This window comes from Kitasatospora sp. NPDC088346 (assembly GCF_044740765.1).
GTDB lineage: Bacteria > Actinomycetota > Actinomycetes > Streptomycetales > Streptomycetaceae > Kitasatospora.
Genome location: NZ_JBIURH010000032.1, coordinates 1 through 56761, shown reverse-complemented (window position 1 = coordinate 56761; position 56761 = coordinate 1). Strand labels below are relative to the sequence as shown.

Annotated in this window: 48 protein-coding genes and 1 pseudogene (1 of these 49 cut by a window edge); 24 read left to right on the top strand and 25 right to left on the bottom strand. The window is 73.1% G+C overall.

The features are described from left to right. Window positions 1-472 carry the 3' portion of an amidohydrolase family protein gene (locus ACIOFR_RS30300; RefSeq protein ID WP_401002418.1) on the top strand. Its footprint begins 374 nt before the window's first position, so the window shows 472 of its 846 coding nt (coding positions 375-846); the start codon falls outside the window, past its left edge; it ends in the stop codon at window positions 470-472. 100 nt (window positions 473-572) lie between these two features. On the opposite strand, the gene ACIOFR_RS30295 is transcribed toward ACIOFR_RS30300, so the two are convergent. From ACIOFR_RS30295 to ACIOFR_RS30285, 3 genes are all read right to left on the bottom strand, one after another. After that, window positions 573-902 (bottom strand): L-rhamnose mutarotase, encoded by a 330-nt coding sequence (locus ACIOFR_RS30295; protein WP_401002417.1) that lies wholly within the window; start codon window positions 900-902, stop codon window positions 573-575. Window positions 903-1012: 110 nt separating this feature from the next. Beyond that, window positions 1013-2056 (bottom strand): enolase C-terminal domain-like protein, encoded by a 1044-nt coding sequence (locus tag ACIOFR_RS30290; protein WP_401002416.1) that lies wholly within the window; start codon window positions 2054-2056, stop codon window positions 1013-1015. Window positions 2057-2136: 80 nt separating this feature from the next. Then, the gene (locus ACIOFR_RS30285) at window positions 2137-2910 is read right to left on the bottom strand and encodes a FadR/GntR family transcriptional regulator (protein ID WP_401002415.1); all 774 of its coding nucleotides are present in this window, start codon (window positions 2908-2910) and stop codon (window positions 2137-2139) included. 333 nt (window positions 2911-3243) lie between these two features. On the opposite strand from ACIOFR_RS30285, the gene ACIOFR_RS30280 reads away from it, so the two are divergent. The 5 genes from ACIOFR_RS30280 to ACIOFR_RS30260 all read left to right on the top strand — a co-directional run bounded on the left by ACIOFR_RS30280 (window position 3244) and on the right by ACIOFR_RS30260 (window position 8136). Then, complete coding sequence (locus tag ACIOFR_RS30280; RefSeq protein WP_401002414.1) at window positions 3244-4542, top strand: ABC transporter substrate-binding protein; 1299 nt, start codon at window positions 3244-3246, stop codon at window positions 4540-4542. Between the two features lie 4 nt (window positions 4543-4546). Beyond that, on the top strand, window positions 4547-5512 hold the full coding sequence (locus tag ACIOFR_RS30275; RefSeq protein WP_401002413.1) for a carbohydrate ABC transporter permease: 966 nt from the start codon (window positions 4547-4549) through the stop codon (window positions 5510-5512). Continuing rightward, on the top strand, window positions 5505-6356 hold the full coding sequence (locus ACIOFR_RS30270) for a carbohydrate ABC transporter permease (RefSeq protein ID WP_401002412.1): 852 nt from the start codon (window positions 5505-5507) through the stop codon (window positions 6354-6356). Before ACIOFR_RS30275 ends, ACIOFR_RS30270 begins: the two co-directional genes overlap by 8 nt. A gap of 50 nt (window positions 6357-6406) precedes the next feature. Beyond that, on the top strand, window positions 6407-7576 hold the full coding sequence (locus tag ACIOFR_RS30265) for a Gfo/Idh/MocA family protein (protein WP_401002411.1): 1170 nt from the start codon (window positions 6407-6409) through the stop codon (window positions 7574-7576). Between the two features lie 218 nt (window positions 7577-7794). Then, a complete protein-coding gene (locus ACIOFR_RS30260; protein WP_401002410.1) occupies window positions 7795-8136 on the top strand; it encodes a hypothetical protein in 342 nt (113 codons plus the stop codon). A 195-nt stretch (window positions 8137-8331) separates the two neighbouring features. Here the strand turns inward: ACIOFR_RS30260 and ACIOFR_RS30255 are convergent, their stop codons facing one another. Next, the gene (locus ACIOFR_RS30255; protein ID WP_401002409.1) at window positions 8332-9099 is read right to left on the bottom strand and encodes a FadR/GntR family transcriptional regulator; all 768 of its coding nucleotides are present in this window, start codon (window positions 9097-9099) and stop codon (window positions 8332-8334) included. A 154-nt stretch (window positions 9100-9253) separates the two neighbouring features. Between ACIOFR_RS30255 and ACIOFR_RS30250 the strand changes: the two genes are divergently transcribed. The 3 genes from ACIOFR_RS30250 to ACIOFR_RS30240 are packed head-to-tail and all read left to right on the top strand — an operon-like array spanning window position 9254 to window position 12047. Continuing rightward, window positions 9254-9973, top strand: a complete 720-nt coding sequence (locus tag ACIOFR_RS30250) for a (Fe-S)-binding protein (RefSeq protein WP_401002408.1) — start codon at window positions 9254-9256, stop codon at window positions 9971-9973. Next, complete coding sequence (locus ACIOFR_RS30245; RefSeq protein ID WP_401002407.1) at window positions 9970-11412, top strand: lactate utilization protein B; 1443 nt, start codon at window positions 9970-9972, stop codon at window positions 11410-11412. The genes ACIOFR_RS30250 and ACIOFR_RS30245 overlap by 4 nt, the downstream gene beginning before the upstream one ends. After that, entirely contained in the window at window positions 11409-12047 is a 639-nt protein-coding gene (locus ACIOFR_RS30240; RefSeq protein ID WP_401002406.1) for a lactate utilization protein C, read from the top strand. Before ACIOFR_RS30245 ends, ACIOFR_RS30240 begins: the two co-directional genes overlap by 4 nt. 281 nt (window positions 12048-12328) lie before the next feature. On the opposite strand, the gene ACIOFR_RS30235 is transcribed toward ACIOFR_RS30240, so the two are convergent. The 5 genes and pseudogenes from ACIOFR_RS30235 to ACIOFR_RS30215 form a co-directional block, all read right to left on the bottom strand. Beyond that, a complete protein-coding gene (locus tag ACIOFR_RS30235) occupies window positions 12329-13177 on the bottom strand; it encodes an NAD(P)H-binding protein (protein ID WP_401002405.1) in 849 nt (282 codons plus the stop codon). Window positions 13178-13265: 88 nt separating this feature from the next. Further along, window positions 13266-13589, bottom strand: coding sequence for a hypothetical protein (locus ACIOFR_RS30230; RefSeq protein ID WP_401002404.1), 324 nt, complete (start codon window positions 13587-13589; stop codon window positions 13266-13268). Beyond that, on the bottom strand, window positions 13589-14785 hold the full coding sequence (locus ACIOFR_RS30225; protein ID WP_401002403.1) for an MDR family MFS transporter: 1197 nt from the start codon (window positions 14783-14785) through the stop codon (window positions 13589-13591). Before ACIOFR_RS30225 ends, ACIOFR_RS30230 begins: the two co-directional genes overlap by 1 nt. 451 nt (window positions 14786-15236) lie before the next feature. Then, window positions 15237-18836, bottom strand: a complete 3600-nt coding sequence (locus ACIOFR_RS30220; protein WP_401002402.1) for an NEW3 domain-containing protein — start codon at window positions 18834-18836, stop codon at window positions 15237-15239. A gap of 529 nt (window positions 18837-19365) precedes the next feature. Further along, window positions 19366-20382 (bottom strand): annotated as a pseudogene (locus ACIOFR_RS30215) (glycoside hydrolase family 38 C-terminal domain-containing protein); the annotation flags it as partial. Between ACIOFR_RS30215 and ACIOFR_RS30210 the strand changes: the two are divergent. The 3 genes from ACIOFR_RS30210 to ACIOFR_RS30200 all read left to right on the top strand — a co-directional run bounded on the left by ACIOFR_RS30210 (window position 20330) and on the right by ACIOFR_RS30200 (window position 22825). After that, window positions 20330-20533, top strand: coding sequence for a GH36 C-terminal domain-containing protein (locus ACIOFR_RS30210; RefSeq protein ID WP_401002432.1), 204 nt, complete (start codon window positions 20330-20332; stop codon window positions 20531-20533). The pseudogene ACIOFR_RS30215 and the gene ACIOFR_RS30210 overlap by 53 nt on opposite strands. Before the next feature lie 58 nt (window positions 20534-20591). Next, window positions 20592-21452 (top strand): alkaline phosphatase family protein, encoded by an 861-nt coding sequence (locus ACIOFR_RS30205; RefSeq protein WP_401002401.1) that lies wholly within the window; start codon window positions 20592-20594, stop codon window positions 21450-21452. A 281-nt stretch (window positions 21453-21733) separates the two neighbouring features. After that, window positions 21734-22825 (top strand): VWA domain-containing protein, encoded by a 1092-nt coding sequence (locus ACIOFR_RS30200; RefSeq protein WP_401002400.1) that lies wholly within the window; start codon window positions 21734-21736, stop codon window positions 22823-22825. Between the two features lie 28 nt (window positions 22826-22853). On the opposite strand, the gene ACIOFR_RS30195 is transcribed toward ACIOFR_RS30200, so the two are convergent. The 3 genes from ACIOFR_RS30195 to ACIOFR_RS30185 form a co-directional block, all read right to left on the bottom strand. Beyond that, on the bottom strand, window positions 22854-23756 hold the full coding sequence (locus ACIOFR_RS30195; protein ID WP_401002399.1) for an aldo/keto reductase: 903 nt from the start codon (window positions 23754-23756) through the stop codon (window positions 22854-22856). 162 nt (window positions 23757-23918) lie between these two features. Further along, window positions 23919-24419 carry an ATP-binding protein gene (locus ACIOFR_RS30190; RefSeq protein WP_401002398.1) on the bottom strand — a complete coding sequence of 167 codons (501 nt, stop codon included), beginning with the start codon at window positions 24417-24419 and terminating at the stop codon, window positions 23919-23921. Next, window positions 24416-27181 carry a SpoIIE family protein phosphatase gene (locus ACIOFR_RS30185; protein ID WP_401002397.1) on the bottom strand — a complete coding sequence of 922 codons (2766 nt, stop codon included), beginning with the start codon at window positions 27179-27181 and terminating at the stop codon, window positions 24416-24418. Before ACIOFR_RS30185 ends, ACIOFR_RS30190 begins: the two co-directional genes overlap by 4 nt. A 225-nt stretch (window positions 27182-27406) precedes the next feature. Between ACIOFR_RS30185 and ACIOFR_RS30180 the strand changes: the two genes are divergently transcribed. After that, a complete protein-coding gene (locus ACIOFR_RS30180) occupies window positions 27407-28498 on the top strand; it encodes an AraC family transcriptional regulator (protein WP_401002396.1) in 1092 nt (363 codons plus the stop codon). A 60-nt stretch (window positions 28499-28558) separates the two neighbouring features. Here the strand turns inward: ACIOFR_RS30180 and ACIOFR_RS30175 are convergent, their stop codons facing one another. The 4 genes from ACIOFR_RS30175 to ACIOFR_RS30160 form a co-directional block, all read right to left on the bottom strand. Next, window positions 28559-30832 carry a M4 family metallopeptidase gene (locus ACIOFR_RS30175; RefSeq protein WP_401002395.1) on the bottom strand — a complete coding sequence of 758 codons (2274 nt, stop codon included), beginning with the start codon at window positions 30830-30832 and terminating at the stop codon, window positions 28559-28561. A gap of 446 nt (window positions 30833-31278) precedes the next feature. Beyond that, a complete protein-coding gene (locus tag ACIOFR_RS30170; protein WP_401002394.1) occupies window positions 31279-32295 on the bottom strand; it encodes an ABC transporter substrate-binding protein in 1017 nt (338 codons plus the stop codon). Between the two features lie 88 nt (window positions 32296-32383). Next, complete coding sequence (locus ACIOFR_RS30165; protein WP_401002393.1) at window positions 32384-33490, bottom strand: ABC transporter permease; 1107 nt, start codon at window positions 33488-33490, stop codon at window positions 32384-32386. Beyond that, window positions 33487-34254 (bottom strand): ATP-binding cassette domain-containing protein, encoded by a 768-nt coding sequence (locus tag ACIOFR_RS30160; RefSeq protein ID WP_401002392.1) that lies wholly within the window; start codon window positions 34252-34254, stop codon window positions 33487-33489. Before ACIOFR_RS30160 ends, ACIOFR_RS30165 begins: the two co-directional genes overlap by 4 nt. Window positions 34255-34853: 599 nt before the next feature. Between ACIOFR_RS30160 and ACIOFR_RS30155 the strand changes: the two genes are divergently transcribed. Continuing rightward, window positions 34854-35846 carry a LacI family DNA-binding transcriptional regulator gene (locus ACIOFR_RS30155; RefSeq protein ID WP_401002391.1) on the top strand — a complete coding sequence of 331 codons (993 nt, stop codon included), beginning with the start codon at window positions 34854-34856 and terminating at the stop codon, window positions 35844-35846. 193 nt (window positions 35847-36039) lie between these two features. On the opposite strand, the gene ACIOFR_RS30150 is transcribed toward ACIOFR_RS30155, so the two are convergent. After that, the gene (locus ACIOFR_RS30150) at window positions 36040-38424 is read right to left on the bottom strand and encodes a GH92 family glycosyl hydrolase (RefSeq protein WP_401002390.1); all 2385 of its coding nucleotides are present in this window, start codon (window positions 38422-38424) and stop codon (window positions 36040-36042) included. Between ACIOFR_RS30150 and ACIOFR_RS30145 the strand changes: the two genes are divergently transcribed. Further along, entirely contained in the window at window positions 38350-39939 is a 1590-nt protein-coding gene (locus ACIOFR_RS30145) for a LuxR C-terminal-related transcriptional regulator (protein ID WP_401002389.1), read from the top strand. The two genes, ACIOFR_RS30150 and ACIOFR_RS30145, sit on opposite strands and share 75 nt — an antisense overlap. A gap of 133 nt (window positions 39940-40072) precedes the next feature. Further along, window positions 40073-40549 carry an ATP-binding protein gene (locus ACIOFR_RS30140; RefSeq protein WP_401002388.1) on the top strand — a complete coding sequence of 159 codons (477 nt, stop codon included), beginning with the start codon at window positions 40073-40075 and terminating at the stop codon, window positions 40547-40549. Window positions 40550-40623: 74 nt separating this feature from the next. On the opposite strand, the gene ACIOFR_RS30135 is transcribed toward ACIOFR_RS30140, so the two are convergent. Together ACIOFR_RS30135 and manA are read right to left on the bottom strand one after the other, a co-directional pair. Beyond that, entirely contained in the window at window positions 40624-41661 is a 1038-nt protein-coding gene (locus tag ACIOFR_RS30135; RefSeq protein ID WP_401002387.1) for a LacI family DNA-binding transcriptional regulator, read from the bottom strand. Between the two features lie 162 nt (window positions 41662-41823). Continuing rightward, entirely contained in the window at window positions 41824-43050 is a 1227-nt protein-coding gene (manA, locus tag ACIOFR_RS30130) for a mannose-6-phosphate isomerase, class I (protein ID WP_401002386.1), read from the bottom strand. A gap of 176 nt (window positions 43051-43226) precedes the next feature. Here manA and ACIOFR_RS30125 point away from each other — a divergent pair, with 176 nt between their 5' ends. Beyond that, on the top strand, window positions 43227-44222 hold the full coding sequence (locus tag ACIOFR_RS30125; protein WP_401002385.1) for an ROK family protein: 996 nt from the start codon (window positions 43227-43229) through the stop codon (window positions 44220-44222). 89 nt (window positions 44223-44311) lie between these two features. On the opposite strand, the gene ACIOFR_RS30120 is transcribed toward ACIOFR_RS30125, so the two are convergent. Continuing rightward, a complete protein-coding gene (locus ACIOFR_RS30120; RefSeq protein ID WP_401002384.1) occupies window positions 44312-46291 on the bottom strand; it encodes a glycoside hydrolase family 5 protein in 1980 nt (659 codons plus the stop codon). Between the two features lie 217 nt (window positions 46292-46508). Beyond that, a complete protein-coding gene (locus tag ACIOFR_RS30115; protein ID WP_401002383.1) occupies window positions 46509-47669 on the bottom strand; it encodes an ROK family protein in 1161 nt (386 codons plus the stop codon). Between the two features lie 612 nt (window positions 47670-48281). Here ACIOFR_RS30115 and ACIOFR_RS30110 point away from each other — a divergent pair. Together ACIOFR_RS30110 and ACIOFR_RS30105 are read left to right on the top strand one after the other, a co-directional pair. Then, window positions 48282-49343, top strand: coding sequence for a hypothetical protein (locus tag ACIOFR_RS30110; protein WP_401002382.1), 1062 nt, complete (start codon window positions 48282-48284; stop codon window positions 49341-49343). Further along, entirely contained in the window at window positions 49325-49858 is a 534-nt protein-coding gene (locus tag ACIOFR_RS30105; protein ID WP_401002381.1) for a hypothetical protein, read from the top strand. The genes ACIOFR_RS30110 and ACIOFR_RS30105 overlap by 19 nt, the downstream gene beginning before the upstream one ends. Window positions 49859-50168: 310 nt before the next feature. Here ACIOFR_RS30105 and ACIOFR_RS30100 read toward each other — a convergent pair whose 3' ends face one another. The 3 genes from ACIOFR_RS30100 to ACIOFR_RS30090 form a co-directional block, all read right to left on the bottom strand. Then, window positions 50169-50477, bottom strand: a complete 309-nt coding sequence (locus ACIOFR_RS30100) for a hypothetical protein (protein ID WP_401002380.1) — start codon at window positions 50475-50477, stop codon at window positions 50169-50171. A 51-nt stretch (window positions 50478-50528) separates the two neighbouring features. Further along, complete coding sequence (locus ACIOFR_RS30095; RefSeq protein WP_401002379.1) at window positions 50529-50687, bottom strand: hypothetical protein; 159 nt, start codon at window positions 50685-50687, stop codon at window positions 50529-50531. A 77-nt stretch (window positions 50688-50764) separates the two neighbouring features. Then, complete coding sequence (locus ACIOFR_RS30090; RefSeq protein WP_401002378.1) at window positions 50765-52216, bottom strand: amidase; 1452 nt, start codon at window positions 52214-52216, stop codon at window positions 50765-50767. 154 nt (window positions 52217-52370) lie between these two features. Here ACIOFR_RS30090 and ACIOFR_RS30085 point away from each other — a divergent pair, with 154 nt between their 5' ends. Further along, window positions 52371-52991: a TetR/AcrR family transcriptional regulator gene (locus ACIOFR_RS30085; RefSeq protein WP_401002377.1), complete on the top strand. Its 621-nt coding sequence runs from the start codon at window positions 52371-52373 to the stop codon at window positions 52989-52991. A gap of 47 nt (window positions 52992-53038) precedes the next feature. Here ACIOFR_RS30085 and ACIOFR_RS30080 read toward each other — a convergent pair whose 3' ends face one another. After that, window positions 53039-53665, bottom strand: a complete 627-nt coding sequence (locus ACIOFR_RS30080) for a DinB family protein (RefSeq protein ID WP_401002376.1) — start codon at window positions 53663-53665, stop codon at window positions 53039-53041. A gap of 225 nt (window positions 53666-53890) precedes the next feature. Here ACIOFR_RS30080 and ACIOFR_RS30075 point away from each other — a divergent pair, with 225 nt between their 5' ends. The 4 genes from ACIOFR_RS30075 (at window position 53891) to ACIOFR_RS30060 (ending at window position 55982) form a co-directional block, all read left to right on the top strand. Continuing rightward, entirely contained in the window at window positions 53891-54472 is a 582-nt protein-coding gene (locus ACIOFR_RS30075) for a DinB family protein (protein ID WP_401002375.1), read from the top strand. Window positions 54473-54578: 106 nt separating this feature from the next. Next, a complete protein-coding gene (locus ACIOFR_RS30070) occupies window positions 54579-55238 on the top strand; it encodes a hypothetical protein (protein WP_401002374.1) in 660 nt (219 codons plus the stop codon). Continuing rightward, a complete protein-coding gene (locus ACIOFR_RS30065) occupies window positions 55235-55597 on the top strand; it encodes a transcriptional regulator (RefSeq protein ID WP_401002373.1) in 363 nt (120 codons plus the stop codon). Before ACIOFR_RS30070 ends, ACIOFR_RS30065 begins: the two co-directional genes overlap by 4 nt. Window positions 55598-55769: 172 nt before the next feature. Beyond that, the gene (locus ACIOFR_RS30060; RefSeq protein WP_401002372.1) at window positions 55770-55982 is read left to right on the top strand and encodes a cold-shock protein; all 213 of its coding nucleotides are present in this window, start codon (window positions 55770-55772) and stop codon (window positions 55980-55982) included. The last annotated feature ends 779 nt before the right edge of the window (window positions 55983-56761 follow it).

Sequence of the window (56761 nt, the reverse complement as noted above, 5' to 3'; positions counted from 1 at the left end):
CGACGTGGGTCGCGGCCTGGCGGCCGTGGCCTCCGCCGGACTGGCGTACGACCTGGTGCTGCGTCCCGAGCAGCTGCCGTCGGCGGCCGAGGCCGCCAGGCGGCACCCCGGACTCACCTTCGTCCTGGACCACCTGGGCAAGCCTCCGGTACGCCCACGCGGACCGGACACCTGGGCCGCCGACCTGCACGCCCTGGCCGCGCTGCCCAACACCGCGGCCAAACTCTCCGGGCTGGTCACCGAGGCCGACCTGGACCACTGGAGGACCGACGACCTCCGGCCGTTCGTCGCGACGGCCCTCCACGCCTTCGGCCCCCGGCGGCTGATGTTCGGCTCGGACTGGCCGGTGTGCACGCTGGCGGCCACGTACGACCGGGTGTTCGCCACCACCCGCGAGCTCCTGGCGGACCTGCCGGAGACCGAGCAGGACGAGATCCTCGGCGGCACGGCCGCCCGGGTCTACCGCCTGTAGCCGCGGGCCGCCACGGCGGAGGGGGCGGACGCCGTGGCGTCCGCCCCCTCCGTGGTGCCCGGGACCGGTGCCGGTCGCGCGGGTGCCGGTCGAGCCGGTGTCATTCGAGGTGGAACACCTCCTCCACCGGCGCCCACCACTCACCGTCCGCGGCGCCGTCCAGCGGCTGCTGGCAGGGGTCGGTACGGGCCCACCACTCGCGGGTGACCGGGCAGTCGGCGATCCGTGCGGTGTCGGCCGCGTAGTCGTCGCCGGTGTACTCCAGGTAGCTGAAGAGCAGTCCGTCGCGCAGGAAGATCGAGTAGTTGCCGATGTTGGCGCGTTTGACGGTCGCCAGGACCTCGGGCCAGGCCGCCGCGTGCAGGGCGCGGTACTCGGCCTCCAGTTCCGGCCGCAGGCGGATGACCGCCGCGAAGCGTTGGACGGGCACGGTGCCGTCTCCTTCCGCGATGGGTGACGAGCGGCGGGCACCCGTGGCGGGTGCCCGCGGTGGACCGCCGGGCCCGGCCGGCTCCGCCCCGGGGAGCCGGCCGGAGTCCGTCACCAGCCCGGCTGGTCGAAGCCGATGCCGGGGGCCGTCGGGGCCTGCACCAGACCGTCCGCGCCCACCGACGGCTCGCGCACGACGGGGTTGGTGTACACCAGGGACTCGTAGTAGGTGGTGTTGGGTATCGCCATGCACAGGTGGGCGTTGACCACGCCGGTGCCGTGCACCTCGGCGCGCAGCTGGTAGCTGTCGGCCAGGTGCGCGATCCGCAGGGCCCCGGTGATCCCGCCCTTGTACTGCGCGCTCGTGCGCACCCGGCCCGCCGCGCCGGCCGCGACGAAGTCGCCGACGTTCAGGTGCGCGCCGTCGGAGGTCTCGGCGACCAGCAGCGGGACCGAGACCTGCTCGGCCAGCCAGCGGTAGGAGGTGACGCTGAACTCGCGCATCGGCTCCTCGTACCACAGGTAGCCAGCGTCGGCCAGGGCGCGCCCGACGTGGATCGAGTCGGCGAGGTCGAAGCCGGCCGATCCGTCGTACATCAGCGGGACGTCGTCGCCCACGTGCTCGCGCAACTTCACGCAGAGGTCCGCGTCCGCCTTCGGGTCTCCCCAGGCGTGCAGTTTGATGCCGACGTAGCCCAGTTCCAGGCACTGGTCGGCGACGTCGAGATACTCCTCGACGGTGTCGAAGGTGACCGTGCTGGCGTAGGCCGGGACGGCTTCGCGGTACGTGCCCAGCAGCCGGTGGACCGGCTGCCCGGACGCCTTGCCCGCCAGGTCCCAGAGCGCCACGTCGACCAGGCCCAGGGCGTAGATCGGAAGCTCCTCGATCCGGTCCAGCTCCCACAGCCGCTGCCACAGCAGTTCACGCATCAGCGGGTCGCGGCCGATCAGGTCCTCACGGATCCGGCGCGCCACCAGGTCGGCCACGATCACTCCGCGTCTGGTGTGGGCCTCGCCCACCAGGCCCTCGTCGGTGTGGACGCGCAGGATGCCGCCGACCACCGCCGGCTCGGAGCCCGGCAGCCCGGCCCTCCACCGGAAGGGCGGCTGGGCGGGCAGGTCGACCAGTTCAAGGGTCACGTCGGTGATTCGCATCGAAGTCCTTCACGGCTGGAAGTACGGAATCAGGAGCCGGCGGCGCGAGGACCGGTCGCCGTCGCCACGAGCCGGCATCGCTACGAGTCGGCGTCGTCGCCGGGAACGACGCGGCGCCAGATCTCGCGCTGGAACTGATGTGCGGTCATGTCGATGTGTTCTGCCATCAGGGCCTCGGCCCGGCCCGCCTCGCCTGCGGCGACGGCCTCGGCGATCGCCTCGTGCTGCCCGGCGGCCACTCTCAGCGACCCGCCCGCGATACCGGCCAGGCCGATCGCGGTCACCTGACGCTGCAGTCGCCGCACCGCGTCGACGGTGGAGGCGAAGAACATGTTCGCGGCGGCGGCCGCGATGCCGAGGTGGAACGCCTCGTCGGCCAGGGTGAAGGCGTCGAGGTCGGAGCGGTCCGCCGCCTCGGCGGACCGCTGTGCGGCGTCCCGCACCGCCCTGACCTGCGCGGGGGTCGCCCGCTGCGCGGCCAGGTTGGCGGTGGTGGTCTCCAGGTGCCGGCGGAACTCGAACAGCTCGTCGACCTGTCGCAGGTCCGCCGGCAGGAAGCTCGCCAGCGAGTTCTGCCAGGAGGACTCCTCCGGCTCGGCCACGTAGATGCCGCGCCCCTTCTGCACGGACAGCCGACCCAGGGCGGAGAGGATCTTCACCGCCTCCCGGACCACCGTCCGGCTCATCTGGACCTCGTCGGCCAGGTCCTTCTCGGTGGGCAGCCGGGTTCCCGGCCGGAGGCCGGAGCGGACGACGTATTCGAGGATCCGTTCCGCCGCGACCTCGTAACCGGGGCGGTAGCCCTTCACCGGGGCCGCCGGCGCGGATGCGGAGCCGCTCTCTGAGCGAGTCACGACGCTCCCCCACTTTCGCTCGGGAGGCCGCCGGTCGGGGCGGTCCCGCCTCGACGCGTCGGCGCTCCATGTTTCATATATATCAGGCTGCTTGCAGTTCAGTGAAGCATATCCAAACCCTTGACGCCAGGATCCGGCACCCGCAGACTCTTCCCCATCCCAGCTGGGCCGTTTCCTCCGGCCATGCGAGCGCGGGCCGCCATCGGACGCCCCCTCCCCGAGCCCGGCAGTTGCCGCACACTCCCGCAAAGTCGGCCCAGCCCACCACCGAGATCGTGACATGTATCAGATCTATCAGCCCCGCAAACCTCCCCCTCCAGATGGGATGCTCCTATGTACACTCGGCGTAGCGGCGGACACACCGGTCGGGCCGGCAGACGCCCCGCGGCACTCGGCGCGGCCATCGGCCTGATCCTCGGTGCGGCCGGCTGTTCCAGCGGCGGCGGTGACGGCTCCGCGAGCGGTCCGGTCGAGCTCACCTACCGGATCTGGGACGCCAACCAGCAGCCCGCCATGCAGCACGTCGTCGACGCGTTCCACGCCGCCAACCCCTCGGTCAAGGTGACCGTCCAGCTGACCGCCAGCGCGGAGTACTGGACCAAGCTCCAGGCCGACGCCACCAGCGGCAGCGCGCCGGACGTCTTCTGGATGAACGGCCCCAACGCCCAGCTCTACGAGGCCAACGGCATCCTGATGCCGCTGACGGACAGGCTCGCCGCCACCAAGGTGAACCTCTCCGACTACCCGCAGAGCCTGGTCAGCCTGTACAGCTACAAGGGCACCCAGTACGGCATCCCCAAGGACTTCGACACCGTCGGGCTCTGGTACAACAAGAAGCTGTTCGACGCGGCCGGGGTGACGTACCCCGACGACACGTGGACCTGGCAGAACCTCCAGGACGCCGCCGTCAAGCTGACCGACGCATCCAAGGGCCAGTACGGCATCCTGGCACCGCCGTTCAACCAGGAGAACTACTACAACACCATCCTCCAGGCCGGCGGCACGATCATCTCGCCGGACGGGACGTCCTCCGGTTTCGACCAGCCGGCCGCGGTCACGGGCCTGAAGTTCTGGACCGACCTGATCAAGGCCGGGGCCTCACCGTCGCTGAAGTCGATGACCGACACCTACCCCAGCCAGCTCTTCGACTCCGGCAAGATCGCCATGTACTACGGCGGCAGCTGGAACACGCTGGAGTTCTCCAAGAACCCCAACCTCCAGGGGAACGTGGACGTCACGGTGCTGCCGCAGGGGACCAAACGCGCGGGGGTCATCCACGGCCTGGCCAACGTCGCCTATGCCAAGACCAAGCACCCCAAGGAGGCGGCGGCCTTCCTCGCCTTCCTCGGCTCCAAGGACGCCGCGGAGATCGGGGCGAAGGAGGCCGGGGTCATCCCGGCCTTCAACAACACCCAGCAGGCGTGGCTGAGCGCGACCCCGCAGTTCCACCTGCAGTCCTTCCTGGACGAGGTTGCGTACTCGGTCCCGTACCCCACGTCCAGGAACACCTCCGCGTGGCAGAGCAAGGAAGCGACCGTCTTCGCCCCCGTCTGGGACGGGTCGGCCGACCTCGCGGCGGCCGCGAAGGAGATGGCCGGCGTGATGAACACGGCACTGAGCAAGGAAAAGTGAGTTCATGACACAGACCGCGGCCACCCGGCCCGCGGCCCGGTCCGCCCCCGCCCCGCGACGGGCGCGGCACCCCGGGCGCCGCCGCGAACGGACCTGGGCCTATCTCATGATCGCGCCGACGACCATCGGGTTGTCGGTGTTCTACCTGTGGCCCATCGCGCAGACCTTCTACTACAGCTTCACCGACTCCGGCCCGTTCGGCGGGCACGCCTGGGCCGGCACCGCCAACTACACCGCCCTCGTCCACGAGCCGACGGTGGGGCAGGCACTCCTCAACACACTGCTGTACACCGTGCTCCAGCTCGCCGGCATCCCGCTCGCGGTGCTGGTGGCCGCACTGCTCAACCAGAAGGACCTGCGCGGCCGTTCGATCTACCGGGTGGTCTTCTTCCTCCCGGTGGTGACCATGCCGGTGGCCGTCGCGATGCTGTGGCGCTGGATGTACGACGGCAACTACGGCCTCGTCAACAACCTGCTGGCCACGACCGGGATCCACGGCCCGCACTGGGCCTCCGACCCGGCCGTCGCGCTCTACTCGCTGGCCGCGATCGGCATCTGGATGTCGCTCGGCTACAACATGGTGATCTTCCTGGCCGGACTGCAGGGGATCCCCGCCGAGTACTACGAGGCCGCGCGGATGGACGGGGCCGGTCCGGTCCGGATGTTCCTGCGCATCACCGTGCCGCTGCTGAGTCCGAACATCTTCTTCGTCACCGTGCTGACGATGATCAACTCACTGCAGATGTTCGACCTCGCCTACATGATGATGAGCACCCCGGGGGCCGCGGCCGGCGGGGCCAACCCGGCCCTGCCCCGGGTCCGGTCGATCTCGTACCTCTTCTTCGAAAAGGCCTTCGTCGAGCACGACACCGGCTTCGGGGCCGCGGTGGCCTTCGTCCTGGTGGGATTCATCGTGCTGATGACGTTCGTCCAGTTCCGCCTCCAGAAGCGGTGGGTGCACTATGCCTGACACCTCGTCCCCCGTCCGCGCCCCGCGGCTGCGTGCCCGGTCGGTGGCCACCCACGCGGCGCTGATCGCCATGGCCACGGTGATGATCGGCCCGTTCGTGTGGGAGCTCGTCACGGCGCTCAAACCGTTCGCCGAGACCACCCGGCTGCCACCGACCTTCCTGCCGCACCACTGGGAGTGGTCGAACTTCGGCAAGGTGTTCACATCGCTGCCGTTCGGGCGGATGTTCCTCAACACCGTGCTGATGACGGCCGGACGGACCGTCGCCCAGGTGGTCTTCTCCGCGATGGCCGGCTACGCCTTCGCCCGGATGCGTTTCCGCGGCAGCGGGCTGCTCTTCGGCCTGTTCCTGTCGGTGCTGATGGTCCCGGGTCTCGTCTTCCTGATCCCGCAGTACATGATCATCCAGGACCTCGGCTGGCTGAACTCCCTCCCGGGCCTGATCGTCCCCGGCATGTTCAGCGCCTTCGGCACCTTCCTGCTGCGCCAGTTCTTCATGGCGCTGCCGCACGACGTCGAGGAGGCCGCACGGCTGGACGGCGCCAACCCCTGGCAGGTCTTCCGGCACGTCGCGCTCCCGCTGGCCCGGCCGGGCCTGCTGGCGCTCACCATCCTGACCACGCTCTGGTCGTGGAACGACCTGATGTACCCGCTCGTCATCGCCACCGACCCGGAGAAGATGACCCTGTCCGCCGGCCTGGCGACCCTCCAGGGCGAGCACTTCACCGACTACTCGGTCCTGATGGCCGGCGCGCTGATGGCCACCGCACCGATGATCGTCTCCTTCGTCCTGCTGCAACGGCACTTCATCCAGGGGATCGCGTTCACCGGCAGCAAGGGCTGAGGCCCGGACGACCGGCCCCAGCCCCACACTTCCTCGAAAGGACACCGGCATTGGACGACATCACGCTCGGCGTCATCGGCCTCGGCATCCGCAGCGACCTGGTCGAGCTGGCCCACCGGCCCGGCGAGGGCTCGACGGTGGCAGCCGTCTGCGACCTCGACCCGCGCCTGCTGGCGAGCGCACGGGAGCGGTTCGGGCCGCAGGTGCGGACCGCCCAGGACCACCGCGAGCTGCTCGACGCCGGGCTCGACGGGGTCTTCGTGCTCACGCCCGACCACACCCACGAGCGGATCGGGCTGGACTTCCTCGCGGCCGGTGTCCCGGTCTTCCTGGACAAGCCGCTGGCGATCACCACCGGGGGCTGCGACCGGCTGCTCGCGGCGGCCCACAAGCACCGGACCCCGCTGTACGTCGGCCACAACATGCGGCACATGCCGGTCGTGGTCGCCATCCGCCGGCTCATCGAACAGGGCGCGATCGGGCAGGTCAAAGCCGTCTGGTGCCGCCACTTCGTGGGCCACGGCGGGGACTTCTACTTCAAGGACTGGCACGCCGACCGGCGCAACACCACCGGCCTGCTGCTCCAGAAGGGCGCCCACGACATCGACGTCATCCACTGGCTGGCCGGCGGCAGCACCCGCCGGGTGAACGCCCTGGGCGGTCTGACCGTCTACGGCGACATCACCTCGCACCGCGACCGCAGCGGGGAGCGGATGACCGAGTGGCTGTCCACCGAGAACTGGCCGCCGCTCAGCCTCACCGGACTCAACCCGGTGGTGGACGTCGAGGACCTCAGCATGATGCAGATGCAGCTGGACAACGGCGTGCTCGCCAGCTACCAGCAGTGCCACTACACGCCGGACTACTGGCGCAACTACACGGTGATCGGGACGGAGGGACGGCTGGAGAACTTCGGCGACTCCGAGGGCGCCGAGGTGCGGGTCTGGAACCGCCGGTCCGACTACCGCGCCGAGCCCGACGTGACGGTCCGCGTGCACACCCCGGCCGGCACCCACGGCGGCGCCGACCCGGTGCTGGTGGCGGAGTTCCTGCGGTTCGTCCGGGAGGGCGGCAGCACGGTGACCTCCCCGGTGGCGGCCCGCGAGGCGGTGGCCGCCGGGTACGCGGCCACCACGTCCCTGCGCGACGGCGGCAGGCCCGTCGACATCGCGCCCGTCGACCCGGAGCTGGCCGCCTACTTCGCGGGCGGACAGCGCTGAGTCCGGTCCGCCCCCGACCCCGCCCGGCGAAGGACCGGCCGGCGCCGGCCGCCGCACAGCGGCCGCACCGGATCCGCCGGGCCGGTGCCGGTGGGCGACCACACCGCAACCGATCGGCCCGGAGAGTCGTCTGCGATCGTGGCGCCTGACGTGACAGGTGGTCAGGACCCGTGTCGTCAGGTCGGCGCGCGGGGTGGTGGAGCGAACGGGGGCGTGCCATGCGTCGAGTGGTGGGCGCGGTGCTGGGGGTCGGGGTCCTGACGGTGCTGACGGGGGCCGGGGTGGGGCTGTACCCGAACCCGTACGGCAACGACGGGCACAGCAAGCTCTTCTGCGGTGCCGGCTTCCGCGGCCCCGGCTACTCGGCCGAGTTCAACCCGGGGTGCACCGGCGAGCGGGAGGAGATGCGCCGGACCGCGTGGCAGCTGATCGGGGCTGGGGCCGCCGTGGCGGCTGGTGCGCCGGTGCTGTTGCTGATCCGGCGCTCCGGTGGCCGCCGCCCGGCCGGCGGGCCCCGGTCGGACGGTACGTCGACCGGGGATCCCCATCCTGCCGGGTGAGACCGGCACCTGGAGCCGGTCGGCCACCACCGCGTCGCGCACTCCTTCGTCCGCGGCCAGCTCACCGGCGACGGGCGGCACGTCGAGCTGGACGACGTCCGCAGCGAGCGGCCCCCCGCCTCGACACCGCCGCCGAACGGGCCCGGCTCTCCGGCACCGTCGTCGCGCTCCGGGCGGCGGTCGCGACCGGGCGGCTCAGGCGGGCCCGTTCAGGCCCTCCGGCTCAGGCGGGCCGAGTGCCGGTGCCGCGGCGATCACCCGGTGGAAGGCCCGGATGTGGGCCTCGACGAGTTCCCCCGCGCGGTCCGCGTCCCCGGCTGCGACCGCCTCGTAGATGGCGTGGTGCTCGGCGCGGAGCCGGGCCGCCTGGGCCTCCCAGTCCGGGAGCCGGTGGAAGGCGGTGAGGATGGTGTGCCGGACGGCGTTGCGGACGGCGACGGTGAGGTCCGCGATCAGCCGGTTGCCGGCCGCCTCGGCCAGCGCCACGTGGAAGGCGGTGTCGCAGTCGTTGAACCCCTCGCGGGTCAGCCCGGCCTCGTCCATCCGCAGCAGCGGCTCCCGCAGGCGGGCCAACTGCTCGGCGGTGGCGTGCCCGGCGGCCAGGCGCGCGCTGGAACGCTCCAGGCTCGCCCGGGCCTCGAAGACGTCCCCGAGCGGGAAGTTCGCGAGCGCCAGGTGGAGCCGCAGCAGCTGGGTGAGCCCCTCGCTGGGCAGCGCGGCGATCACCGTGCCGGAGTCCGGGCCGGTTCCCACCCGGGAGCGCACCACGCCCTGGGCCTCCAGCACCCGCAGCGCCTCCCGGATGGCGGCCCGGCTGACGCCGAGCAGCTCGACCAGCTCACGCTCGGGCGGCAGCCGGTCGCCGACGCCGAGCCGGCCCGACAGGAACTGCTCCTCGATCCGCGCCAGCACCAGCTCGTACGTCCGGGCACGGGGCACCGGCTCCCATGCCGCGTCCGCCATGTCGGGCCCTCCCCGTCTCGTACGCTCGATCGCCTCATCCTAGCCCGACGCATGAATGGTCTGACCAAAGGGTCGGCCTCCCTGTAGAGTGTCGCGAAATACATGGTCAGACCAAAGCCGCAAGGCTCTGTCCCGAGACGCGAGGAAGCCCGCGATGCGTGTCGCACTCTTCGTCACCTGCGTCAACGACACCCTCTACCCCGGTACCGGGCGGGCGGTCGTGACGCTGCTGGAACGGCTCGGCGTGGACGTCGACTTCCCCGCCGCCCAGACCTGCTGCGGCCAGCCCCAGTACAACACCGGCTACCGCGCCGAGACCGTCCCACTGGCCCGCCGCACCGCCGCCGCCTTCGCCGGGTACGACTTCGTGGTCACCCCGTCCGGCTCCTGCGCCGCGATGGTCCGGGACAACTACCCCCGGCTGGAGGGGGCCGGCACCGGCGACCTGCCCGACCGGGTGTACGAGCTCACCGAGTTCCTGGTCGACGTGCTGGGCGTCACCGACGTCGGCGCGCACTACCCGCACACCGTCACCTACCACCCGTCCTGCCACGGGCTGCGGATGCTCGGCCTCGGCGACCGGCCGCTGCGGCTGCTGCGGGCCGTACGGGGGCTGACACTGGTGGAGCTCCCGGGCGCGGAGGAGTGCTGCGGCTTCGGCGGCACCTTCTCGGTCAAGAACCCGGCCGTGTCCGCCGCGATGGGCGCCGACAAGGTGCGCAACGCGCGGTCCACCGGCGCGCAGGTGCTGTGCGGCGCCGACAACTCGTGCCTGATGCACCTCGACGGCACACTGCGCCGCCTGGGCGCCCCGCTGCGGACCGTCCACCTGGCGGAGATCCTCGCCTCCACCACGGACGGAGCAGCGGTGTGAGCGGCACCTACCTGGGCATGCCGGCCTTCCCCGAGGCCGCGGCCGCCTCCACCCGGGACGCGCGGCTGCGCGCCAACCTCACCCACGCCACCCGCACCATCCGCGACAAGCGGGCCGCAGCGGTCGCCGAGCTGGACGACTGGGCGCAGCTGCGGCAGGCCGGCAAGGAGATCAAGGACCGCACGCTGCTGCGCCTGGACCACCACCTGCTCCGGGCGGAGGCCGCCGTGACCGCGGCCGGCGGGACGGTGCACTGGGCGACGGACGCCGCCGAGGCCAACCGGATCGTCACCGACCTGGTCAAGGCGACCGGCGAGCGCGAGGTGGTCAAGGTCAAGTCCATGGCCACCCAGGAGATCGGCCTCAACGAGGCACTGGCCGCCGAGGGCATCACGGCGTACGAGACCGACCTCGCCGAGCTGATCGTGCAGCTGGGCGACGACCTGCCCTCGCACATCCTGGTCCCGGCGATCCACCGCAACCGCACCGAGATCCGCGACATCTTCCGTGCCGCGATGGGCAGATGGGGACGGGCCGCCCCCGAGGGCCTGACCGACCGACCGGCGGACCTCGCCGAGGCGGCCCGGCTGCATCTGCGGGAGAAGTTCCTGCGGGCCAAGGTCGCCGTCTCCGGCGCCAACTTCCTCGTCGCCGAGACCGGCAGCCTGGTGGTCGTCGAGTCCGAGGGCAACGGCCGGATGTGCCTGACCCTCCCCGAGACGCTGATCTCCGTCGTCGGCATCGAGAAGACCGTCCCCACCTGGCGGGACCTGGAGGTGTTCCTCCAGCTGCTCCCCCGTTCCTCCACCGCCGAGCGGATGAACCCGTACACCTCGATCTGGACCGGCACGACCGGCGGGGACGGGCCGCGCGCGTTCCACCTCGTCCTGCTCGACAACGGCCGCACCGACACCCTCGCCGACGAGGTCGGCCGCCAGGCGCTGCGCTGCATCCGCTGCTCGGCCTGCCTGAACGTCTGCCCGGTGTACGAGCGGGCCGGCGGCCACGCCTACGGCTCGCCCTACCCGGGGCCGATCGGCGCCATCCTCACCCCCCAACTGCGCGGGCTGCAGAGCGAGGTGGACGCCTCGCTGCCGTACGCCTCCTCGCTGTGCGGGGCCTGCTACGAGGTGTGCCCGGTGGCCATCGACATCCCCGAGGTGCTGGTGCACCTCCGGGAACGGGTCGTCGGGCAGGGCACCGGCCACCGCGTCGAGCGCGCCGCGGTCAGGGCGGCGACCTGGCTGCTCGACCACCCGGCGGCGTACACCGCGGCCACCCGGGCCGCCGCGCTGACCCGGCGGCTGCACCCGCGCAGCCTGCCGCTGCCCGGCCCCGCCAAGGCCTGGAGCGACACCCGCGACCTGCCCGAGATGCCCGAACAGACCTTCCGCGACTGGTGGAAGAAGAACCGCGCCGAGGGGAACGACCCACGATGAGCAGCTCCCGCGAACGCGTCCTGGCCCGGATCCGGACCGCGCTGGCCGACGTCCCGCTGGCGGCCTCCGACCCGCCGGTGCGGCGCGGCTACCTCCCGGCCCACATCCCGGAGGACCGCGCCACCCTGCTCACCGTGCTGGCCGAGAACCTCACCGACTACCGGGCCGTGGTCCACCGCAGCACCGCCGCCGACCTGCCCGGGCTGATCGCCCACCGCTTGCGCGCACACGGGAGCCGCTCGGTGGCGGTCCCCGCCGACCTGCCGCCCGGATGGCTGGACGCGCTCCATGACATCCAGGTCGTCACCGACTCCGCCGAGCTGACGGCCGGGCGGCTGGACGCGGTGGACAGCGTGCTCACCGGCTGCACGCTCGCGGTGGCCGAGACCGGCACCGTCGTGCTCGACGCGGGCCCCGCCCAGGGCCGGCGCGTCCTCACCCTCGTCCCCGACCACCACCTCTGCGTGGTCCGCGCCGACCAGGTCGTCGCCTCGCTGCCACGGGCCCTGCCGCTGCTGGACCCCACCCGGCCGCAGACCTGGATCTCCGGACCGTCGGCCACCAGCGACATCGAGCTCGACCGGGTGGAGGGCGTGCACGGACCGCGCGGGCTGGAGGTCGTCCTGGTCGGTTGACCAGAGACTCGTCGGCCCGCCGTCACCGCATGTCCGTCGCTGCCGCGGCACCGGCAATCCGTGACGCCGGTGGTCCTCGGGCGGGGGCACCACCGGGCCCCACCGCGCCGGGATTCCCGGCGACCACGCACCGGACGTCCCTCGGTACCTACCGCTACCCGGACGGTTCCTTCCGGGGCCCGGCCGGGGTAGGGGCGAAGCTCGGCGCGCTGGGCGAACTCGCCGGTGGGCAGCGGCTGAACCTGGTCGGCCGGCGACCGGAACCGAGACCGGAGATCGGCTCAGCCGAAGATGTGGATGTTCTCGTCGACCCAGTCGCGCAGGGTCAGCGGGGCTTTCCCGGTGATCGCCTCGACGGCGTCGGAGATCTTCCAGTCCCAGGCGGCCGACTGGCGCTTGAGTTCGAGCAGGGCTTCGAGGCGAGGTCCGCCCCAGCCGAGACGGTCGAACTCGGCTCGGGTCTGGGCCCTGGTGCGTTCGACGACCTCGACCTGCTGGCCGAGGGCTGCGCCGACGATCTCGCCCTGGCACTGCGGGCTGACGGCTTCGCCGCCGGTGAGGGTGTAGGTCTGTCCTTCGTGGCCGGAGGTGGTGAGGACCTTGGCGGCCACGGAGGCGATGTCGCGTGGGTGGATCATGGCGGAGACCGGGTCGCCCTCGGTGACGTACATGGTCCGTTCCTTGGCGATGGTGTCGGCATGGCCGTGGAGGTAGACCATGAACGTGCCGGGGCGCAGGATGGTCCAGGCCAGGCCGGAGTCCTGGACGACCTGCTCGCCCCGGCGGTGGCCGGTGCTCAGCGGGTCGGTGGCGCCGTGGGTGACGCCGCTGGTGGAGAGCTTGACCAGGTGCTTGACGCCGGCGTTGCGGGCGGCTTCGACGAGGGTGCGTTCCTGGACCGGCCCCTCGGGGCCGTAGCCGGGCGGGACGACGAAGACCTGGTCGATGCCGTCGAGTGCGGCGGGAAGGGTCTCGGGCTTGTCGAAGTCGCCGGGGACGACCTCGACGCCGGCGGGGAAGTCGGTCCTCCCGGGCGATCGGGTCATGGCCCGTACGGCCACGCCTGCTGCGGCGAGCTGGGCGGCGAGTTCGCTGCCGACGTTGCCGGTGGCGCCGGTGACGAGAATCATGCGTGGATCTCCTTGGGATGCGCGAAGGGTGTCGGGGTGGCTCCCGCGGGGCTGTGCAGCCCTGCGGGAGCCGGGTGCGAGTGGCGGGTCAGGCCCGGGATCGGGCGGCGGACGGGTCGACGGCCGTCGTGCCCTCGCCTGACCGCTCGGGCCTGGAGCGGCCGTGGTCGTGGCCGCCGCCGAGCTCGGTGTCCTTGAGGAGCAGGGCAATCACCAGTCCGACGAGGACGACCGGGATCACCGCGTGGAAGACGGCGTGGAGCGAGTCCGCGTAGACGTGGGCGAGTTCGAGTCGGACGGAGTCCGGGAGGTGGCGAAGCACGTCGGGCGAGAGCGAGCCGTCCTCGTCGAGGCCGTCGCCGGACCGACCGCCGAGGTGCTCCTGGAGTCCGGTGCCGAGGCGGCTGGACATCAGGGCGCCGAAGGTCGAGACACCATGCCGGTGCCGAGCTGGCGGACGAGGGTGGCGGTGCCCTGCACGGCGCCGATGTCGCGCCTGTCCGCGGTGTTGCGTGCGGCGAGGCTCAGGGCTTGGGAGTTGAGGCCGGCGGCGGTCCCGAGGAGCAGGACGTATCCGGTGGTGAGGGCGAGGCCCGTCCGGGGACCGGCGGTACGGAACAGCAGGGCGGCGACGGCGAAGAGCGCCATGCTGAGCACCGGGAACCAGCGGTAGGAGCCGGTGCGCCCGATGACCTTGGTGCTGGCCCAGGAGGCCAGGACGACGCTGAGCATCATTGCGGTGAGCAGGTAGCCGGATGTCCGTACGTCCAGGCCGAGGACGGTCTGGAACCACAGCACCAGGTAGTTGATCAGCCCGGGGCCGACGAGACCGGCGACGAAGCCGAGGAGGACGACGATGGTGAAGGTGCGGTTGCCGAAGAGCCGGAGCGGGATCACGGGGTCGGCGGCGCGCCGCTGGGACAGGACGAACAGCGTTACCGCGAGGACGGATCCCGCGGCGAGGCCGATGGTCATCGGAGAGTTCCAGGCGTACGTGGTGCCGACCCAGCCGGTGAGCAGGTTCAGGGCGACGATCGCGACGACGAGCAGGACGATGCCGGCGTAGTCGATGCGGGCCTTCGTGGACTGCGCGGGCAGCCGCAGCATCGAGGAGACGACGATCAGGACCACGGCGCCGATGGGCAGGTTGACGTAGAACACCCATCGCCAGCCGACGAGGTCGGTCAGGATGCCGCCGAGGGCGGGACCGGCGAGCGAGGCGGCGCCGAAGGTGAGGGAGAACCACCCGTGGTAGCGGGCGCCTTCTCGTGGCGAGAACATCTCGCCGAGGAGGGCGAGGACGCAGATGAACAGGCCACCACTGCCGACACCCTGAACGGCTCGGAAGGCGATCAGCTGATCCATCGTCCGGGCGAGGCCGCAGATCGCCGATCCGGCGAGGAAGACGGTGACGGAGGCGAGGAAGACGCGCTTGCGTCCGAACAGGTCGCCGAGCTTTCCGAAGACGGGGGCGGCTGCGCTCCCGCCGATGAGGTAGGCGGTGGTGACCCAGGCGAACCGGTCGAGTCCACCCAGGTCGCTCACCACGCGGGGCAGCGCGGTGGCGACGATCTGGGAGTCGAGCAGGGAGAGGAAGACGGCCGCCATGAGGGTCAGGACGACCGTATGGGTCTTGGCCGACGGAGCCGGTGCGGCAGAGGCGCCGGGTTCACGTGAGCGGGAGGTCACGAGGGAGTCCTTGTGATCGAGGAGCGGCGCCGCGATACGCGGCATCGCCCGGAGTGGGAGTACGCAGAACGAACTCGCTGAAGAACGCCGCCTGTCGTTGGCAGCGGAGATGGGGTGGTCGGATCTCGTCCGACTCCGGCCGTCGTCGGCCCTCTCAACCGTTGATCAGTCGTCAGCAGAGCTGCTGATCACGGTTCTTCGCTGTTCGTCTCGCCTCTTGGCACTCCTCGGTGTCGATCACTGGATGTCCGTAACCGTAGTGAAGGGTCCGGGGCGGCGCAACTGCTTTGTCTCACGGGCGAACACACGGGCGGCGGTGGGCAGGGGCCCGGCGGCACCGCGGCGCCGCCGGGCCGGGATGGGAGGCGGGTCAGCCGATGGCGGTGGCGAAGACGTGCGTCTGGTCGCCGGTGGTGGGCAGGGTCAGGTAGGCGACGGTCTTGCCCGCCTGCAACGGGACGGTCGAACAGTAGATGCTGACCGGGTGGTCGGTGACGCCGCCGTGGCCGGCGTTGCGGCGCGGGAGGGTGGCGAGGATGTCGGCCCCGGCCGCCGGGCTGTTGTCCCACCAGTCGGAGACCGCGAGGGTGAAGGCCTGGGTGGTCCCGTCGGTGTAGGTGACCGTCCCCGATCCGGACCCCGGGCCACCGGTGTTGGTGAGCAGCAGGCCGAGCCTGCCGCCCGATCCGGACGTCGCGATCATCTGGCCGTTGGCGCGGACGTTGTCGTTGCTGCCGGGGGCGGTGTCGGGCCAGTGGAAGGAGAGGCCGTCGTGGGTGAAGGTCGCCGCGCGGCCGAGGCCGGCCGCCGCCAGGGTCTGCGCCGACAGGCTCCGGCCGCCGCCGTCCAGGTCGGCCGCGGCCTGGGCGGCGTCGTCGCTGATCCCGCGGTTGTCGAAGGCGGCCGCGAGCGAGGTGTACGGCACGCTGAGCCGGCCGCTCGCCCCGTCCTTGACCGGCGCGCCGCGGTAGCCGGCGCCGGCCTGGTACTCGGCGGTACCGGCCGCGGCGTTCGCGGGGGCGGTCAACTGCCAGGTGGTGGTGGCCGTCCGGCCCGCGCCGAGCGAGGGGAAGCCCGCCGGCGTGGTGGCCCGGGCGGTCCAGCCGGGCGGCGGGGTGAGGGTGAGGGTGAGGTCCGACAGGGCGCGCGCGGTGCTGTTGACGTACGTGGTGGTCACCGTGGTGCTGGTGCCCGGTGCGACGACCGCGGGGCCGCGGACCGAGAGCGGGTTCGGCACGGTGGTCCAGGCGGTCGCCTCCGAGCTGAACCGGGCGCCGGTGTGCATCTCGTGGGCGACCAGCGGGACGTCGCCGACGGTGGCGTCGGCGGGCGGGGTGACCCGCCACCTGACGGTGACCGTCCGGCCCGGGGCGATGCTCCCGAAGGCGGCGGGGTCGGTGGGCGTGGCCGTCCAACCGGTGGGTGCCTTCAGGCCGATGGTGGTGTTCCTCACCGCGGCGGTGCCGGTGTTGGTGTACGTGGTGGTCACCGTGGCGGCGGCGCCGCGGCCGGTGGTCGTGGGTGCGGTGACCGTGATCGGGGCCCTGACCTTCTGGGGAGCCCCGAGGGTCAGGAACCGGATCCTGGCCGTCCCGCCGGACCCCGCGTCGCGGTAGGCGATGGTCTGGGCACCGGCGGTGTAGTCCGCCGAGCCGCTCGGGGTGACGGTGGCGAGCTGGTGCCAGGTGCCGTCGTACACCGTCGCGGTGCTGGTCCCGTCCGCGACCAGGTAGCCGCCGTCGGGCACGGTGGTGGTGAAGGCGACCGTCCGGCCGTTCAGGGTGACCGAGGGGTTGGTGACGGTGCCGCCGGAAGCTCGCAGTTGGAACCGCAGGGGTTGCGCCTGCTGGGAGTTGGTGTACTGCCAGGTGCTCGTCGTCCCGTCGCCCGCCGCGCCGAGTGCGTCCTTCGGGTAGTCGACGTGGTACAGGTTCCACTCCTTGCCCGGCACGGTGTTCTCCAGGTGCCAGCGGGAGTCCGCGTCCTTCATCGCGGTGGTCTGCGCGTCGGTGAAGGCGTGCGCGTTGCGGGCCGCCTCCCACTGCTTCCAGGCCTCCAGGACGCCGGCCGTGTTGCCGCTGCCGTTGAACCCGGACACGCTGGCCTGCAGTCCGGCGCCCGCGTTCCAGCCCGCCATCTTGGAGAGCTGCCACTCCTGCTCGAGGACCGAGTCGGTCGGGTGGTAGGTGACCCATCCCATCATGTCGGGAAGGTAGTTGCGCTGGTAGTAGGCCTGGTGGTCGACGAGTTCCGGGTACTTCGTCCCGTGGGATCCCTCGCCCCAGCTCGCGCGACCGATGGCGTCCCAGACGCCCGGCAGGACGTTGCTGCCCTCCGAGATGAAGTCGTCGGTGTTGTGCAGCTGCCGGTACATCCCGTTGAAGAGCTTGTTGGTGCCGAACGTCCCGTAGCCGGCCAGGGTGGCGGTCTCCAGGCCGTCGAAGGACATCGCCTTGAGGCCGGTGGTGTTGAAGATCTGCGCGAAGCGGCTGGCGAGCCCCGGGAGCATCGACATGCCGGCGTCGAACTGGTCATAGGCGTACCACTGCATGCGGGCCAGGTCGGCGCCGGCCGGGTGGGCGGCTGCGGTGGTGCCCCAGCCGCCACGGGCGCTGAGGGTCACCTGGTACTCGGTCGACGAGCCGGGCACCTTCGTCACGGTGCCGAACTTCAGCAGTTCGTTGCCGGTCCGCAGCGCGTTCCCGCGCCCGCCGGTGAAGACGGTGTCGCCGTCGACGTAGGCCACCGTGGCCGAGGCGTCCAGCGGCCGGGTCAGCCTGACCGATCCCATGGTCGCGAGCCCGGGGTCGGGCACCGGCGTCACGTACGGGTCGTTGGTGTCGATCGCGTTGGACAGGGTGTGCACGCCCACCGCCGTGCCGCCGGCCGCCGCGGTGCGGGCCAGCCCGGCCGCACCGGCGTCCGAACCGCCGAAGGAGCCGTCGAACTGGTAGTGGCCGGTCGACTTCCAGGGGCCCACCGCGTTCGGCAGCGAGTAGAGGTACCGGATCCCGGCCTTCCGGGCGTACTCGCTCGCCTTGGCGGAATTGCCGGTGTTCAGGTCGCCGAGCACCAGGAAGGACTGCGAGGCGCCCTGCGAGGTCTTCCCCCACTCCCCGTCGATCGTGGTGTGCGGCAGGCCCTCGCCCGTCTCGATCCCGGACAGGGTGCCGAGGACGTTCGCCGGCGCGGTGCCGAACAGGGCGATCCTGGAGCCCTTGATCACCGCGTCGTCGCCGCTCAGCGGCGGGACCGCCACGTCGGGCTCGTGCATGTCGTCCCAACCCACCGAGCGGTGGCGGGTCCTGGTGTAGTCGTAGGTGTACGCCTGGAGGATGCTGCCCCAGTCGGTCTGGGAGGCGCTGAACCACCCGAACGGCCAGGGCGACACGCCCGCCTTGCGCGGACCGTCGGGATGGCTGAGCTTGTCGAACTCGTCCGGCCAGCCGCCGACGGTCTTGTCGTTGAGCCCGTGGATGCCGATCGCGAACGTGCTGTCGCGCACCACACCGACCGTCTCGCCCACGGTCTGCGTGATGCCGGTGGTGATCGGGCCCCAGAGCAGGGTCTGGACGTCCACTCCGGCCGGGGCGCTGACGCTCGTCACCTCCAGTGTGGCGTACGCCGACCTGCTCACCACCCGTACGCCGACCTTGATGCCCTTCCCCGCGAACCCGAAGGCGTAGGTACACGAGGCCGCGTCGTACGAGAGCGAGGTGGGCAGTTGCTGCGCACCGTCCGCCACCAACTTGATCAGCGGCGACCGGTGGTCCGCACTCGCGTAGTCACGGCCGCTCGCCGCATCCACCAGACCGGTCACCGTCCCCGCGCCGTTCAGCGCGATCCGCAGCGAACCGGCCCGGATCGTGTACGTGGCACCGGCGGCCGACGCCGCCGGGACCGTCACGCCCGTCGCCATGACGACCACCGCCGCCGACAGGCCGGCAAGAGCGCTTCTTCGATTCCTCATCCTGCTGTCACCTCGTGTCGCGAAACGGGCGGGAACGCATGGGCACGTCGTCTCTGGACTGCACGAGAGGCCGGATGGATAGATCTGATGTATTCAACCCTTGCGACTCGAACCGACCAGATCGTCCGCATGCGGCCACCGGCCAAGGACCGACCACTGCCTGGTCCGCCGCCACCGGTGCGGGCAGCCGCCACCTGTGAGCTGCGCCACCTTGAGGTGCACGAGTCTGGGCGCTGGATCCTTACCCGTCAAGGCTTTAGATCAGATTCATCGAGCCCACGCATCGAGATAGATATGAACCATCGCCACCGGAAGTGAACACCCTGGGCGGAGTGGGAGGCCTCGTCGGCGGGGACGCCACCGTTGGGACTCACCTCGGGCACAGTGCCACCCTGACGTTCCCGACCTTCGGGACGCCGATCGAGGCCGACGTCCGGCGACCCGGACCGACCGGCGTCCGGGATCACGAACGAGACCGCCCCCGGACGGGGTCGGGAACCCGTCCGGGGGCGGCCTCCGCCGCGCGGGGTCAGTGGTCGGCGCCGACCCCCAGGCGCAGGGTGAGGACCTGGAACGGACGCAGCGTCAGGCCGACCTGCCGGGGGCCGGTCCGCTCGGCGGCCGGTGCCTCGGCCGGGGCGACCTCGCGCTCCAGGAGGTCGGTCACGGCGACCCGTCCCAGCGGGAAGCCGGTGCTCACCCGGGCCCTGGCCCGGCGGCCCAGGGCCTCGTAGAGGCGGACGACCACGTCGCCGGAGCGGTCGTCGGCGAGCTTGACCACCTCGACCACCACGGCCTCGTTGTCGGTGGCCACCAGCGGTGCGACCGCGCCGGCACCGGGCACGGCCCGCTCGGGCAGGTTGAGCGCGTAGCCCTCGCGGACGGCGTCGGCGATCTCCGCGCCGACGACGAGCACGTACCGCAGCCGGTGGCGGCCCTGGTCGGCGTCCGGGTCGGGGAACCGGGGAGCCCGCAGCAGCGTGAGCCGGACGGTGGTGGTGGTGCCGCCGTCCGCGCGCACGTCCCGGGTGACCTCGTGCCCGTACGTCGAGTCGTTGACCACGGCCACGCCGCGGTCGCGCTCTCCGACGTGCAGGAAGCGGTGGGCACAGAACTCGAACTTGGCGGCGTCCCAGCTGGTGTTGGTGTGGGTGGGACGCTGGACGTGGCCGAACGGGATCTCGGCGCTGGAGTGGTCGGCCCGCAGGTCGAACGGGATGTCGTGGAACTGGTGCAGCAGCACCGTCTTCCACAGCCGGTCCAGCGCCTCGTACGGGTAGGGGTGACCGGTGCGGACGGCCGCCGCCGCGCACCAGAGCTCGGCCTCACGCAGCAGGTGCTCGCTGCGCCGGTTGCCCTGCTTGGTGCGCAACTGGCTGGTGAGGGTGCCGCGGTGGAACTCCAGGTAGAGCTCGCCGACCCACACCGGCGCGTCGGGGTACTCGGCCTCGGCGCGGGCGAAGAAGTCCGCCGGGGACGGCTCCGAGCACGCCCTGCTCGCCTGGCGCCCGACCGCCCGCTTCGGCCACCGGCCCGCCCCTCTCCCCCTGACGGCGCTGGACGGCGCGGCCCGCTACCGCGACCCGGACACCGGCGAGGAGTACGACGGCGCGGCCCTCCGGCACCGGGGCCTCGACCTGCTCCTCCCGGCCGGGGACCACGCCAGCCGCCTGATCCGGCTCAGCCGCCTCGACTGACCGCCTGCCGGTCCGGCCACCACCGCTCCCGTTCCACGCCCACGGAGGTCCGCCAGCAATGAACGCCCGCAAGGTCCTGGTCGTCGGCATCGACGGCGTCCGCCTCGACCTGCTGCCCGCCCTGCACATCCCCCACCTCGACGGGGTCGCCGCCGCCGGCTTCCTCGGCCGCGTCGAGATCGACGCCACCACCCCCACCATGTCCGGCCCCTGCTGGGCCACCGTCACCACCGGCGTCGGCGTCGCCAAGCACGGCGTCTGGGGCAACCGGTTCCACGGCAACCGCTTCGACGTCTTCCCCGACTTCACCACCCGCCTCGCCGCCGAACACGGCCTGCGCACCCTCGCCATCGGCGGCTGGACCCCGATGTTCCTCGCCCGCGAGGGCGGCCCGATGTTCACCGCCCCCAGCCGCCTGAGCTACATCGCCCCCACCGCCGACACCCCCGCCGCCTGGGAGGACTGCGACGAGAACGTCACCGTCGAGGCCGCCCGCACCCTCACCACCGTCCCCGACCTCGACGCCGCCTTCGTCTACCTCGGCGCCGTCGACGAGACCGCGCACTTCCTCGCCTGCGGCCCCGAGTACCGCGCCTCCGTCGAAACCGCCGACCGGCGCCTCGGCCGGCTCCTCGACGCCCTCCGGGAACGCCCCTCCCACGGCCGGGAGGACTGGACCGTCATCGTCGTCACCGACCACGGCCACCGCGACGAGGGCGGCCACGGCGGCCGCTCCGAACAGGAACTCACCGCCTGGATCGCCGCCAGCGGCCCCGACATCCCCGCCGGCCCGCCCCCGGTCGACCTCCGGCACGCCGACGTCGCCGCCCACGTCTACGCCGCCCTCGGCATCGCGCCCGACCCCCACTGGTCCCTCGACGGACGCCCCTTCAGCACCACCCACACCGCCCTGCACTGACACCGGGCGGACGACTCGGGCGAGGGCCGACCACCGGTGGTCGGCCCTCGTTCCGGCCCGGCGTCCGCCGTCCCGCGAGAACGTCCCGAATTCGGCGGAGCAGGAACCGGTGAAACAGGCCGTGGTATTTCCGCCCGGCTTTACCGCCTCCCCTGCCGACCGCCGGGAGCCCCCCGCCACCTGGGCCGTGAGGCACTGTCAGTGCCTCCCCCTACTCTGGAATCAACGTTGGAGGGGGCGCCGGAAAAGGCGTCGGAAGAGCGCGGGAAATGGGTAGGGGAATGTCTGCGAACAGGATCAAGCACAAGGTCAACCACGTCTCCCTGGTGGTGGACAGGTCCGGCTCGATGCGCCAGCACGAGGGGCAGCTGGTCCGGGTGGTGGACGAGTTCGTGAAGGGCCTCCAGGAGGAGTCCGACCGCCTCGGGCACGAGACCCGGATCAGCCTCTACGCCTTCGACCACGAGGTGCAGAACCTGGTCTGGGACATGGACGTCAAGCACCTGCCGTCCCTGAAGGGCCTCTACCGCGTCAACAACGGCGCGACGGCCCTGATCGAGGCGGCCGTGAAGTCCGTCGACGACCTCAGGAACATCTGGGAGGGCTACGGCGAGCACTCCTTCCTCCAGGTCGTGGTCACCGACGGCGAGGAGAACGCCTCCGGCTTCTCGGAGACCGGCGGGATGCACACCCGTATGAACGGCGGCCGCGGCACCGCCGTCCTGCGCACCTGGATGGACCGCATCCAGGGCGCCATGGACGGCCTCCCCGACCACTGGACGTCGGCGATCCTCGTCCCGAACTCCCTGGCCAAGCGCACCGCCCAGGAGTACGGCTTCCCCGCCGGCAACATCGCCATCTGGGACGCCGACTCCAGCAAGGGCGTCGAGGAGGCCATCGGCACCGTCAAGGCCGCCGCCACCGGCTTCCTGCGCGGCCGCGAGAAGGGCGTGCGCGGCACCAGGAACCTCTTCACCATGGGCCAGGACCTCAGCACCGCCGACGTCACCGCCAACCTCGACGCCCTCGACCCGGGCCGGTACATCCTCGTCCCGGTCGACCGGGCCGCGCCCATCCGCGAGTTCGTCACCACCGCCGGACACCCCTACAAGAGCGGCTGCGCGTTCTACGAGCTCTCCAAGCGCGAGAAGATCCAGGGCACCAAGCAGCTCGCCGTCGCGGAGAAGGACCCTGCCACCGGCCGGACGACCGGCAAGGTGTTCTCCGGCCCGGCCGCCCGCCGGCTGCTCGGCCTCCCCCAGTCCGAGGCCACGGTCAAGCCCGGCGACAACCCCTCGTACACCGTGTTCGTCCAGTCCACCTCCGTCAACCGCAAGCTGGTCCCCGGCACCAGGCTGCTCGTCATGCTGTAGGACGGCCGGCCCGGGTGCCCGCCGGGGCTCAGGCGGACGCCGAGGCCGGGGTGTCGAGCAGGGCCAGGTCCTCCCCGGTCAGGCGCAGCGCGCCGGCGGCGATGTTCTCGGTGAGGTGCGCCGGGTTCGTCGTGCCGGGAATGGCCAGGACGTGCGGGCCGCGGTGCAGGGTCCAGGCGAGCCGCACCTGGGCCGGCGTCACGCCGTGGGCCCGGGCGACGGTGTGGACGCGGGCGTCCTGCTCCCGGGCCGCGGCCGCCTCGCGCCGCAGGCCGGAGACGGCGAAGAACGGGACGAAGGCGATGCCCTGCTCCCGGCAGAGGTCCACCAGCCCGTTCTCGTCGGCGGTGCGCCAGTCCAGGCCGTAGGCGTTCTGGACGCAGACCACGGGCGCGACCGCCCGGGCCTCGGCCAGCTGTTCCGGACGGACGTTGGAGAGCCCGAGGTGCCGGACCAGGCCCGCTGCGCGCAGGTCCGCGAGGGCACCGAAGTGCTCGGCGATCGAGGCCGTTACGGGGCCGATGTGGCGCAGGTTCACCACGTCCAGATGGTCCCGGCCCAACTGGCGCAGGTTCTCCTCGACCTGGCCGCGCAACTGGTCGGGCCGGGCCGTGAACCACTCGCCGGAGGGGTCACGGCCCGGCCCGACCTTGGTCACCACGACCACCTCTCCCGGCCAGGTCGACAGCGCCCGGTTGACGAGCTCGTTCGCGGACCGCAGCGGCGAGAAGTAGAAGGCCGCCGTGTCGACGTGGTTGACGCCCCGGTCGAACGCGCCGTGCAGCAGCCGGACGGCCGCCTCGCGCCCGACCGGCACGCCGGCCGAGTTCCCCATCATGCCGTTGCCGGTCAGCCTCATCGCGCCGTAGCCGACCCGGTTCACCTCCAGGTCGCCGAGCCTCCACGTCCCTGCCGCCGCTGCCTCGCTCACCGTGCTCCTCCACCCGTCGGACCGTCAGGTTCTGGAGTATGAGGCCGTCGTGGGCGTCGACGACAGACCGCCGGGCCGAGCGGAACGTCACATCCTGATCGGGAACGAACCGTCGTGCGCGGCCGTTGGACCCGGTGCGACGTCGCGGCGGGCCGGCCGCGCTCAGGCCGGCCCGCCGGCGGCCACCGCGAAGCGTGCCACCACGCGGGTGCCGGTCGGCGCGAGGACGGCCAGCCGACAGCTGGTGGCCTGCCGGACGAGCCGCAGCCCGCGCCCGTGGGCCGGGCCGGCGTCCGCGGTGAGGTGGCGTGGTGCGGGGCGCCGCCGCCACCGGCCGAGGTCCTTCACCTGGAGGGTGAGGCACCCGGCGCGCTGGGTCAGCAGGACGGTGACCTCGGGGCTGCCGCTGTGCACGACGACGTTGCCCACCAGCTCGGTGACCACCCCGCAGAGCGCCTCGACGACCTCGGGCGGGATCCTCCACCGGCGGGCCGTCTGCGCGGCGAAGTGCCGCATGTCCGCGTCGGCGGCGGGCGTCACCGGCAGGCTGCACACGGCCGCCCGCCCCTTCGGGTGGCCGTCGTTCGGGGCGCCGCCGTACCGGGCGCCGTCGTTCCGGGCGCCGTCGTTCCGAGCGCTGTCGTTGCGGGCGCTGCCGTTCATTCGGGGGCCTCGATCGGCTGCTCGCACCAGATGACCTTTCCCTCGTCCGTGTAGCGGGTGCCCCAGCGGTGGGCGAGCCGCGCGACCAGGAAGATGCCCCGGCCGCCCTCGTCCGTGGTGGCGGCCCAGCGGAGGTGGGGTGCGGTGCTGCTGCCGTCCGAGACCTCGCAGACCAGGCTGGTGTCGCGCAGCAGCCGCACCCGGACCGGCGAGCGCCCGTAGCGGAGGGCGTTGGTGATCAGCTCGCCGAGGATGAGCTCCGTGGTGAAGCCGAGCTCGTCGAGTCCCCATTCGGCGAGACGCCGGGCGCAGGCGTTGCGGACGGGCGCCACGGCGGCCGGGTCCGCGGGGACGTCCCACTCGGCCACCTGGTCCGGTGCCAGCCGTCCGGTCCGGGCGACCAGCAGCGCCACGTCGTCCGCAGGGTGTGGGCTCCGCATGGCGTCGATGACGGCGTCGCAGGTGTCCTCGGGGCTGCGGAGCCCGTCGTCGCCGAGGGCGGCGCGCAGGCGCTCCAGGCCGTGGTCGAGGTCGTTCCCGCGGGTCTCGACCAGGCCGTCCGTGAACAGCACCAGCCTGGATCCCTCCGCGAGCTTCAGTTCGGTGGTCTCGAAGGGGTGCCCGCCGACCCCGAGCGGGGGTGCCAGCGCGGCGTCCGGGTACTCGACGGTGCCGTCCGGGTGGACCAGCGCGGGCCCGAGGTGCCCGGCGCGGGCCAGGGTGCAGATCCCGGACACCGGGTCGTAGACGGCGTAGGCGCAGGTCGATCCGGTGATCTCGAAGGTGCCGCACTCCTCGTCGGTCTGCGCGACCAGCTCGTCGAGCCGTCCCAGCACCTCGTCCGGGGGCAGGTCGAGCGACGCGTAGGTGCGGATGGCGGTGCGCAGCCGTCCCATGGCGACGGCGGCGTTGATGCCGTGGCCGACGACGTCGCCGACGACCAGCGCGGTGCGCAGGCCCGGCAGCGGGATGAGGTCGAACCAGTCGCCGCCGACGCCGGCGCTGGCGGGCAGGTAGCGGTGCGCGACGTCCAGGCCGGTCGGCTCGGGGACGGTGCGGGGCAGCAGGCTGCGCTGGAGGGCGGCGGCGGTCCCGTGTTCGCGGGTGAAGCGGCGGGCGTTGTCGATCGACACGGCGGCCCGGGCCGCCAGTTCCTCGGCCAGCAGCAGGTCGTCCGCGTCGAACGGGTCGCTGCCCGGCGCCCGCCGGAACTCGGCCAGGCCGAGCACCGTCCCGCCGCCGACCCGCAGCGGAGCCACGATCGCCGAGTGCGGCGTCCCGTCGGAGGCGGTCGGCCCCGCCGGCGCGGGCCGGTGGTGGGTGGCGCCGCCGTACGGCACGGCGTGGCCGCCCTCCAGGCTGAGGGCCTGCGGCGAGTGGTCGCCGACCGTGACAGCCGTGTCGACCGCGGGCTCCCCGGGCGCCCCGGCCGCTCCGACCAGGGCGGTGCGGCGCAGCCGGCGCCCGGCCGTGGCCGGTTCCTCGCCGCGGGTGACGGCTTCCGTCAGGTCGACCGCGACGGTGTCGGCGAAGCGTCCCCCGAGCGCGACGTGGGCGAGTTCCTCGCAGGTCCGGGTCATGTCCAGGGTGCCGCCGATCCGCATGCCCGCGTCGTACAGCAGCTGTCGGCGCTCTCCGGCGGCCTCGACGCGGCGGGTGAGGTCGTGCAGCTCGGTGGAGTCGCGGAGGGTCACCACGCTGCCCGGGAGACCGCCGAAGGGGGCGGTGGGGCGCTTGTTGACCGCCAGCAGCCGGTCGCCGGTGCGGTGGATGCCGTCGGTCACCTCGTCGGCGGAGGAGAGCAGGGCGGCCGTCGCCGGGTCCAGGCCCAGGTCGTCCGGGTGCCGCTGCTCGGCGTCGGCCGGCAGGTCGAGCAGCCGTCGGGCCTCGTCGTTGGCGAGCATCACCCGGCCGCCCTCGCCGACGATCACCACGCCCTCGCGGACGGCGTGCAGGACGGCGTCGTGGTGCTCGTACATCCGGGCCAGTTCGCCGGGGCCGAGGCCGCGCGTCTGGCGCAGCAGCCGCCGGCCGGCCAGCGCGGTGGCGACGGCCGCCAGCACCACCGCGCCCGCCGCACCGCCCAGCAGGACCGGGAGCTGGGCGCCGATGATCGAGTCGACCCGGCCGAGCGTGATGTTGGCGGCGACGGCGCCCTTGGGCGTGCCGTCCGCGGCGAACACGGGCACGGCGGTGGCGATCGAGCGGTAGCGGGGCTTGGGTTCCTGGAGGTCGAAGGTGACGGTGTGCCCGGCGAGCAGCTGCGGCACCACGTCCCGGACGACCTCGGGCGGGGCCTGGTAGGGGCGGCCGACGTAGGACGGGTGCGGCGAGGTGAGCTGGACGAAGCCGGCGGTGATCACGACGACGGAGTCCACCCCGGTGGCCCGCCGGATCGCCTCGGCCTGCGGCTGCAGCACCGCCGACGGGTCCGGGCCGTCCAGGGCCTGGACCAGCCCCGGGGCGTGGGCGAAGGATTCGGCGACCCCCCTGGTCACCCGGCGGGCGTCACTGACGGTGCTGGACCGGGCCTGCAGCACCATGGCGGTCAGGGCGGCGCTCACCAGCAGCAGGACGATCGCCAGCTCGACCAGCAGCACCCGCCCGGCCACGCTGTGCAGGCTGAGCAGTGCCCGGACCCCGCACGCCGGGCGGCGGGCGGGCGCGGTGGCGGGGGGTGCGGGCGCGGTGGCGGGGGGTGCGGGCGGGCGGGGGCGTTGGGCCGGGCGGGCGCGTTCTCCCACCTCGTTGACCAGGAGCATGGCAGGTCCCCGTTCTTGGTGCGGTCGGACGGATCCGACTCGACGGGCGTCCGAGCCGCACCGTCCGTCCGGCCCCCGTCCCCGTAGCGTGCGGCTCGGGTTGACCCCACCGACGCTACGGAGAGTCCCCGCCCCGGTGGCAGGTCCTGGCAGGCCGAGCAGGGGGCCTCGGCGGCCATTTCTCCCCATAGTCGGTTGAGGGGACAGCGTCGGGAGTGGTGGACCATGACTACTGGCAGTTTCGAGCCGGCGACGTTTCCCCGGGACGCACCGCAGCACCTCGGCCACGATCCGACCGAGCATCCTGTGGTACCTGACGCGGTCGCCGGCGAGCGGGGCGTCGACCTGAACCCCGCACCGTCGTCCGTGGGCCTCGACCGGGCCGTCCTGGAGTCCCCGGAGCTCCGGGTCTCCTACCGGCAGGGGTACGAGGTCGTGGAACGGGCCCTGGAGCTGACCGGGGACCCCTGCCTCGGCCTCGCCGTGGGCTCCGTGCAGAACCTCTCGTCCTGGGGCCCGCTCGGTTTCGCCCTCCTGGCGAGCGACACCCTGGAGGACGCCGTCGAGCTGGGGGTCCGCTACCAGAACCTCGCCGGGGCGATGCTGGAGTTCTCCATGCACCGGGTGGCGGGACCGCGCCCGGGCTTCGAGGTGCGCGTCGACATGCCCGACCCGGAGCTGAACCCCGCGGTCGGGGTCTTCCTGGTCGACGAGGCACTGTCGAGCACGGTCGCCCTGATCCGGCCGGGCATCGGTGACGCCTTCGCTCCGGAGCTGGTCGAGTTCGCCCATCCCCGTCCGGCCGGCACCGAGCTGCACACGGAGGTGTTCCGGTGTCCCCTGCACTTCGGCGCCGACGCCAACCGGCTCGTGGTCTCGCGCGAGTGGGCCCGCACCCCGATGCCCAACCGGGACCCGCGGACCCTGGCCACGATCCTCACGCTGATGGCCGAGGCGTTCTCGTCCCGCCGGGAGCAGCAGGACCTGCTGGAGGTCCTGGAGGTCTCCGTCACCCGGAGCCTGCCGACGGTGCCCTCGCTCGCCGATCAGGCGCAGCGGCACTCGACCAGTGAGCGCACGCTCCGGCGGCGGATCGCGGAGTGCGGCACGACGTACGAGGCGATCGTGGACGGCGTGCGCCGCGAACAGGTCGAGCAGTTGCTGCGCCGCTCCCCGTCGACGCTGCGCGAGGTGGCGCGGCGGGTGGGGTTCGCCGACGAACGGGCGCTGCGCCGCGCGGTGCAGCGCTGGCACGGCATGGGGCCGCTCGAACTGCGCAGGACGATGGGCGAACGGGCCGGGGCCACCTCGGCGTGAGCGGCGCGCCCCCGGCGCGCCGCTCGGACTCACCGGCCCGGGAGCCGGGCGGTCAGAAGGTCAGAAGGTCAGCTTCCAGCTGTCGATGTAGCCGGTGTCGCCGGCGTACACGTCCTGGACCTTGAGCCGCCAGGTGCCCTCGGCGGTCTCGCCGGACGCGTCGACCGTGTAGGTGGCGATCACGTCGTCCGCGGAGTCGCCCGAGCTGGGGTCCTTGAGCCGGTAGGCCGTGCCGTCGGGGGAGACCAGGTCGACGGCCAGGTCGCCGCGCCAGCTGTGCTTGATGTCGACGTCCACCGTGAGGGTGGCGGGCGCGTTGCCGGGGAGATCGCTGACCGGGATGTCCGAGTAGACGGCCGCGCCGCGGTCGGGGATCGGGACGTCGGTGGTGTTCTCGAAGGTGCTGATCCTGGTGACGACGTTCCAGGTGAACGTCGCCGTGGAGCGGGAGCCCTCGGTGTCGGTCACGGTGACCGTCGCGCTGCTGGTGCCGAGGGCGGTGGGTGTGCCCGAGATCAGGCCGGTCGCGGCGTCGATCGACAGGCCGGCCGGCAGGTCGGTGGCGGCGTAGTCGAGCGCGCCGGGGTTGGTGCTGGTGGCCTGCACCTGAAGGCTCGTCGGCTTGTCGACCACGCTGGTGCGGGTGCCGGGGTTGACCACCGTGACCCCGTCGGCGATCCGGGGGCCGACCGCGATGCCGGCCCAGGCGTTGGCGGCGTCGACGTAGGTGGGGCTGTTCGCCCCGTAGAGGTCGGCCGCGGCCCGGAGGGTGGCGGTGCGGGCGGCGGCGTAGTCGGTGGTGGAGGTCATGTACGTGGTCAGCGCGCGGTACCAGATCCGCTCGGCGGCCGCCCGCCCGATCGGGGCGACGGGCTGGTTGTCGGCGGTCGGGCTGTCGTACGCGACGCCGTTGACGACCTTGGTGCCGCTGCCCTCGGAGGCCAGGTAGAACCAGTGGTTGGCCGGGCCGGAGGAGTAGTGGACGTCGATCCCGCCGAGGCCGGCGTACCAGTTGTCCTTGGACCTGCCGTCCTTGGAGGGCTTGTCCATGTAGCGCAGCGGCTTGCCGTCGCCGAAGATGTTGATCTTCTCGCCGACCAGGTAGTCGCCGGGGTCGGCGGCCGAGTCGACGTGGAACTCCACGGCGGCGGCCATGATGTCGGAGGTCGCCTCGTTCAGGCCGCCGGACTCGCCGGAGTACCTGAGCTTCGCGGTGGCGGCGGTGACGCCGTGGGTCATCTCGTGGGCGGCGACGTCCAGCGAGGTCAGCGCGTTGTCGTTCCCCTTGCCGTCACCGTAGGTCATGCAGAAGCAGTCGTCGCTCCAGAAGGCGTTGACGTACGCGTCGCCGTAGTGGACGCGCGAGTACGCCCCCACGCCGTCGCCCCTGATGCCGCTGCGGCCGTGGACGTCCTTGTAGTAGTCCCAGGTGGCCTGGGCGCCGTAGGCGGCGTCCACGCCGGCGGTCTGACGGTCGCTCTGCCGGCCGGTGCCCCAGACGTCGTCCGGGTCGGTGAACAGCGAGCCGGTGCCGTCCGCCCCGCCGTTCAGGTCGTACGTCCGGTGGTTGCCGCGGTCGGCGTCGGTCATGGTCCAGTCCGCGCCCGCCCTGCTGGTGCCGATGGTCACCTGGCCGTTGTACTGACCGGTGCCGCTGCCGGTCTCGATCGCCTGGTACTCGAAGAGCCTCTCTCCGGTGGTGGCGTCGGTGATGACGTGCAGGGCGTTGGGGGTGCCGTCGGGCTGAAGACCACCGACCACCGTCTCCCAGGCGAGCACCGGGTTTCCGGTCGCCGCCCAGACGACGGACCGCGCCGTTTCGGCCCGCGCCGAACGGGCCCCCTGGGCCTCGGCCCGGCCGACGGCCGGGCCCCGGGCGGATTCGGCGGTGCGGGCCGGAGCGGTGGAGGCCACCGCGATCGCGGCCTCGGTGGCCTTGTCGACGCCCTTGAGGGCGCCGTCGGGGGCGGTGTGCACGACCAGGTCGCCGCCCAGGACCGGCAGGCCGGCGAAGGTCCGCTCGTAGCGGGTGTGGACGGTGCCGTCGGCGTCCTTGAGCACCGACCGCGGCTGGAGCTTCTCGCGTGCGTCGAGCTGCAACGCGGCGGCGGTCCGGGCGGCGGCGGACTCGGCGGCGGACAGCAGGGCGGACCGGTCGGCGGGACCGAGCGACGCGGGCAGTGCACCGGCCCGGGGCTGGGCGGCGACCGCCCCGGTCCGCGCGGAACGGCCGGGCTCGGCGCTCGCGGTGCCGGTGGGCAGGGTGACGGCGATCAGGGCGGCGCCGACGATCCAGGCGCTCACGGCCGCGACCTTGTGCGGGGAACGTAACAACGGAACTCCTCGTGGGGCGGCCCCGGATGGGGGCCGGCGACAGCCGGACGGCCGGGTTGCCGGCCGGATCGAACCGGAGATGCGTTGGTGCGTCGTACGGCGGTGCGTCAGCGGACCGTTCGGGAGGCGCGGGGCGGGGCCCGCTCTCGACAGCGCCCGTCCTCGGAAGAGTGACATGACTGACGCGCACATGTCATTACCTGGACTTGACTTGGCCGGAATCGGAACCACGAGAATGACAAGGTTGTCGCAGGGCCCCACGGGACGGCGGTCGGCATCGAGAGGGCCACCCGCGGGCTGCGGATGGCCGATGGCCGTCTGCCGTACCGGGCCCTCACCCTCAGAGGGTCGGTACGGCGTCCGCCCGGCACCACGAGGTCGGGGTGCCGGGCGGAGCCGGTGGGCGGGGTCGAGCGGTGGAGCCGACGGACGGGCCGGCCCCGGGCTCAGGACCCGCAGTCCGCCTTGTAGAGGAAGCGGGCGATGCTCGGGTCGTCGAGGTTGTCGCGCGTGATGCCGGCCAGGTCCGTTTGCAGGGTGGCGGTGACCTGCTTGCCGGTCAGCGCGGCGTCGAGCTGGTCGACCGCCTGCTGCCCGATGCCGTACGGGTCCTGGGAGATGAGCGCGTCCACCGCGCCGTTCTTCAGGGCCTGGACCTGCTGCGGGCCGGCGTCGAAGGACACCACCTTGATCTGCCCCTGCTTGCCGGCGTTCTTCAGGCCGGTGCTGACGCCCTCGCCCGTCTGCGAGTTGGCGGTGAAGACGCCCACCAGGCCCGGGTGGGCGGCCAGCACCGCGCTGACGGCCGAGGCCGCGCCCTGCGCGCTGTCGCCGACCTGCCGGATGTCGACGATCTTGACGTTGGGGTGCTTGGCGGTGAGTTCCTGCTTGAAACCGTCGATCCGGGCGTTGGTGGTCACGGTCGTGAGGTCCGGCGTGAGGACCACCACCTCGCCCTGGTCGCCGGTCAGCTTGGCGAGCGTCTCGGCGGCCTTCTGACCGCCCTGCTGGTTGTTGGAGGAGATGTGGGTGACACCGATCGAGCCGTCGGTCAGCGAGGTGTCGACGATCGCCACCTTCGCGCCGGCGCTCTGCAGCGTCTTGATCGGCGCGGCCAGCGAGTTGGGGTCGACCGGCGAGATCAGCACCCCCTTCGGCCGGGTGGCCGTGACGCTGTTCACCGAGCTGACCTGCTCGGGGACGCTCCAGTCCGCCGAGCCGGTCGCGTTGAAGGAGTAGCCGAGCTTCTTGGCCTCGGCGGTGGCACCGCACTTCATGGTGATGTAGAAGGGGTCACCGGTCTTGCCGGCGACGAAGGTGAGGTTCTTGCCGGAGGCCGCGGACCCGCCGGCGGAGGCGGAGGAGCCCGAGCTGGAGCAGCCGGTCGCGGCGAGCAGCACGGCTGCGGTGGCGGCGGCGGCGAGGGCGACGGCACGACGGTTGGCGAGGTCTCTGACGATCACGGTGTTTCCCACACTTTCCACGGTTTCGGATCTGGGGTAGCTGTCGGGCCCGGCGGGCGGGGTGGCGCCCACCGGACCTGCGGTGTGGCTAGCTGCTGTTGCGCCGGCGGCGCCGCAACTGGTCGAAGTAGACGGCCGCGACCAGGACCGCGCCGACGGCGACGGTCTGCCAGAAGGACTGCACCTGGAGGATGGTGAAGCCGCTCTGGAGGACGGCCGGGATGAAGACGCCGATCACGGTGCCGACCACCGTGCCGGCACCGCCGAAGAGGCTGGTCCCGCCGAGGACCACGGCCGCGATGGCGTTCAGGTTGGACTGGGTGCTGCTGGTGAGCGTGGTGCTGCTGAAGTGCGCAAGGTTGAGCACACCGGCGAAGCCGGCCAGCAGTCCGGACAGCGCGTACACCTTGATCAGGTGGCGGTCGACCTTGATGCCGACCCGGCCGGCGCCCTCGGCGTTCGACCCGATGGCCAGGGTGTACCGGCCGAACCTGCTGGTGTTGAGCATGAGCGCCGCCACGACCACGACCAGCACCGCGATGACGATCAGCCAGGGGACCCCGGCGATGCTGCCGCTGCCGACCGTCTCCGTGAGGTTCGCGGGCACGGTCCCCTCGTCCACACCGTGCGTGACGATCTGGGCGAGGCCGAGCGCCATCCCGAGGGTGCCCAGGGTGACGATCAGCGGCGGCACCTTCGCCTTCGCGACCAGGAACCCGTTCAGCGCCCCCCAGGCCACGCCGGCGGCCGCACCGGCCGCGAAGCCGGCCACGACCACGCCCCAACCGGCCTGCGGACTGCTGTCGATCGCGTTCATGGTCTTGACCGCGACCACACCGGAGAAGATCAGCACCGAGCCGACCGAGAGGTCGATGCCCGAGGTGATGATGACGAACGTCTGCCCGACGGCCAGCAGGACCAGGATCGAGGACTCGGTCGCGATGCTCCGGAACTGGAAGGTGGTGGCGAAGGCGTCCGGGCGCAGCGCGGAGAACACCGCCACCAGTGCGGCGAGGACGAGGAAGGTCCAGAACGTGTTCTGCCCCCGCAGCCGCCGCCAGACCAGTGCCCCGGCGCCGGAACGGCCCCCGGCCTGCTCCTCGGTGGCCGGATCGGAGAGCGGGAGGCCCGCAGCGGCGCCCTCCGGCTCCACGTCGACCGACGGGCGTCCCCCGGTGTCGCGCATCTGGCTCATGCCGCCTCTCCCTCGTTCTCGACGGCGCCGGTCATCGCGCCCACCAGTTCGTCCAGCGAGGTGTTCGCCGTGGTGAAGCGGGCGACCCGCCGGCCCAGGCGCAGGACCTCGACCCGGTCCGCCACCGACAGCACCTCCGGCATGTTGTGGCTGATCAGCACCACCGACACACCCCGGTCGCGGACCCGGCGGATGGAGTCCAGGACCCGGCCGCGCTGCACCACGCCGAGCGCCGCGGTGGGCTCGTCCATGAAGACCACCCGCGAGGCCCAGGCCACCGACCGCGCGATGGCGACGCTCTGGCGCTGGCCGCCGGACAGCGTGGCCACCGGTGCGTTGACGTCCTTGAGCCGGACGCCGAGCTCGGCGAACGCCTCGACCGCGCGGGCCCGCATCGCCTTCTTGTCGAGGATGCCGAGCATGCCGAGCGGACCGCTGCGCAGCTTCTCGCGCCCCAGGAAGAGGTTGGCCGCGGCGTCCAGGTCCATGGCCAGCGCCAGGTCCTGGTAGACGGTCTCGACACCGACGGCCTGCGCGCTCTGCGGGCCGTTGAAGGTGACCGGCGCACCGTCCAGCACGACCTGGCCGCCGTCCGGGGCCACCGCGCCGACGAGGGACTTCACCAGGGTCGACTTGCCCGCGCCGTTGTCGCCGATCAGGGCCACCACCTCGCCCGGGAAGACCGTGAAGTTCGCCCCGCGCAGGGCCTGGACCTGCCCGTACGTCTTGATCAGCCCACGTGCCTCAAGCAGTGGTTCTGGCACCGTTCCTCCTTGCATGTTCACCCCGGACGGGAGCCCCGCGGCACTCCGCGGCCTGACGCCCGCCGTACCGGGTTCGACGGTCGTTTCCGACCTCGGCCGGTTCCCGGCCCTTCGCGTCGTCGTCCAGAAAGACAACGTTGTCTATGTGGGGGGAATCAACTCACGCCCTCGGAGTCACTGTCAAGACATCGCGCGTCAAGTCCGCACCGCCCCAGCGGGGTTGGGATCGGCCGGCCCGGATCGACCGGCAGCGCAACCGTGCGCTGACTCGGAGCGATCGCCGCAGTTCCGGACGGGTGGAGGGGAGCACCCATGAGGGGGCCCGGCCTCCGCGCGCATGCCGCGAGGCCGCCGTCAACCCCGTTTCGCAGCCTTGGCGTTCCCAGATCGTGACCCCGCCGGAGGGCGCGGTCACGACACTCCCGGCACGGATGGGGACCGCATTCCCACTCCCCGGAACCAGCAGGTGGATCTATAGTCCGTACCTACGTTGTCAGAGGCTGTCGGCACCCAGCCCTCACCAGCCTCCGACGCCACCAGAGAGGGACGCCGCCATGCAGACCGGGCACCGCTCCACGGGCTCCCCCGCACGACCGACGATGAAGGACGTCGCAGCCGTCGCGGGCGTCGCCGTCAAGACCGTCTCCCGGGTGGTCAACGGCGAGTCCGGGGTGGGCGAGCCGACGGCCGCCCGGGTCCGCCGGGCCATCGCACAACTCGGCTTCCGCCGCCACGACGGCGCCCGGCTGCTGCGTCAGGGACGACGGTCCGGCAGCGTCGGCCTGATCCTGGAGGACGTGTCCGACCCGTTCTACGCGCAGCTCTGCCAGGCGGTGGAGGAGGTGGCGCGGGCCCACGGCGCCCTGCTGCTCAGCGGGTCGTCGGCGGCGGACCCGGGCCGCGAGCGGGACCTCGCCACCGACTTCTGCGCACGCCGGGTCGACGGGCTGCTGACCGTCCCCACCGGCACCGACCACGGCTACCTACTGCCCGAACTCGCCGCCGGCACAGCCGTCGTGGCCGTTGACCGGCCGACCCCCGGCCTGGACGTCGACACTGTCCTGACCGACAACGCGGGCGGCGCCGCGAGCGGCGTGGCCCACCTGATCCGACACGGCCACCGCCGGATCGGCTACCTCGGCGACCTCCCCGAGATCTTCACCGCGGCCGAGCGCCTCACCGGGTACCGGCGGGCCATGGCGGCGGCCGGGTACGAGGTGCACGGCTCCTGGATCGACATGGCGACGCCCGAACCGGTGGGCATCCGCTTCGCCCTGGACCGGATGCTGTCGGGGGCGGAGCCGGTCACCGCGCTGATGTGCGGCAACAACCGGGTCACCGTGGCGGTGGTCCGCGCGCTGGCCGCATCGGCCGGACGGCCCGCGGTGGTCGGGTTCGACGACTTCGAGCTCGCCGACCTGCTGGCCGCGCCGGTGACCGTGGTGGCCCAGGACCCGCCCTTGATGGGCCGCACCGCCGCCGAGTTGCTCTTCCACCGCCTGCGCGGCGACGCGGGCGCGGCCAGGACCGTCCGGCTGCCCACCGCGCTCCTGCCGCGCGGGTCCGGCGAGGTGCCCCCGCCCGGGAGGTAGCGGCTCCGCCGTGTCCGACGCCACCTCGTGGCCGTTCGCCACCGTGTCCGACGCCACCTCGTGGCCGTTCGCCACCGTGTCCGACACCACCTCGTGGCCGTTCGCCACCGGGGCCGCGCGGGCACGGCGCAGCCGGCGCCGGGGGGGGTGGTCGGCCACCCGCCCCCGGCACCGGCGTCACGCCTGCGGGCCGTCAGGAGTGGGCGCCCTCCGCGGAGGCGACCTGGTCGGCGACGGTCCGGTAGGCGGCCGTGGCGAGTCCGGCGTCGGCGGCCGTCCCGCCGGCCGCCACGATCAGGAACCGGATGTCACGGGCGAGCAGGTCCCGGTCCTCGGTGCTCAACCGGACGCCCGACGTGCCGCCGGTCATCCGCAGCAGGATCCCGAGCTGGGTGACCACCTGCTTCCGGTGGCCGCGGCCCTCGGCCGCCGCCACCTGACCGATCCTGGCGAGCAGCTTGTCGGCACCGGAGCGGTCGAGCCGCCCCGCGGCCACCGCCTGCTCGACGATCGCCCGCACGTCCGCCAGCGAGGTGGTGACGGCGAACCGCCGTTCGACCACGGTGGCGTTGCCGGCCCGGTCCTCCGCGGTGACGACCACCGTGTGGCCACCGAGTCGCAGTCGGCGGAGCGTCAGCGGCGCCGTCGGGAGCGCGAGCCGCCGTCCGTCCACGGTCGCTCCGACGCCGCCGACGCCGGAGCCGACGTCAGCGGTGGTGACGGTCACCGGGAGCGAGCCGCTGTCGCCGTACACCCCCCGGTCGGCGACCCCGTCGACCGTGAGGGTCGGCGCGACGCCGTCGATCCGCACCGTGGCGGTACGGTCCGCCTCGACGTTCCCCGCCCTGTCCACCGAGCGGTAGACCAGCGTGTGGCTGCCTGCGGCCTTCAGGGTCAGCGGACCCGTGTACGGGGTGTACGCGCCGGCGCCGGCGAGGCGGTACTCGGTACGGGCCACGCCGCTGCCGCCTGCCTCGTCGGAGGCGGTGAGGCCGACGGTCACCGGCCCGGTGTACCAGCCGGCGCGGCCGTCGGGGCTCGCCGGGGCCGAACTCGCGTTGGTGGTCGGCGGCTTGCGGTCGGTTGATCCCGCGGCCGGGTAGACCTCGAACTCCCTGAGGGCCCAGCCGTAGTCGTCGGCCGGCTTGCCGGTCCGGGCGTTGGTCCAGTTGTTCACGCTCAGCAGCACGTACCGGGCCCGTACCGGGGTGAAGGTGTGGGTGCGCGACTGGCCGCAGGTGGCCACACCGTGCCCCGCGCAGCCGTCGGTGCCCCCGGCCGAGGCCTGGCCGACGACCGTGGTCCATGCGGTGCCGTCGGTCGACACCTTGACGTCGTAGCTCACCGGGTAGTTCTCCCAGTCGGGATCGACCACCGCCCGGCCCACGGTCGCGGTCGTGCCCAGGTCGACCCGCAGGCTCCAGGGCGCGCCCGTGGTGGACTGCGCCATGGTCGAGGGGTCGCCGTCGACGGCCTTGCCGGCGGGCTTCCCCCACTCCGCCGCGGGAGTCCCGTTGAGCATCTGCACCGGCCTGTCGAGTGCGAGGTTCGCCACCGGCGGCTCGGGCGGGGTGGTGCTGGCGCCCCAGGCCTGCGGGGCGCTGTTCATGGTGAAGGCGAGGTCGCCACCACCGGTCAGGTCGCGGTGGCTGAGGAAGGGCTTGGTGATCTTCTTGCCGTTCAGGCTGAGCGCCTGGACGTAGGGGCTGCCGGCCGCGGCGGGCGCCGAGATGACCAGGGGACGACTGGTGCCGGGCAGGTCGACGGTCACCTTCTCGAAGAAGGGGCTGCCGACCGCGTACTGGTCGGAGGCGGGGTTCACCGGGTAGAAGCCCATCACGGAGAACAGGTACCAGGCGGACATCTGGCCGCAGTCGTCGTTGCCCGACAGCCCGCCGGGGGCGTTGTGGTAGTTCTTCGCGGCGATCTGACGGACCAGCTGCTGGGTCCGCCACGGACGACCCGCGTAGTCGTACAGGTACGGGACGTGGTGGCTGGGCTCGTTGGTGTGGTTGTTGTGCCCGCCCGCGAAGTAGGTGTCCAGCCAGGCGCTGTAGGAGGCGTCACCGCCCTTGAGGGCGATCAGGCCGGGCACGTCGTGCAGGACGCCGTTGGTGTAGACCCACTGGTCGCCCTCGGTCCAGGCTCCGTCGGCCCAGGAGCCGTCGAGTTTCCGGGCCTGCATGAACCCGGTCGTGGCGTTGAACAGCTTCGTGTAGTTCCTGCTGCGGTCGAGGAAGGTCGCCGCGTCCGCGCCGTGGCTGGCGGCCCGGGCGACCTGCGCGACGGCCCAGTCCTCGTACGCGTAGTCCAGGCTGCGCGCGCCGGCCTCGGCGGTCTTGTCCGCGGCGACCCAGCCGTTCTTGAGGTAGGTGGTCAGACCGGCTCTGGCCTCGACGGGGGTGCCTTCCTGGCGGTCGCCGTACCAGGTGGTGGCGTCCTTGTCCGGGGGTGTCGTCGCGTCCTTGCGGACGGCCTGGTATGCGAGGTCGAGGTCGAAGCCGTGGAAGCCCTTGTTGACGGCCTCGGCGATGATGGAGTCGGCGTTGGTGCCGACCATGATGTTGGTCTCGGTCACGTTCTTCCACATCGGCAGCCAGCCGCCCTGCTGCACCGGATCCTCGCCGATCCTGGGCTGCCGGACACCACCCGGGGCGAGGTCCGGCTCGGGCTGGGCCTGCTGCTGGTCACCCACGCCGGCGAGCGGTCCGGCTTCCGCGAGATCGAGCGGGCCGCCGCCGAGCTGGCCGGGTGTCCGGAGCGGGCGGCCCGGGCGATGGTCGCGCTCGCCCTGAACGAGTGGGACGGCGCGGCGGACCGGGCCGAGAGCTGGATGGCGCGGGCCGAGGCCACCGTCCGCGACAGCCGGGACGAGGGCATCCGGGCGGCCGTCCGCGCCTCCCGGATCACGCTGATGGCCCGGGAGGGCGACCCCGGGCTGTGGGAGCGGTTGGAGCAGGTGCCCCGGAGGCCCGAGGACCAGGCGGTGGCCCAGCAGACCGCGCGGGCCCTGCACAACGCCGGCACCCTGATGGCCGAGCTGGGCCAGGACGCCCGCGCCCGGGAGCTGCTGGCCGGGAACCAGGTCCGCGCCGACCGGTCCGGCATTCCGTACCTGGGGGTGTACGGCCGCTCCGTCCTGCTCGGTCTGGACTACCTGGGCGGCCACTGGGCCGGCCTGGAGCAGCGCCTGGCCGCGCTCGCCGACGAGTACCCCGACCTCGACCTGGTCGGCCTGGAGCGCACCCTGCTCCTCGGCGCGCTGTCCGCCGCGCAGGGACGCGGCGGCCGGGCCTTCGAGCACTTCCGCGCGGCGGCGGCGTACGGCGAGCGGCACTCCGAGGTGAGCGTGGCGCTCCGGGCGGCGGCCGGGCCGGTGGGCCTGTGGCTGGCCGGCGAGCGGGCCGAGGAGGCCGCCGCCACGGCCGCGCCGGCGGTCGCGCTGCTCCGCGGGACCCGGGCCTGGCCGAGGAGCGCCGGGCTGCTGCCGGCCGTCGTCGAAGCGGCCCTGGCCGTCGGGGACCGGAACGCCGCCGAACGGCTGGCGGACGAGGCCGAGCGCGGCCTGTCGGGCCGCGAGACGCCCGCCGCCGACGCCGAACTCCTCCTCGCCCGCGGCCTCCTGCTGCGCCACACCGCGCCGGCCGAGGCCGCCGAGCGGTTCGCGCGGGCCCACCGCGGATGGCGGGAGATCGGCCGCCCGTACGAGGCCGCCCGGGCCGCCGAACGGATGGGGCGACTGGCGGCGGCCGTCCGGCCCGGCACCGAACGGGCGTCACTGACCGAGGCGTTGGAGACGTACACGCGGCTCGGTGCGACGGCCGACGTCGCGCGCTGCCAGCGGCTGCTGCGCGAGCTGGGGATGGCTTCGCCGCTCGCCCCCGGGCGCCGGGGGTACGGCGACCGGCTCTCGCCGCGCGAGCGCGAGGTCGCCGAGCACCTCACCCGGGGGGCCACCAACCAGGAGATCGCCACCGCGCTGTTCCTGTCGCCGCGGACCGTGGAGCAGCACGTCGCCCGGGTCCTGAGGAAGCTCGGCACCAGGCGCGAGGCGGTGCGCGGCGCCCTGCGCGACCTGGTGGAAGGGCCCTGACGCGTATGCGGCCGCGCCGGACCGAATACGTACACCTAGTCCGGCCGCCCCTGATTGTCCGGCGTGGTCGAGAACAGGCACGGTCGAGACAACCCCGCGCATGCACCACGGACGGGACGCCTCAGGAGCTGACATGGCCATCGCATCTCTTCCCTTCGGGACCGCCGCCCCGGACGACTCGCCCGCCGCGGTCCCGCCGCCCGGGCACCGGGTGTCCGCCACCCGCGGCGCGACCGCGGAACCCGCCGCCGTCCCCGCCCTGCGGCACTTCGCCGGCGAGACGGCCCGGCAGTGGCGCGTCCCCGCCGAGGCCGTCCGCCGGCTGGAGCTCGTGGTCAGCGAGCTGGTCACCAACGTGGTGCTGCACAGCCGCAGCGCGGACGTCTCGGTCTCCGTCGAACTCGACGGCGCGGCCCTGACCGTCGAGGTCCAGGACTCCGGCACGTGGCGCAACCGCTGGGCCGCGCCCCCGTCGGGAGAGGACCGGGCCCCCACCGGCGGGCACGGCCTGGAGGTGGTGCGGCACCACTGCCTGTGGTGGCTGGCCTTCCCCTCGCCCGCCGGGACGCGGGTGGTGGCCTCCCTGTCCGCCGGACCCGGGACCGAGTAGCTCGCGGTCGCCGCGGTACGGCCGGCGCGCGGCGGTACGGCGGCGCCCAACGGTTCGGCGGCCCGCGGCCGGTGTCAGAGCGGGAGCTCTCCGGACCCGCGCTGGATCAGCCTGGTCGGGATCTGGAGCCGCTGGGGCTGCGCCTGCTCGCCTTCCATCCGCCGGAACAGCAGGCCGGCCGCCATCCGCCCCATCGCAGTCGCGTCCTGGGCGACGACGGTCACCGGCGTGGCCAGCATGTCCGCGAGTTCGAAGTCGTCGAACCCGACCAGGGCCGGGCTCGAAGGCCGGCCCACCAGGTCGCGCAGGACGGCCACGGTGGTGCGGCTGTTGCCGCACATCAGCGCGGTCACCGGCTCGGGACCGGACAGCATCCGGTCCAGGGCGAACCGGACGCCGAGCGGGTCGGGCCTGCCCATCGCGACCCAGTGCTCGCCGATCCCGTACCCGGCGGCCGCCATCGCCTGCCGGTAGCCGTCGAGGCGCTCGGCCGCGGTGTAGATCCCGGGCGCGTCGCCGAGGTAGCCGATCCGTCGGTGTCCCTGGCGGATCAGGTGGCTGACCCCGTCGGCCGCGCCGCTGCGGTTGTCCGCGAGGACGGTGTCCACCGGCAGACCCGCCGCCGGGCGGTCCGCGCAGACCACGGCGGTGCCCGCGGCCAGCTCGGCGGTCAGGTAGTCGTGGTCGCCCGAGGTGGGCACGATGATCAGCCCGTCGACCCGGCGCGCGCAGAAGTCCAGCGCCAACTCCCGTTCGCGGACCGGGTCCTCGGCGGACGACCCGATCAGCAGCAGCGAGCCGTGCGCCCGGGCGACGTCCTCCACCGCCCGGCTGAGCTGCGCGTAGAACGGGTCGGCGAGGTCCTCCAGGATCAGCCCGACCGACCTGGTCCGGCTGCCCTGCCGGAGCAGCCGGGCGCCGTCGTTGCGCCGGAAGCGGAGCTGCTCGATGGCGCCGCGTACCTTCGCGGCGGTCTCCTCCCGGACCCCGGCCTCGCCGTTGACCACCCGCGACACGGTCTTGAGCCCCACGCCCGCGAGCGCCGCCACGTCCTTCATGGTCGGCCGCGCGGCGGCGGCCTCCGACATCACGCGTTCCGCTTCGACTGGCATGGCTCCGGCTGCCCCTTTCGAACTTCAACTACCACCAGGATGGCAGGTCCGCCAGCGTAGACAACGATGCCGGGCGGGCTTTCGTCGGGGTACGGTGCACTCCGTCGCGGTGCCCGTGCGTCCGTCGCGGTCCGGTGCGCCGGCGCGGGCCGCGGGCCGCCGTCACGCGGCCCGCCGCTCCGGCACCCGGGCGCGGTACAGGGTGGCCGTGCCGGTCAGGTGGACCGGTCCGCCGGCGGCGGGGAGGAAGACGCTGTCACCCTGCCGCAGGGTCAGCGGCCTCCGCGGGGATCGCACGAGTACTGCGGAGCCCTCGGTGCAGAGCAGGATCTGCGGGCCGTCCGCGGCGACCGCCGTGCGGCCCGCGAGGTCGACCCGGGACAGCGCGAACTCGGCGACGGGCGCCGGGTAGTGGGTCTCGCCGCCGAGGCCCGGGACCCCGGGCACCAGGGCGGGACTGCCGGGCCGGAAGTCGACGACGCCGGCGAGGGCCTGGACGTCCACGTGCTTGGGGGTGAGTCCGCAGCGCAGCACGTTGTCGGAGCTGGCCATGATCTCGATGCCGGTGCCGCGCAGGTAGGCGTGCGGGACGCGGGCGCCGAGGTAGATCGCCTGGCCGGCCCGCAGCCGGACGTGGTTGAGCAGCAGCGCGGCGACCAGACCGGGGTCGTCGGGGTAGTCGCGGGCGGCCGCGGCGTACGCGGCACAGGTCTCGCCGTACGGCCCCGGGGAGGTGGCGGCGCGCTCGAGGGCGGGCGCGAGTTCGGCGGCGGCCCGGACGCCCCTGGCCCGGTCGGCGCCGAGTGCCCCGGTGAGGACGGTGCGCAGCGCGGGGCCCGGATCGGTGGTGCGCAGGATCCGGATCCACGGGGCGAGCGAGGGTGCCTCCAGGGAGGCCATCAGATCCGCGGTGGCGCCCGGGTCCCGGAAGCCGCACAGTGCGTCGAAGTCGTCGAGGGCACACAGAAGTTCGGGCTTGTGGCTGCGGTCCCGGTAGATCCGCCGGGCGGCACCGAGGGGGATGCCGGCGGCTTCTTCGGCGGCGTACCCGGCCCGCGCCTGGGCGGTGCTGGGGTGGACCTGGACGGACAGTGCGCGCTCGGCGGCCAGCACCTTGAGGAGGAAGGGCAGCCGTCCGCCGAAGCGGTCGGCGACCCGGCGGCCGAGTTCTCCGGCGGGGTCGCGGGCGATCACCCGGTCGAGCGGTTCGGGACCGCCGCCCCGGTCCACCCGGGAGGGGGAGCCCGGGTGGGCCCCCATCCAGAGCTCGGCCTCCGGCTCGTCGGCCGGGGGGCGGCCGGTCAGCCGGGCGATGGCGGTGGTGGAGCCCCAGGCGTGGGGCCGGATGTCGTTCGTGAGCGGATCGACGGTCGGCTCCCGGTCGGTCATGGCGGGGCTCCGGGGGTGCGGGCGCCGGGCGGGGCCGGCGCGGCTGACGGCAGTTGAGTGATCACCAATCTAGACAACGTTGTCAAAGAGCGCAAGAATCAGCCCGCAGGTTCGGCACCGCCGCGCAGGACGACGGCGCCGGCACTCCCCCGTCGCACACCACCGGAGACGTCACCATGAGTTACGGATCGACCCCCGTGGTCGGCCAGCACCCCTCCCCCGTCCTGCCGCTCCTGGCAGCCCTGGACGTCGGCGGAACGAAGATCGCCGGCGGGCTGGTCGACTCGGGCGGGACCTTGCTGCACCGGATCCAGCAGCCCACCCCCGCCCGGGAGAGCGCCGAATCGGTCCTGGCGGCGGTGTGGCGGGTCCTGGACGAACTCGCCCGGCACCCGCTGTGGGCGGGCGTGCGGGCGGTCGGGATCGGCAGCGCCGGGCCGGTGAACATCGAGTCGGGGACGGTCAGTCCGGTCAACATCCCCGGCTGGCGCGCCTTCCCGTTGCAGAGCGAGGTGGCCGCGCACCCCGCGGTGCGCGCCATGCCGGTCGCGCTCGGCGGCGACGGGGTGGCGATGGCCGCGGCCGAGCACTGGCGCGGCGCGGCCCGCCCGTACCGCAACGCGCTCTGCCTGGTGGTCTCCACCGGCATCGGCGCCGGCCTGATCATCGACGGGCGGCTGCACCCCGGGCACACCGGGAACGCCGGCCACCTCGGGCACATCAGCGTCGACTTCGACGGCCGGCCGTGCCCGTGCGGTTCGCGCGGGTGCGTGGAGGGCCTCGCCAGCGGGACGGCGATCGCCCGGACCGCCTCCGAGTCCGGCTGGCGGCCCGTCCACGGCGAGTCCGGCGCCGCGGCGGTCGCGATCGCCGCACGGGCCGGTGACCCGGACGCCCTGCACGCCTTCGACCTCGCGGGCCGGGCCCTGGCGGCCGGGATCGCCGCTGCGGCCACCCTGATCGAGATCGAGGCCGCGATCGTCGGGGGCGGCGTGGCCAAGGCCGGCGACCTGCTGCTCACCCCGCTCCGCCGCCACCTGGACACCTACGCCGCCCTGCCGTTCGCGGCCGGCATCGCCGTGCTCCCCGCCGAGCTCGGCACCGACGCAGGCCTGGTCGGCGCGGCCGCGCTCGCCAGACCGGTACGGCAGTTCGACCCGACCCCCGCGTGACCCCGGTCGCCTCTCCGGCGGCCCCGGACCGGCTGGAGACGCCGGCCCGGGGCTGGGGTGCCCCGGGCCGGCGGTCCGGAGGGACGGGGTCAGCTCAGCGGTCGGCAGAGCAGGGCGTCGGGCCGGCCCTGCTGGGTCCACTTCCAGGTCATGGCGACCCCGGCGAGGTACTCGTTGTCGGCGCACTGGCCCTTGTAGTCGCCCTCGGCCCAGTCGCTGCCCGCGGCGCCGCCCGAGGCGGGCCGGTTGTCGCCGTGGTCGAACCAGACGGTGCGGCCGGTCGTCGGCAGCGGGGTGGCGGAGGGCGCGCAGAGCACGGAGACCATGGCGGGGCCGTTCATGCTGTACCCGACCACGAGGCTGTTGACCGGGCACTGCACCTTGTTGTAGCCGGAGGCCCAGTCCTGGGCGACGTACCGCTCGCTGTTGACCGTCTCCCACGCGCCGGCGGCCTTGACGGGCTGGTTGACGTCGGTGCACAGGCCGCGGCCGGAGCTGCGGCCGATCCCGGTCAGGCGCTGGGTGTCGGGGCAGGTGCCCTTGCGGTTGCCCGGGCTCCAGTCCGGCTTGGCGAGCATGGTGCGGGAGACGTTCCAGTCGCCGTGGTCGAGGTCGAGCATGTTCCAGTGGTCGACCGGGGCGATCTGCCCGGTCCGGCCGGGGGCGCCCACCAGCTTGTTCCAGTCGGTGGCGCGCCAGTCGCCGGGGTCGTTGACGCTGAGCCGCCTGCCGGTGGCGTCGTAGTTGATCAGCGCCCAGTTGTCGTTGGGCGTACCGGTGCCGTCCGTCCAGCCGACGGCCGGCCACTGGGCGAAGTCGGTGTCGTTCTGCACCAGGATGTCGGTGAACCGCTTGAACCAGTCCCGGTCCTTGGCCACCGCCGGGTCGGCGGGGTCGGTGCCACGGCCTCCGGCGCCGAACTCGCTGATCCAGACCGGGGCGGTGTAGTGCTTGCCGTCCTCGGTGACGAACAGCGCCTCGTCGTTGATGGTCCGGACGAGTTCCTCCGGGCTGAGGTCCCGGTAGCGGGGGTCGTTGGTCTCGCCGTTCTGCCAGCCGCCGCCCGCTCCGGTGTGGTGGGAGCCGGTGTAGGAGTAGAAGTGCGCCGAGTAGACCAGCTTGTTGGAGTCGATCAGGGTGTGCGAGAGGGTGCGGACCGGCCTCAGGGTGGGACGGCCGTGGCTGAACATGCCCTGCGGGATGCCCTGCCAGTTGATGCCCTCCATGACGATCAGCATGTCGGGGTCGGCCTGGAGGATCGCGTTGCCGGCCCGCTCCAGTGCCGTGTACAGGTCGTGCTCGTCGCCCCAGCCCCAGTTGGGGTCGTCCCAGGTGTCGCGGCGGACCTCGTTGCGCAGGTCCGCGCCGGCCACCCGCTTGTTGGCCTTGTACCGGTCGACCAGGAACACCCAGTCGCTTATCCACTGCTCGGTGGACTGGCCGCTGTTCCAGCGTTCGTTGCCGTCCAGGGCGCAGCAGAACCGGTACGTGGTGGTGTGGTTGTTGAGGACGACGGCGAAGCCGTCGGCGGTGAGGGCGGCGACCACGGCGTCGTACACCTGGAGCGGGGTCTTGCCCCTGAGCTGCGGGTTGGCCGCCACGCCGGCGTCCGGTACGGCGGTGGTGTCCCGGATCATCGCGTTGGAGAACGGCAGCCGGATGCTGTTGATGCCGAGCGAGTGGAAGTCGGCCATGATCTGGCTGATCGGGGTGCGGTCCAGGCCGAGCGGGATGTTGTCGGACTTCTGGTGGGCCTGGTGGTTGTTGACGTCGTTGACGTCACCGCTGCCCTGGTACGTGCCCTGGGCGCCCGCCCAGTTGCTGGACCTGAGCTTGAAGCGGTTGCCGTTCGCGTCGACGACGTACCGGCCCCGGGTGCTCAGCGGGCCGGTCCACGACGCGGCCAGCTGCGGCCCGGTCAGCGCCACGGGTGCGGAGGTCGCGGCCCGGGGAGCGGCGGCGGCCGGGCCGGGCGCGGCGGTGACCAGCAGCGAGGCGCTGGCGAGGGCGGCCAGCACGCCGCGGGCCAGGAGTCTCGCGCGCCGGGGTACGGCTCGGTTGGATCTCATGGGTCATCACTCCAGGAGGGTGGGAGCAGGGGCGTGGTGCGACCCCCGGATCCACCGTCCACGCGTGCGGCCCCGGGGGACGGAGCGGGTCCCGGTCGGTGTCCGCCGCCGGCTGGTGCCGGACTCGGGCGGGCACCGACCCGGCCTGGTGCGGGTGGTGCGGGTGGTGCGGGATGTCGGCCTGCCTCACGGGCGGGGCCGGGGCCGGCGCCGTGCTCTACGGGAAGAGCGCCTGGATGCCCAGGACTGCGGCGCCTCTGGCCCACTCCTCCCAGGGGAGCGGGCGCAGGGTCAGGGGGCAGTTCGCCGCGGCCTTGAAGCAGTGGGCGGCGTAGGCGTCCTTGATGTGCGTGCCGAGCAGGTCGTAGGTGTCGAGCCCCTCGCCGGTGACGACGACGCGCTCCGGACCGAACAGGTTGACCAGGGTGGTGATGCCGGTGCCGATCGCCCGGCCGGCCCGGGCGAAGACCTCCCGGGCGGCGACGTCGCCGCCACGGGCCAGCAGGACGGCTCCGTCGAAGTCGAGGCCGTCCTGACCGGTGGCCCGGCGGACGGCGCCGAGGATGGCGTCACTGGAGGCGATCGCCTCCACGCAGCCGACCTGGCCGCAGTGACAGGGCGGGCCGGCGGGGTCGATGCTGATGTGGCCCAGCTCGCCGGCGACCCCGTACGCGCCGGCGATCAGGCGGTTGTTGACGACCAGTCCGGAGCCGATGCCCGCACCGATCGTGACCAGGGCGAAGTACTCGGTGCCGATGCCCTCGCCGAACCAGTGCTCGGCGATGGTGAGCGCCTTGACGTCGTTCTCCACGATGACGGTGAGACCGGTCCGCTTCGCCACCAGGTCGGCGAGCGGGACGTCCTGCCAGCCCGGGAGTACCGAGTAGCGGACCCGGCCGGCGGCCCGGTCGACGTCACCGGAGACCGCGATCCCGAGGTGGCGGGTGCGCTCCCGGAACTCGGGCTCCCCGTCGAGCAGGAGCTCGACGAACTCGCAGAGCAGGGCGCACACGGCCTCGGGGCTGCGGTCCTCGCCGAGCGAGCGCCCGGCGGTGGCCCGCAGGCCGGACCGCAGGTCGCAGACCACGGCGCACAGGGCGTCGGCGCTGATCTTGACGCCGACGAAGAACTCCCGCTCCACGGTGACCGCCAGCGGGTTGACCGGCCGCCCTGCCCCCGGTGCGGTGCGCTCCGGGGGGAGTTCGTGGAGGTAGCCGTCCTCGATCAGGGGCCGCGCGGACTTGGTGATCGCGGTGGACGAGAGTCCGGTACGGCGCGCCAGCTCCACCCTGCTCAGCGGACCCCCGGTCAGCAGCATGGAGAGGATGGCCGTTTCGGCGGGCGCGGAGACCAGCGGCTGCCTGTGACTCGGGAACACGACTGAAACCTACCCACAAATAAGCAACCTCGTCCAGTATTGCGTTCCGGCGAGCTTTGCGGTTACCCTCGGGTCACTTGCGCGCTGACGTGCGGCGGAACCCTGTAGCGGGACGCCGCACCGGCCCCGGCGAGCCATCGGGACTACCCACCCAGCCCTCCTCGGCGTTATCCGCACCCACCGGCTCTCTCCCCGCCTTCGCCGGGGTCACCACCCGGGCACCACTCCGCGACCCGCTCCCCTCCCTAGCCGCGCGCCGGGGCGGCCCACCCCGGCCACCGGATCCCCGACGCGCGACACACCGAGCCGTACCGCCCCCTGGCGGACACCTGCCGACGCGCCGCGCGTCCCGCCGGGCCGCTGCGCCCACCGGGTGACCCCCCGCCGCGCCGCGCCCGTCGCCGCGCTCTGAGCCGCGCGGGCCCCGGACCCGCCGGCTCCGCACCGACCACCCACCTGCCGCGCGCCACCGGCGACAACCCCGTTGACCCGAACGGCCGTTGAGGCATGCCTCCGAACGCGTGCCGCCACCCGGGCACACCGTCCCGCACGGCCCGGTCGACCCCCTCACACCCGTCCCCGACGCCCCCGCGTCCCGCCGAGAGAACTCCCGTGGACACCACCTTCCGCCACCCCGTCGACCCCACTGTGCTCGACCCCGCCGACCTCGACCCGGCCCCGTGGGCCGACGGCGAGCACGCGCTCCGGGCCTTCGGCGCCCGGATCACCGCGCAGGTGCCGGCCGGCGCCGCCGTCACCCTCGACCTGGAGCACCACGACACGGAGGGCGCCGACGCCGTGCTCACCGCCCTCGACGCGGCCACCGTCACCGTCCGCATCGACCTACCGCTGGGCGACGCCGCCGGGTACTGGCATCCGGCGGCCGGCTGGTCCCGCACCCTGCCCGCCGGCGCGACGGCCTGGCAGCCCGTCTCCCTGCTCCGCTCCGCGCCCGTGGGCTGCCTCTACGACCACGCCGGGCTGAGCCTCCTCGCCTTCGCCGCCGAGCGCACCGTCGAGGAGGCCGAGATCCGCTTCGGCGTCTGCCCCGAGCGCCATCGCTTCGGGGTGTGGCTGCGCCTCCCGCTCGCCGCCGGCCGGCCCTGCCGACTGCGGCTGGCCGCCCCGGGCCACACGGTGGCCACCGCCCTGCGGCGGCTGCGCGGCTGGCTGGCCGGCCGACCCGGCGGGCGGCCCCTGCCACCGCCGGCGACCGCCCGCACCCCCGGCTACTCCACCCGGTACGCCTTCGCGGGCGACCTGCGCGCGGACGAGGTCGAGCGGGAGGCCGCCCTGGCCGCCCAACTCGGCTTCGGACGGCTGCTCCTGGACGACGGCTGGCAGTCGGCCGGCACCGGCCCCGGGTACGCCGACTGCGGCGACTGGCGGCCCGACCCGGCCCGCTTCCCCGACTTCGCCGCGCACGTCCGGGCGGTCCGCGGGCTCGGACTGCACTACGTCGCCTGGATCGCCCCGCTGCTGATCGGCGAGCGCTCGGCCGCGTACCGGACCTGGGCGTCGAACTCCGCCAGGTCGCACCCGGCCCGGCGCCCGCCGCCTTCGCCCCCGCCCTGCGCGCGGTCGCCCCGCCCGCCGACCCGGTCGCCCAGCGGGTCCGCACCCTGGACCTCGGCCTGCTCGTCCCCGGCGCCGCGGTGCACTCCGAACCGCTGATCTGGGACCAGGACTCCGCGCCCCAGACCCTGGCCCGCCTGTTCCAGGGCGCCCTGCACTCCGTGCCGCAGGTGTCCGCGCACCTGACGGCGCTCCCCGCCGCGCACCGGGCGTCCCTGCGCTTCTGGCTCGCCACCTGGCGCCGGCTGTCCGCCGTGCTCCTCGACGGCCACGTCGAGCCCGGGCACCCGGACGAGCTCTTCCCGCTGGTCCTCGCCGCCCGCGGGAACCGGCGGGTGATCACCAGCTACACCGACCGGCTGGTCCCACTGCCCGCGGAGGCCTGGCGCACGCTGTCGATCGTCAACGCCTCCACCGCGTCCCGGATCCTGCTGGAGGTGTCCGGGCCGCCGCGCCTGCTCCGGATGGAGACCTTCGACGCCCTGGGCCAGCGCCAGCAGGCCGGCACCCTGCCGCTCACCCCGGGCGTGCACGAGATCGAGGTGCCGCCGTCGGGCCTGTGCTCCCTCGTCCTGTCCTCCAGCCTCTTCGCCCTCAGCAGCGCCGCGTCGTGACCGCCCGGCCCGCCGGGGGCCGGTGGCGGTGCGCGTGCTCGGCGGCGGCCGCTCCCGGTGGATCACGGTGAACGTCAGCTCCTCGTCGTGGACCGTGATGCCGAGGATCCTCGGGCGGGCCGTCAGCGCGCGGCCGGTGCCGCCGGGGACGGCACCGCCGGCCACCACCGGGCGCAGGCAGGGCTCGGTGCCGACGCCGAGAGGTTCGCGTGGCGGGAGGGGTCCGGGTTCACCACGACGGGCAGCGGGCCGACCCCGACCACCGGCGAGGCGCTGCGGCCGGCGCGGCGAGTCGGCCGGTCGGTCACGATCACGCGCCGAAGCCGTCGTCCGGGGTGTCGGAGCCCGGCTGCGAGCACGCGTGGGTGGTGATCCAGTGGCCGACGCCGTCCAGGAGGAGCCCGGAGCCGCGCTCGGCCCGGAAGGTGAAGGTGACGCCCGTCGACTCGACCCGCATTGCCGTCTGTCCGGGCGGCTGGCAGAGCGTCACGGGGGCGAAGCGACAACCGATCGAGTCGAGCTCGGCCGTGACCTGCGCGTGCGTGAGGGGCCCCGCGGACATGGCGGGTGTCGTCGTTCCCGGGGCGGGAAGCGAGATGACGTCCCGCCAGGTCTGCACGCTGATCAGCGTGACCCGGCGGCACCGGCACACGCAGAGCTCGACGTCTCCCTACGAGAACAGATGGGGCCGGCGACGGCGTTTGCTCAGCCGACCGATGTCCCACGGCGGACCGAGTGCCGCCGCGATGTCGTCGAGCGTCGCGCCGCAGCGCAGCGGGCCGATGGCTGCGGTGGAGCCGAACGCGGCCAGGGTTCGCACGGCGGTCACGCGCGGGAGTCTCCCATCCGACCTGCTCGGACGTCCACCGAGTCGGCTGTTCGTCGTCGCCGACGGACACGGCCGTGTCAGGCCTCGTCGTGACGGCCCGCCCACACGGTGGGGGTCCGCCGGGCCCAGGGGGCGGCCTGTTCCAGCTGGCCGGCGAGGCGGAACAGGACGTCCTCGCGTCCGTACCCGGCGGCGAACTGGATGCCGATGGGGAGTCCGGTGGCGGGGTCGGTCTCCAGGGGGACGGACATGGCGGGGGTGCCGGCGACGTTGAAGGCGGCGGTGAAGGGCGAGCGGTGGAAGAGCTGCCTGAGCCAGCCGAGGCCGTCGACGCCTTCGGCGCCCTCGGCGTACGTGCCCAGGGGGACGGGCAGTTCGGGCAGGGTCGGGGTGAGCAGCAGGTCGTAGGCGGCGAAGTACCGGCCGATCGCCCGCGCGACGCTGTTGCGCATCGCGAGCGCGTGGACGAAGTCGGTCCCGCTGACCCCCTGTCCGTAGGCGTAGCTGGCCAGCATCTCGGGTTCGACGGTGGTGGAGTCGACGGGGCGTGAGAAGGCCGCGGCGAAGCCGTCGATCCAGGTCACCAGGTTGGTGCTCCACAGTCGGGCGTTGGCCAGGACGAACTCCTCCCAGCCGACGCCGAGTTCGACCTGGACCTCCTCGACCCGGTGTCCCAGGGACTCGGCCAGCCGTGCGGCCCGGAGTGTGGCGTCGACGACGGTGCCGTCGACCGCCCGGCCGCCCCACGGCCGGATGAGGAGACCGATCCTGAGGCTGCCCGGGGAGCGGGTGACCTCCTGTGCGTAGGGCCGTTCGGGCCGCGGGGCGGCATAGGGGTCGCCGGCCTCGGGCCCCTGGACGAGGTCGAGCAGGGTGGCGCTGTCGCGTACCGAGCGGCTGACGACACCGTGGACGGCGAGCCCGTTGAAGACCTCGTCGGCGTCGGGGCCCATGGATGTCCGCCCGCGGGTCGGCTTCAGGCCGAACAGGCCGTTGCTGGCGGCGGGGACCCGGATGGACCCGGCCGCGTCGGTGGCGTGCGCGATCGGGACGATGCCCGCGGCGACGGCGGCTCCGGAGCCGCCGCTGGAACCGCCGGGGGTGCGGGTCGGGTCCCAGGGGTTGCGGGTGGCGCCGTACAGCACGCCTTCGGTGGTGGTGCTGTAGGCGAACTCCGGAGTCGCCGTGCGTCCGAGCGTCACCAGCCCGGCGCGGCGGAAGCGCGCCATGAGCGACGAGTCGGCCCCGGCGACGTTTCCCGCGGCGATCCGGCTGCCCAGCTCGACCCTCTTGCCGGCCATCGCGACGGCCAGGTCCTTGATCAGGAAGGGCACCCCCGCCAGTGGCGTACTGCCGGGGGTCGGCTCGTCCTGTGCGGGCCAGGTCTCGACGACGGCGTTGATCCGCGGGTTCACCGCCTCGGACGCCAGCTGGGCGGTCGAGGCGAGTTCCGCCGCAGTCACCTGGCCGCGGGCCACCAGGTCGGCCAGGCCGACGCCGTCGTAGGTCACGTACTCGGAGAGCTTCATTGTCGTCCTCAGGGGGAAGGGCCGGCCGGGCCCGAACGAGACTGACCGGTCCCTTTCGATACCGGTCGGTATTGCAAGGGACCGGTGGGTACCGTAACATCGGCATCAGGGTGCTGCAACGCCCCCCGGACGGACGAAGGGCGGAACGGCGGGCATGGCGACGGAGCGAGCCAGCAGGCAGAGCAGGGTGGCCAAGTTGCCGCCCCGGGAACGGATCCTCGACGCGGCGGAGGAGCTCTTCTCACGCGAGGGGATCAAGGCGGTGGGCGTCCAGGCGATCGCCGACCGGGCCGCGACCACCAAGATGGCGCTGTACCGCCACTTCGCGACCAAGGACGCGCTGGTGGAGGAGTGGCTCCGGATCGTCGCAGCCGACTACACCAGCGCGTTCGACCGGCTGGGCACCGCACACCCCGACGATCCCCGGGCCCAGATCCTGGGCATCGCCCGGTTCATCGCCGACGGGCTCCCCGAGATCTCCCACCGGGGCTGCCCGTTCATCAACTCCATCGCGGAACTGCCCGACCGCACCCACCCGGCGCGCCAACTGATCGAAGCCCACAAGGCCGGCCAGGCCCGCCGCCTCGCCGACCTGTGCACCCGGGCCGGGCTGTCGGACCCGGACGATGCGGCCGCGGAGATCACCTTCGTCCTCGAAGGAGCCCAGGTGAGCGCACAAAACAGAAGCGTCGAACGCGCGGGCGAACGCCTCATGGGGATCGTCGAAGCCATCCTCGACCGCCGCCCGGGCCGCCCCGCCGTTCGGCGCCCGTAAGCGCCCGCCTCCCCGCCGCGCCGCCGCGCCACCGCGCCGCCACGCCGTCAGTCGTTCGGCACGTACTGTCGGTCGGCACCCGGGGAGGCCGGTTCCCACGGTCGGACCCACGGGTCGGGCCACGCCTCGGCCGCGGCGAGCAGCGGGTCGAAGGTCGCGCCGTCGATGCTCTCGCGGATGACGTCGGCGTGACCGCCGTGCCGCGCCGTCTCCTCGATCAGGTGCAGCAGGACCCAGCGGACCGACCACTCCTCGACCTCCGCGGGAATCCACGGAGCCCCCGGCGGCACCGGAACGGCCTGCCCGAGGTCCGGAACACCGCTGATCACCATGTCGGTCCGCTCGGCGGCCGCCGCATACGCGTCCAGGGCCCCGGCCAGGGTCTCGCCCGGGGCCAGGTGGAACTCGTCCGCGCCCGACGCGTCCGCGCCCGACTGGTCCGCCTCTCGCTGCGTCCCGCACTGCCGCCGAAGGATCAGGTCGACCCAGAAGCCCTCGCACCGTGCGGCGTGCTTGATGAGACCGCCGATGCTCAGCGAGCTGGCGGAGGCCGGCAGGCGGGCCTGCTCCTCGGTCAGACCGTAGGCGGTGACCCGCAACGCGCGCCGCTGATGGGCCAGGTAGGCGGTCAGCGCCGTGCGCTCATCGGCGACGGGCGGGACGACTCTCGGCATGGCGGGACCCTCTCGCGGTGCAATTTCTTGCAGCAAGTTTCAGCAAGACCCTACTGTCGCCCTCGGTCGACGTCCACGGGCCGATCAACCCAATCCGCCAGCTCCGAGCCGATCCCCGCCACCCACGGAGCAGGCCGGCCGCGGCGCCCCATCTTGCGCAAAGATCTGAAAGATTTTTCACCGGGGGCTTGACCAGCCCTTTTCCCAGGAGAGAGGGTCAGCCCCATGCCCGCACACGTACCGCCGATCGCCGACGAGCGCGAAGGCCTGCTCGCCTACCTCACCCAGCAGCGCCAGGCGCTGCGCGCCACCGCCCACGGCCTGACGGACGACCAGGCGAGGATGACGCCCACCGTCAGCGAGCTCAGCATCGGCGGTCTCATCAAGCACGCCGCACGGTGCGAGGCGGGCTGGACCGACCTGATCCTCCAGCGGCAGCGCGGCGAGCAGCGGACGGCGGACGAGAGCGACTCCGCCGAGTTCGCGCTCACCGCGGAGGAGACGCTGACGGACGCGCTGGACCAGTACGCGGCCGCGACCCGGGAGACGGACGCGGTGATCGCCGAAATCGCCGATCTCGGCCAGGCCGTGCCCGTCCCCCAGGGACTGCCGTGGTTCCCCGCCGACGTGAAGAACTGGTCCGTCCGCTGGGTGCTGCTGCACCTGATCGAGGAGACCTCCCGACACGGCGGTCACGCCGACATCATCCGCGAAACCATCGACGGCGCCACCCTGTTCCCCCTGCTGGCCGCCGCCGAACAGTGGCCCGACCCGTGGTTCCAGCCCTGGCAGGCCACGGCCGACTAACCGGAGGGAAGGCCGTGGCCTGCCCCGGCGACCCCCCGCGTACTCGATCAGGGATTCGCAAACAGGTCTCTGGACTCAATCAGTTTGTCATGCAAACCTAGTTGGCATGACGACTCATCATGTCCCGTCCGCCGGCGATCCCCACCACCTCCTGGCCATGAGGCGGGCGCTGGTCCACCACGTCCGGCGTGAGCAGCGCGGCGCCTGGTTCCCGCTCCTCGTCTTCGCCGTCGTTCGCTTCGCCGCGGCGCCGGTGGTCCGCTACGGCCAGGGCGACCACAACGGGGGCCTGCCGCCGGCGATGTGGTACTGGCCGGTGGCACTGCTGCTCGCCTACGCCGCGATCAGCTGGTTCTACCTGCGCCGATCCGCCCGCCTCGGCCTGGGCACCCGGGTCGGACCGTACCTGGTGCTGGGTATCGTCCTGGTCGTGCTGATCACCTTCTACGTCGCGTGGACGGCCCTGGAGCCGGGGTTCCTCTCCGGGCTCCACGGACCGTCACCCGTCACCCTGTTCGTCGACACGGTGGTGAGCCCGGCCGGCACGATCGGCCTGGCCCTGCTGCTGCTCGCCCGGATCGAGCGCAGCTGGCCGCTCCTCGCCATCACCTGCGGGTACCTGGCCGCGCTGCTCGCCTCCGGCGACCGTCCCGACCCGTCGCCGTGGGGCTTCCTCCCGAACCTCCTGCTCAGCGGAGGTGTGCTGCTGCTCGGCAGTGCCGGCCTCGCCCTGCTGCAACGAGTCCAGGGGCGGTCGGCCGCATGACCGAACACCCCACCAGCAGCCTCGACGACGTCGTGCACCAACGCGTCCGCCTGGGCATCCTCGCGGTCGCCAAGGAAGCCCGGCGGGTGGAGTTCACGTTCCTGCGCAGCACGCTCGGCCTCACCGCCGGCAACCTCTCCCAGCACCTCGGGGTCCTGGAGAAGGCGGGTCTGGTCACGATCGACAAGGGCTACGAGGGCAAGCGGGCCCGCACCTGGATCCACCTCACCAAGGCGGGCAAGCAGGCCCTGCACGACGAGATCGCCACGCTCAAGACCCTGATCCACCAGCTCGAAGGGCCCGAAGGACGCCACGGAGAGAGCGACCCCCCTGCCGCAGCCGCCCCCACACCGGCCTGAGCCCTCCGGGCGACCACCACTCGGACGGGGCGGGCCCGCCGGTTCGTCGGAGCGTCGGACAGACACCCGGTGGAGTGACTCGCTGCTGTCTGATCACCACTCAGCGCTCGCACATGTCATGATCGGCTCGCTTGTACCGCACCGACAACCGACTGCTCTTGAGGGGGCAACCGTGGCCGAGCGCCAGAACGGCACCGTGAAGTGGTTCAACGACGAGAAGGGGTACGGCTTCATCACGCCGGAGTCCGGGCCCGACCTCTTCGTTCACTTCCGGGCGATCGAGGGCAATGGCTTCAAGTCCCTCGTCGAGGGACAGAAGGTGACCTTCGAGGCCGTGCAGGGCCAGAAGGGCATGCAGGCCGACAAGGTCCAGGTGGCGGGATAGGAAGTCCGCCCAGGACCCGTCAGGCGCTGCGCCGCCTCATTCGCCGCACCCCCGACCACGAGCCGTGTGGACGGCCTGCCCGTCGCCCACGACTGTCGGGGGTGCCGTCATGCTCGGACACGTCTCCCGGGCCGAACCCTTGGCCCAACCCTGCCGCCGGGGCCTCGCCGACTGCTCGAACCCGCCCTCGGAGGCGACGACTCCGGCGGATCGACCGGACAGGCCCCCCAGGGGCCACAAGAGCCCTGGCGGCGGTGGCTTCGAGGTGAGCCGGTGCCGGGCCGGTCCCGTGATCGGACTCCTCGGCAGCCATGGTGTTCCGGCCCCGTGCCCGGGTCGCGGCCGACCCCCGCAGATGTGATTTCGGTCCCGGTACGTCCGGAATCGTGGCAGGAAGCGCTGCTGACAGGGCATCATCACGCGTAGACAATGGGATGTCGGGTCGCTCCGTCGACCAGGGTGGGGTAGCCGGGATGCGTGGTGTCGGGGGTGTTGTGGACGACACCACCCCGGACGTCCCTCCGGCCGGTGTCCGGTGGCGCCCCGACGGCCCTCGGCGCCGGTACGCCCCGCTCCGTCCCGTCCCGCCCGCACCAGCGCACCGGCGACCGCACACCACTGGAAGGCCCTGATCTCATGGCAGTCGAGCTACCCGAGCCTCTGCAGTGGGTCCTCATGCTGCTCGCCGGCACCCGTTGGCCGGAGGCCGACGAGGACATGCTGCGGGACATGGCGGAGCACTGGCGCAGTGGTGCGAAGACGGTGGAGGAGGCGGGTAG

Bases quoted from the DNA above. Each gene is read 5' to 3' on its own strand.
- ACIOFR_RS30290 (WP_401002416.1), bottom strand. From the start codon at position 2,056: ATGCGAATCACCGACGTGACCCTTGAACTGGTCGACCTGCCCGCCCAG.
- ACIOFR_RS30280 (WP_401002414.1), top strand. From the start codon at position 3,244: ATGTACACTCGGCGTAGCGGCGGACACACCGGTCGGGCCGGCAGACGC.
- ACIOFR_RS30275 (WP_401002413.1), top strand. From the start codon at position 4,547: ATGACACAGACCGCGGCCACCCGGCCCGCGGCCCGGTCCGCCCCCGCC.
- ACIOFR_RS30270 (WP_401002412.1), top strand. From the start codon at position 5,505: ATGCCTGACACCTCGTCCCCCGTCCGCGCCCCGCGGCTGCGTGCCCGG.
- ACIOFR_RS30260 (WP_401002410.1), top strand. From the start codon at position 7,795: ATGCGTCGAGTGGTGGGCGCGGTGCTGGGGGTCGGGGTCCTGACGGTG.
- ACIOFR_RS30255 (WP_401002409.1), bottom strand. From the start codon at position 9,099: ATGGCGGACGCGGCATGGGAGCCGGTGCCCCGTGCCCGGACGTACGAG.
- ACIOFR_RS30250 (WP_401002408.1), top strand. From the start codon at position 9,254: ATGCGTGTCGCACTCTTCGTCACCTGCGTCAACGACACCCTCTACCCC.
- ACIOFR_RS30240 (WP_401002406.1), top strand. From the start codon at position 11,409: ATGAGCAGCTCCCGCGAACGCGTCCTGGCCCGGATCCGGACCGCGCTG.
- ACIOFR_RS30235 (WP_401002405.1), bottom strand. From the start codon at position 13,177: ATGATTCTCGTCACCGGCGCCACCGGCAACGTCGGCAGCGAACTCGCC.
- ACIOFR_RS30230 (WP_401002404.1), bottom strand. From the start codon at position 13,589: ATGTCCAGCCGCCTCGGCACCGGACTCCAGGAGCACCTCGGCGGTCGG.
- ACIOFR_RS30225 (WP_401002403.1), bottom strand. From the start codon at position 14,785: ATGGCGGCCGTCTTCCTCTCCCTGCTCGACTCCCAGATCGTCGCCACC.
- ACIOFR_RS30220 (WP_401002402.1), bottom strand. From the start codon at position 18,836: ATGAGGAATCGAAGAAGCGCTCTTGCCGGCCTGTCGGCGGCGGTGGTC.
- ACIOFR_RS30205 (WP_401002401.1), top strand. From the start codon at position 20,592: ATGAACGCCCGCAAGGTCCTGGTCGTCGGCATCGACGGCGTCCGCCTC.
- ACIOFR_RS30200 (WP_401002400.1), top strand. From the start codon at position 21,734: ATGTCTGCGAACAGGATCAAGCACAAGGTCAACCACGTCTCCCTGGTG.
- ACIOFR_RS30190 (WP_401002398.1), bottom strand. From the start codon at position 24,419: ATGAACGGCAGCGCCCGCAACGACAGCGCTCGGAACGACGGCGCCCGG.
- ACIOFR_RS30185 (WP_401002397.1), bottom strand. From the start codon at position 27,181: ATGCTCCTGGTCAACGAGGTGGGAGAACGCGCCCGCCCGGCCCAACGC.
- ACIOFR_RS30180 (WP_401002396.1), top strand. From the start codon at position 27,407: ATGACTACTGGCAGTTTCGAGCCGGCGACGTTTCCCCGGGACGCACCG.
- ACIOFR_RS30165 (WP_401002393.1), bottom strand. From the start codon at position 33,490: ATGAGCCAGATGCGCGACACCGGGGGACGCCCGTCGGTCGACGTGGAG.
- ACIOFR_RS30155 (WP_401002391.1), top strand. From the start codon at position 34,854: ATGAAGGACGTCGCAGCCGTCGCGGGCGTCGCCGTCAAGACCGTCTCC.
- ACIOFR_RS30140 (WP_401002388.1), top strand. From the start codon at position 40,073: ATGGCCATCGCATCTCTTCCCTTCGGGACCGCCGCCCCGGACGACTCG.
- ACIOFR_RS30135 (WP_401002387.1), bottom strand. From the start codon at position 41,661: ATGCCAGTCGAAGCGGAACGCGTGATGTCGGAGGCCGCCGCCGCGCGG.
- manA (WP_401002386.1), bottom strand. From the start codon at position 43,050: ATGACCGACCGGGAGCCGACCGTCGATCCGCTCACGAACGACATCCGG.
- ACIOFR_RS30125 (WP_401002385.1), top strand. From the start codon at position 43,227: ATGAGTTACGGATCGACCCCCGTGGTCGGCCAGCACCCCTCCCCCGTC.
- ACIOFR_RS30120 (WP_401002384.1), bottom strand. From the start codon at position 46,291: ATGAGATCCAACCGAGCCGTACCCCGGCGCGCGAGACTCCTGGCCCGC.
- ACIOFR_RS30090 (WP_401002378.1), bottom strand. From the start codon at position 52,216: ATGAAGCTCTCCGAGTACGTGACCTACGACGGCGTCGGCCTGGCCGAC.
- ACIOFR_RS30085 (WP_401002377.1), top strand. From the start codon at position 52,371: ATGGCGACGGAGCGAGCCAGCAGGCAGAGCAGGGTGGCCAAGTTGCCG.
- ACIOFR_RS30080 (WP_401002376.1), bottom strand. From the start codon at position 53,665: ATGCCGAGAGTCGTCCCGCCCGTCGCCGATGAGCGCACGGCGCTGACC.
- ACIOFR_RS30075 (WP_401002375.1), top strand. From the start codon at position 53,891: ATGCCCGCACACGTACCGCCGATCGCCGACGAGCGCGAAGGCCTGCTC.
- ACIOFR_RS30070 (WP_401002374.1), top strand. From the start codon at position 54,579: ATGACGACTCATCATGTCCCGTCCGCCGGCGATCCCCACCACCTCCTG.
- ACIOFR_RS30065 (WP_401002373.1), top strand. From the start codon at position 55,235: ATGACCGAACACCCCACCAGCAGCCTCGACGACGTCGTGCACCAACGC.